49 protein-coding genes (1 of these 49 running past the window's edge) are annotated in these 57,671 nt (G+C 58.0%); 30 read left to right on the top strand and 19 right to left on the bottom strand.

Going from position 1 to position 57,671, the window contains the following annotated elements; genetic code table 11:
- Together ubiG and AC0IXA_RS17525 are read right to left on the bottom strand one after the other, a co-directional pair.
- Positions 1–669, bottom strand: partial view of a bifunctional 2-polyprenyl-6-hydroxyphenol methylase/3-demethylubiquinol 3-O-methyltransferase UbiG gene (gene ubiG, locus AC0IXA_RS17530; RefSeq protein ID WP_007908399.1) — the 5' portion only. It extends 30 nt beyond the left edge of the window; the window shows 669 of its 699 coding nt (coding positions 1–669); the start codon lies at positions 667–669; its stop codon lies off the left edge, out of view.
- A gap of 58 nt (positions 670–727) precedes the next feature.
- Complete coding sequence (locus tag AC0IXA_RS17525) at positions 728–2,062, bottom strand: TRZ/ATZ family hydrolase (protein ID WP_071173171.1); 1,335 nt, start codon at positions 2,060–2,062, stop codon at positions 728–730.
- A gap of 108 nt (positions 2,063–2,170) precedes the next feature.
- On the opposite strand from AC0IXA_RS17525, the gene mtnA reads away from it, so the two are divergent.
- The 18 genes from mtnA (at position 2,171) to AC0IXA_RS17435 (ending at position 24,778) form a co-directional block, all read left to right on the top strand.
- Positions 2,171–3,247: an S-methyl-5-thioribose-1-phosphate isomerase gene (gene mtnA, locus AC0IXA_RS17520; RefSeq protein ID WP_016770927.1), complete on the top strand. Its 1,077-nt coding sequence runs from the start codon at positions 2,171–2,173 to the stop codon at positions 3,245–3,247.
- Between the two features lie 434 nt (positions 3,248–3,681).
- The gene (gyrA, locus tag AC0IXA_RS17515; protein ID WP_016770926.1) at positions 3,682–6,336 is read left to right on the top strand and encodes a DNA gyrase subunit A; all 2,655 of its coding nucleotides are present in this window, start codon (positions 3,682–3,684) and stop codon (positions 6,334–6,336) included.
- Between the two features lie 229 nt (positions 6,337–6,565).
- On the top strand, positions 6,566–7,651 hold the full coding sequence (serC, locus tag AC0IXA_RS17510; RefSeq protein WP_471814056.1) for a 3-phosphoserine/phosphohydroxythreonine transaminase: 1,086 nt from the start codon (positions 6,566–6,568) through the stop codon (positions 7,649–7,651).
- Positions 7,651–8,745, top strand: a complete 1,095-nt coding sequence (gene pheA, locus AC0IXA_RS17505; protein WP_016770924.1) for a prephenate dehydratase — start codon at positions 7,651–7,653, stop codon at positions 8,743–8,745. Before serC ends, pheA begins: the two co-directional genes overlap by 1 nt.
- Positions 8,746–8,758: 13 nt before the next feature.
- Positions 8,759–9,871: a histidinol-phosphate transaminase gene (gene hisC / locus AC0IXA_RS17500; RefSeq protein ID WP_336342149.1), complete on the top strand. Its 1,113-nt coding sequence runs from the start codon at positions 8,759–8,761 to the stop codon at positions 9,869–9,871.
- A gap of 28 nt (positions 9,872–9,899) precedes the next feature.
- Complete coding sequence (locus AC0IXA_RS17495; protein ID WP_041478484.1) at positions 9,900–12,107, top strand: bifunctional prephenate dehydrogenase/3-phosphoshikimate 1-carboxyvinyltransferase; 2,208 nt, start codon at positions 9,900–9,902, stop codon at positions 12,105–12,107.
- On the top strand, positions 12,104–12,793 hold the full coding sequence (gene cmk / locus AC0IXA_RS17490) for a (d)CMP kinase (RefSeq protein WP_471814053.1): 690 nt from the start codon (positions 12,104–12,106) through the stop codon (positions 12,791–12,793). The genes AC0IXA_RS17495 and cmk overlap by 4 nt, the downstream gene beginning before the upstream one ends.
- A 119-nt stretch (positions 12,794–12,912) precedes the next feature.
- The gene (gene rpsA, locus AC0IXA_RS17485; protein ID WP_016770920.1) at positions 12,913–14,598 is read left to right on the top strand and encodes a 30S ribosomal protein S1; all 1,686 of its coding nucleotides are present in this window, start codon (positions 12,913–12,915) and stop codon (positions 14,596–14,598) included.
- Between the two features lie 192 nt (positions 14,599–14,790).
- A complete protein-coding gene (locus AC0IXA_RS17480) occupies positions 14,791–15,069 on the top strand; it encodes a hypothetical protein (RefSeq protein ID WP_341639343.1) in 279 nt (92 codons plus the stop codon).
- A gap of 153 nt (positions 15,070–15,222) precedes the next feature.
- Positions 15,223–15,519: an integration host factor subunit beta gene (ihfB, locus tag AC0IXA_RS17475; RefSeq protein WP_007950920.1), complete on the top strand. Its 297-nt coding sequence runs from the start codon at positions 15,223–15,225 to the stop codon at positions 15,517–15,519.
- A 30-nt stretch (positions 15,520–15,549) separates the two neighbouring features.
- Entirely contained in the window at positions 15,550–15,789 is a 240-nt protein-coding gene (locus AC0IXA_RS17470; RefSeq protein ID WP_341639344.1) for a lipopolysaccharide assembly protein LapA domain-containing protein, read from the top strand.
- Positions 15,790–16,009: 220 nt separating this feature from the next.
- On the top strand, positions 16,010–17,086 hold the full coding sequence (gene rfbB / locus AC0IXA_RS17465; protein WP_341639345.1) for a dTDP-glucose 4,6-dehydratase: 1,077 nt from the start codon (positions 16,010–16,012) through the stop codon (positions 17,084–17,086).
- The gene (rfbD, locus tag AC0IXA_RS17460; RefSeq protein ID WP_341639346.1) at positions 17,083–17,976 is read left to right on the top strand and encodes a dTDP-4-dehydrorhamnose reductase; all 894 of its coding nucleotides are present in this window, start codon (positions 17,083–17,085) and stop codon (positions 17,974–17,976) included. The genes rfbB and rfbD overlap by 4 nt, the downstream gene beginning before the upstream one ends.
- Positions 17,973–18,863, top strand: coding sequence for a glucose-1-phosphate thymidylyltransferase RfbA (rfbA, locus tag AC0IXA_RS17455; RefSeq protein ID WP_341639347.1), 891 nt, complete (start codon positions 17,973–17,975; stop codon positions 18,861–18,863). Before rfbD ends, rfbA begins: the two co-directional genes overlap by 4 nt.
- Positions 18,864–19,115: 252 nt before the next feature.
- Positions 19,116–20,558, top strand: coding sequence for a mannose-1-phosphate guanylyltransferase/mannose-6-phosphate isomerase (locus tag AC0IXA_RS17450; protein ID WP_471814049.1), 1,443 nt, complete (start codon positions 19,116–19,118; stop codon positions 20,556–20,558).
- Between the two features lie 149 nt (positions 20,559–20,707).
- Positions 20,708–22,072 (top strand): phosphohexomutase domain-containing protein, encoded by a 1,365-nt coding sequence (locus AC0IXA_RS17445; RefSeq protein ID WP_460154425.1) that lies wholly within the window; start codon positions 20,708–20,710, stop codon positions 22,070–22,072.
- 100 nt (positions 22,073–22,172) lie between these two features.
- Positions 22,173–23,396, top strand: coding sequence for a glycosyltransferase family protein (locus AC0IXA_RS17440; protein ID WP_471814047.1), 1,224 nt, complete (start codon positions 22,173–22,175; stop codon positions 23,394–23,396).
- A complete protein-coding gene (locus AC0IXA_RS17435; RefSeq protein WP_471814045.1) occupies positions 23,393–24,778 on the top strand; it encodes a glycosyltransferase family 4 protein in 1,386 nt (461 codons plus the stop codon). The genes AC0IXA_RS17440 and AC0IXA_RS17435 overlap by 4 nt, the downstream gene beginning before the upstream one ends.
- Positions 24,779–24,826: 48 nt before the next feature.
- Here the strand turns inward: AC0IXA_RS17435 and AC0IXA_RS17430 are convergent, their stop codons facing one another.
- The 8 genes from AC0IXA_RS17430 to AC0IXA_RS17395 are packed head-to-tail and all read right to left on the bottom strand — an operon-like array spanning position 24,827 to position 32,058.
- Complete coding sequence (locus tag AC0IXA_RS17430) at positions 24,827–26,128, bottom strand: glycosyltransferase (RefSeq protein WP_471814043.1); 1,302 nt, start codon at positions 26,126–26,128, stop codon at positions 24,827–24,829.
- Positions 26,125–27,162, bottom strand: coding sequence for a glycosyltransferase family 4 protein (locus tag AC0IXA_RS17425; protein WP_471814041.1), 1,038 nt, complete (start codon positions 27,160–27,162; stop codon positions 26,125–26,127). The genes AC0IXA_RS17430 and AC0IXA_RS17425 overlap by 4 nt, the downstream gene beginning before the upstream one ends.
- The gene (locus AC0IXA_RS17420; protein WP_310405685.1) at positions 27,159–28,193 is read right to left on the bottom strand and encodes a glycosyltransferase family 4 protein; all 1,035 of its coding nucleotides are present in this window, start codon (positions 28,191–28,193) and stop codon (positions 27,159–27,161) included. Before AC0IXA_RS17420 ends, AC0IXA_RS17425 begins: the two co-directional genes overlap by 4 nt.
- A complete protein-coding gene (locus tag AC0IXA_RS17415) occupies positions 28,193–29,296 on the bottom strand; it encodes a DegT/DnrJ/EryC1/StrS family aminotransferase (RefSeq protein WP_471814039.1) in 1,104 nt (367 codons plus the stop codon). The genes AC0IXA_RS17420 and AC0IXA_RS17415 overlap by 1 nt, the downstream gene beginning before the upstream one ends.
- Positions 29,297–29,306: 10 nt before the next feature.
- Positions 29,307–29,936 carry an acetyltransferase gene (locus AC0IXA_RS17410; protein ID WP_471814037.1) on the bottom strand — a complete coding sequence of 210 codons (630 nt, stop codon included), beginning with the start codon at positions 29,934–29,936 and terminating at the stop codon, positions 29,307–29,309.
- Positions 29,933–30,472 (bottom strand): hypothetical protein, encoded by a 540-nt coding sequence (locus AC0IXA_RS17405; RefSeq protein ID WP_341639356.1) that lies wholly within the window; start codon positions 30,470–30,472, stop codon positions 29,933–29,935. The genes AC0IXA_RS17410 and AC0IXA_RS17405 overlap by 4 nt, the downstream gene beginning before the upstream one ends.
- A gap of 5 nt (positions 30,473–30,477) precedes the next feature.
- Positions 30,478–31,221: an ABC transporter ATP-binding protein gene (locus tag AC0IXA_RS17400; protein ID WP_039760008.1), complete on the bottom strand. Its 744-nt coding sequence runs from the start codon at positions 31,219–31,221 to the stop codon at positions 30,478–30,480.
- 12 nt (positions 31,222–31,233) lie between these two features.
- Positions 31,234–32,058, bottom strand: a complete 825-nt coding sequence (locus AC0IXA_RS17395; RefSeq protein ID WP_227972800.1) for an ABC transporter permease — start codon at positions 32,056–32,058, stop codon at positions 31,234–31,236.
- A 355-nt stretch (positions 32,059–32,413) separates the two neighbouring features.
- Here AC0IXA_RS17395 and gmd point away from each other — a divergent pair, with 355 nt between their 5' ends.
- The 4 genes from gmd to AC0IXA_RS17375 are packed head-to-tail and all read left to right on the top strand — an operon-like array spanning position 32,414 to position 36,629.
- Positions 32,414–33,445, top strand: coding sequence for a GDP-mannose 4,6-dehydratase (gmd, locus tag AC0IXA_RS17390; RefSeq protein ID WP_039760002.1), 1,032 nt, complete (start codon positions 32,414–32,416; stop codon positions 33,443–33,445).
- Entirely contained in the window at positions 33,445–34,341 is an 897-nt protein-coding gene (locus AC0IXA_RS17385) for a GDP-mannose 4,6-dehydratase (protein ID WP_341639357.1), read from the top strand. Before gmd ends, AC0IXA_RS17385 begins: the two co-directional genes overlap by 1 nt.
- The gene (locus tag AC0IXA_RS17380) at positions 34,342–35,487 is read left to right on the top strand and encodes a glycosyltransferase family 4 protein (RefSeq protein ID WP_341639358.1); all 1,146 of its coding nucleotides are present in this window, start codon (positions 34,342–34,344) and stop codon (positions 35,485–35,487) included. It begins immediately after the preceding gene.
- A complete protein-coding gene (locus AC0IXA_RS17375) occupies positions 35,484–36,629 on the top strand; it encodes a glycosyltransferase family 4 protein (protein WP_471814033.1) in 1,146 nt (381 codons plus the stop codon). The genes AC0IXA_RS17380 and AC0IXA_RS17375 overlap by 4 nt, the downstream gene beginning before the upstream one ends.
- A 70-nt stretch (positions 36,630–36,699) precedes the next feature.
- Here AC0IXA_RS17375 and AC0IXA_RS17370 read toward each other — a convergent pair whose 3' ends face one another.
- The 6 genes from AC0IXA_RS17370 to AC0IXA_RS17345 all read right to left on the bottom strand — a co-directional run bounded on the left by AC0IXA_RS17370 (position 36,700) and on the right by AC0IXA_RS17345 (position 44,632).
- Positions 36,700–38,901: a hypothetical protein gene (locus AC0IXA_RS17370; RefSeq protein ID WP_471814031.1), complete on the bottom strand. Its 2,202-nt coding sequence runs from the start codon at positions 38,899–38,901 to the stop codon at positions 36,700–36,702.
- Between the two features lie 130 nt (positions 38,902–39,031).
- Positions 39,032–41,227 (bottom strand): hypothetical protein, encoded by a 2,196-nt coding sequence (locus tag AC0IXA_RS17365; RefSeq protein ID WP_471814029.1) that lies wholly within the window; start codon positions 41,225–41,227, stop codon positions 39,032–39,034.
- A 10-nt stretch (positions 41,228–41,237) separates the two neighbouring features.
- On the bottom strand, positions 41,238–41,648 hold the full coding sequence (locus AC0IXA_RS17360; RefSeq protein ID WP_471814027.1) for a GtrA family protein: 411 nt from the start codon (positions 41,646–41,648) through the stop codon (positions 41,238–41,240).
- On the bottom strand, positions 41,645–42,601 hold the full coding sequence (locus tag AC0IXA_RS17355; protein ID WP_471814025.1) for a WxcM-like domain-containing protein: 957 nt from the start codon (positions 42,599–42,601) through the stop codon (positions 41,645–41,647). The genes AC0IXA_RS17360 and AC0IXA_RS17355 overlap by 4 nt, the downstream gene beginning before the upstream one ends.
- Positions 42,594–43,538: a glycosyltransferase family 2 protein gene (locus AC0IXA_RS17350; RefSeq protein WP_341639363.1), complete on the bottom strand. Its 945-nt coding sequence runs from the start codon at positions 43,536–43,538 to the stop codon at positions 42,594–42,596. Before AC0IXA_RS17350 ends, AC0IXA_RS17355 begins: the two co-directional genes overlap by 8 nt.
- Positions 43,535–44,632: a DegT/DnrJ/EryC1/StrS family aminotransferase gene (locus AC0IXA_RS17345; protein WP_341639364.1), complete on the bottom strand. Its 1,098-nt coding sequence runs from the start codon at positions 44,630–44,632 to the stop codon at positions 43,535–43,537. Before AC0IXA_RS17345 ends, AC0IXA_RS17350 begins: the two co-directional genes overlap by 4 nt.
- A 377-nt stretch (positions 44,633–45,009) precedes the next feature.
- Here AC0IXA_RS17345 and AC0IXA_RS17340 point away from each other — a divergent pair, with 377 nt between their 5' ends.
- The 5 genes from AC0IXA_RS17340 to fabF all read left to right on the top strand — a co-directional run bounded on the left by AC0IXA_RS17340 (position 45,010) and on the right by fabF (position 51,020).
- Positions 45,010–45,981: a UDP-glucose 4-epimerase family protein gene (locus AC0IXA_RS17340; protein ID WP_341639365.1), complete on the top strand. Its 972-nt coding sequence runs from the start codon at positions 45,010–45,012 to the stop codon at positions 45,979–45,981.
- Positions 45,978–46,994, top strand: coding sequence for an MraY family glycosyltransferase (locus AC0IXA_RS17335; protein WP_341639366.1), 1,017 nt, complete (start codon positions 45,978–45,980; stop codon positions 46,992–46,994). The genes AC0IXA_RS17340 and AC0IXA_RS17335 overlap by 4 nt, the downstream gene beginning before the upstream one ends.
- A 106-nt stretch (positions 46,995–47,100) precedes the next feature.
- Positions 47,101–49,095, top strand: a complete 1,995-nt coding sequence (locus AC0IXA_RS17330) for a polysaccharide biosynthesis protein (protein ID WP_445941221.1) — start codon at positions 47,101–47,103, stop codon at positions 49,093–49,095.
- 110 nt (positions 49,096–49,205) lie between these two features.
- Positions 49,206–49,541 (top strand): helix-hairpin-helix domain-containing protein, encoded by a 336-nt coding sequence (locus AC0IXA_RS17325; RefSeq protein ID WP_122611492.1) that lies wholly within the window; start codon positions 49,206–49,208, stop codon positions 49,539–49,541.
- Between the two features lie 204 nt (positions 49,542–49,745).
- Positions 49,746–51,020: a beta-ketoacyl-ACP synthase II gene (fabF, locus tag AC0IXA_RS17320; protein ID WP_471814021.1), complete on the top strand. Its 1,275-nt coding sequence runs from the start codon at positions 49,746–49,748 to the stop codon at positions 51,018–51,020.
- Here the strand turns inward: fabF and AC0IXA_RS17315 are convergent.
- The 3 genes from AC0IXA_RS17315 to eat form a co-directional block, all read right to left on the bottom strand.
- Positions 51,017–51,574 carry a TetR family transcriptional regulator gene (locus tag AC0IXA_RS17315; RefSeq protein ID WP_122611494.1) on the bottom strand — a complete coding sequence of 186 codons (558 nt, stop codon included), beginning with the start codon at positions 51,572–51,574 and terminating at the stop codon, positions 51,017–51,019. The genes fabF and AC0IXA_RS17315 overlap by 4 nt on opposite strands.
- Positions 51,575–51,711: 137 nt before the next feature.
- The gene (locus tag AC0IXA_RS17310) at positions 51,712–51,879 is read right to left on the bottom strand and encodes a DUF2897 family protein (RefSeq protein WP_016770901.1); all 168 of its coding nucleotides are present in this window, start codon (positions 51,877–51,879) and stop codon (positions 51,712–51,714) included.
- A gap of 129 nt (positions 51,880–52,008) precedes the next feature.
- On the bottom strand, positions 52,009–53,373 hold the full coding sequence (eat, locus tag AC0IXA_RS17305; RefSeq protein WP_016770900.1) for an ethanolamine permease: 1,365 nt from the start codon (positions 53,371–53,373) through the stop codon (positions 52,009–52,011).
- Between the two features lie 424 nt (positions 53,374–53,797).
- Here eat and kdpF point away from each other — a divergent pair, with 424 nt between their 5' ends.
- The 3 genes from kdpF to kdpB are packed head-to-tail and all read left to right on the top strand — an operon-like array spanning position 53,798 to position 57,658.
- On the top strand, positions 53,798–53,887 hold the full coding sequence (gene kdpF, locus AC0IXA_RS17300; protein ID WP_007899818.1) for a K(+)-transporting ATPase subunit F: 90 nt from the start codon (positions 53,798–53,800) through the stop codon (positions 53,885–53,887).
- An 8-nt stretch (positions 53,888–53,895) separates the two neighbouring features.
- Positions 53,896–55,590, top strand: a complete 1,695-nt coding sequence (gene kdpA / locus AC0IXA_RS17295; RefSeq protein WP_471814018.1) for a potassium-transporting ATPase subunit KdpA — start codon at positions 53,896–53,898, stop codon at positions 55,588–55,590.
- Positions 55,591–55,600: 10 nt separating this feature from the next.
- On the top strand, positions 55,601–57,658 hold the full coding sequence (kdpB, locus tag AC0IXA_RS17290; protein ID WP_471814017.1) for a potassium-transporting ATPase subunit KdpB: 2,058 nt from the start codon (positions 55,601–55,603) through the stop codon (positions 57,656–57,658).
- The last annotated feature ends 13 nt before the right edge of the window (positions 57,659–57,671 follow it).

Below are 57,671 nucleotides of genomic sequence, written 5' to 3'. Positions count from 1 at the left end.
GTTGACGTCAACGTCGTTGGCCAGCTTGTAGTGCTTGGTCAGCGGGTTGTAGGTCAGGCCGATGATGTCCTTGACGGTCAGGCCAGCCATGCGGCTCCACGCGCCGAGCTCGGACGGGCGGATGAATTTCTTGAAGTCGTGGGTGCCGCGCGGCAGCAGCTTCATGATGTATTCGGCGCCGATGATCGCGAACAGATACGCCTTCGGGTTGCGGTTGATGGTCGAGAAGAACACCTGGCCGCCCGGCTTGACCATGCGGAAACAGGCGCGGATCACCGAGGATGGATCCGGCACGTGCTCGAGCATCTCCAGGCAGGTGACCACGTCGAACTGCTCGGGCATTTCCTCGGCGAGGGCTTCGGCGGTGATCTGGCGGTATTCGACGCTGACCCCGGATTCCAGCTGATGCAGTTGCGCGACCGCCAGCGGCGCTTCGCCCATGTCGATGCCCATCACCGTGGCGCCGCGCTGGGCCATGGCTTCGCTGAGGATGCCGCCGCCGCACCCGACGTCGAGGACTTTCTTGCCGGCCAGATTGACCCGCTCGTCGATCCAGTTGACCCGCAGCGGGTTGATGTCGTGCAGCGGCTTGAATTCGCTTTCACGGTCCCACCAGCGATGGGCCAGGGCTTCGAATTTGGCGATTTCGGCGTGGTCGACGTTGCTCATGTTCAATTCCTCGAAAAACCTGAAAAGGGCTGTAGCCGCGGATATAGCGCCGCGGTGTTTACGATTCGGTGTGGCCGCTGATGCGCTGGCCCCAGTGGCGGGCGGTCGCGCCCAGCTGTTGTTCGTCCATGCGGGTCAGGCGCCGGTCGTCGAGCAGTTGCTTGCCGGCAACCCACAGGTGTTTCACGCAATCACGCCCGGTCGCGTAGATCAGCTGCGACACCGGGTCATACACCGGTTGCTGCGCCAGGCCGGACAGGTCGAAAGCGACGATGTCCGCGGCTTTGCCAATCTCCAGCGAGCCGACCTGCGCCTCGATCCCCAGTGCACGCGCACCATTGAGGGTGGCCATGCGCAAGGCGCGATGGGCGTCCAGCGCCGTGGCAGAGCCGGCCACGGCTTTGGCCAGCAGGGCAGCGGTGCGGGTTTCGCCGAGCAGGTCGAGATCATTGTTGCTCGCCGCGCCATCGGTGCCGACGGCAACGTTCACCCCAGCCTGCCACAAACGTTCGACCGGGCAGAAGCCGCTGGCCAGTTTCAGATTGGATTCCGGGCAGTGGATCACGCTGCTGTTGCTTTCTACCAGCAGCGCGAGGTCGTCATCGCTGATCTGGGTCATGTGCACCGCCTGGAAGCGCGGGCCGAGCAGGCCAAGGCGGCCAAGTCGCGCCAGTGGCCGTTCGCCGGTTTGCTCTACGGCCTGCTGCACCTCGAATGCGGTTTCATGCACATGCATGTGGATAGAGGCGTCCAGCTCCTCGGCGATGACCCTGATTTTCTCCAGGTTCTCATCACCGACGGTGTAGGGTGCATGCGGGCCGAAGGTGATCTTGATGCGCTCGTGATGCTTGAGATCGCCGAACAATTCGACGCCCTGACGAATGGCTTCGTCGGCACTGCTGGCGCCGGGGATCGGGAAATCGAGGATCGGAATGGCGATCTGCGCGCGGATACCGCTGTTGTGTACGCGCTCGCTGGCGACTTTCGGGAAAAAGTACATGTCAGAGAAGCAAGTGATGCCGCCCTTGATCTGCTCGGCGATGGCCAGATCGGTGCCGTCGCGGACGAAATCCTCATCGACCCATTTGCCTTCGGCCGGCCAGATGTGGTTTTCCAGCCAGGTCATCAGCGGCAGATCGTCAGCCAGGCCACGGAACAGCGTCATCGCCGCGTGGCCGTGGGCATTGATCAGTCCCGGCGCCAACAGAACATCCGGCAGTTCACGGATTTCTGTCGCGTTACACTTCAACGCTTCGGCGCGCGGGCCGATAAACACGATGCAACCGTCACGGATGCCCAGGCCGTGCTCCTTGAGCACCACGCCTGCCGGTTCGACGGGGACCAGCCAGGTCGGCAGCAATAACAGGTCGAGCGCAATGGCAGGTTTCGGCATCGAGGGTCGGTTCCAGTGCTTTTGTAAAGGATGGCGAAGTATACCCGAGCGTCTTCGCGGGGGGATCGCTATAATCGGCGGCTTTTGTTCATGAGTGCGGGGTGTGGGATGCGCGATCGACTGTTGGCTGCGGAGAAAGTGAAGGCCATCGATTGGCGTGATGGCGCGCTGCACCTGCTGGATCAGCGTATTTTGCCGTTCGAGGAAACCTGGATCGCCTACACCAGCGCCGCCGGCGTGGCCGAAGCGATTCGCTCGATGGTCGTGCGTGGCGCACCGGCTATTGGCATCAGTGCGGCTTATGGCATTGTCCTCGCGGCGCGGGCGCGGATTGCCGAGGGCGGCGACTGGTACGCGGCGCTGGAAGAGGATTTCGCCCTGTTGGCCGATTCGCGTCCGACCGCGGTCAATCTGTTCTGGGCGCTGGGCCGCATGCACGATCGCCTGGATCGACTGAAAAGCAACGCCGATCCGCTGGCGGCGCTGGAAGCCGAGGCCATCGCCATTCACGAAAGCGACCGCGAAGCCAACCTGACCATGGCGCAGCTTGGCGTCGATCTGATTCGCAAACATCAAGGCAACGCTCAAGCCATCCTGACCCACTGCAACACCGGCGCGCTGGCCACCGGCGGGTTCGGTACTGCGCTGGGGGTGATCCGCGCTGCTTATATAGAAGGCATGGTCGAGCGCGTTTACGCCGACGAAACCCGGCCATGGTTGCAGGGCTCGCGGCTGACCGCGTGGGAGCTGGCCAACGAAGGCATCCCGGTGACCCTGAATGCCGACTCCGCCGCCGCGCACATCATGAAAACCAAAGGCGTGACCTGGGTGATCGTCGGCGCTGACCGCATCACCGCCAATGGCGACGTGGCGAACAAGATCGGCACCTATCAACTGGCAGTCAACGCCATGCACCACGGCGTGCGCTTCATGGTGGTGGCGCCGAGTTCGACCATCGACATGAATCTGGCCAGCGGCGATGACATTCCGATTGAAGAGCGTGATGGCGCCGAACTGCTGGAAGTCGGCGGTAAACGCGTCGGTGCCGATGTTGAAGCGTTCAACCCGGTGTTTGATGTCACCCCGGCGGATCTGATCGATGCGATCGTCACCGAGAAAGGCATCGTCGAACGCCCGGACACCGCGAAAATGGCCCAGCTGATGTGTCGCAAGCGCCTGCATTGATGCGGTGATTCTCAATGTAGGAGCTGCCGAAGGCTGCGATCTTTTGATCTTGCTTTTTACAGGTCAGGATCAAAAGATCGCAGCCTTCGGCAGCTCCTACAGGTGTTTGAGGCCCTAAAAGTCAATAAACATCCCCAAACCAAGCCTCAATTCTGCATTCAACCAAGCTCTGAGCTTCTGTCGTCCCCCTCAAGCCTGTCATCGGTCAACTAACTATGCTCCATGCGCATCTGGGGGATAGGTGCGTGGCGGCCTTTGTGATAACATCCGGCGTTTTCCGAGGCGGCTCCACGGAGCTGTCTTTACTGCGCAAATCCGCGATCCAATGTTGATTTGTCGTAAGTCGGCGCATGGCACTCGGCCGGCACCGACGAGCTTCGTTGCTCCCACATGGATATGACGAAGTTTCACCAGAAAAAGGAATCAGGCTTCTCATGGGCGAACTGGCCAAAGAAATCCTCCCGGTCAATATCGAAGACGAGCTGAAACAGTCCTACCTCGACTACGCAATGAGCGTGATCGTCGGCCGTGCACTGCCGGATGCGCGCGATGGCCTCAAGCCCGTGCACCGTCGCGTACTGTTCGCGATGAGCGAGCTGGGCAACGACTACAACAAGCCGTACAAGAAATCTGCCCGTGTCGTCGGCGACGTGATCGGTAAGTATCACCCGCACGGTGACACTGCCGTGTACGACACCATCGTTCGTATGGCCCAGCCTTTCTCCCTGCGCTACCTGCTGGTCGACGGCCAGGGCAACTTCGGTTCGGTCGACGGCGACAACGCTGCGGCCATGCGATACACCGAAGTGCGCATGACCAAGCTGGCGCACGAGCTGCTGGCTGACCTGCACAAGGAAACCGTGGACTGGGTGCCGAACTACGACGGCACCGAACTGATCCCGGCAGTCATGCCGACCCGCGTACCGAACCTGCTGGTCAACGGTTCCAGCGGTATCGCCGTGGGCATGGCGACCAACATTCCGCCGCACAACCTCGGTGAAGTCATCGACGGTTGCCTGGCCCTCATCGACAACCCCGAGCTGACCGTCGATGAGCTGATGCAATACATTCCCGGTCCGGACTTCCCGACGGCTGCGATCATCAACGGTCGCGCCGGCATCATCGAAGCCTACCGCACCGGTCGCGGGCGCATTTACATGCGTGCCCGCTCGATCATCGAAGACATCGACAAGGTGGGTGGCCGTCAGCAGATCGTCATCACCGAACTGCCTTACCAGCTGAACAAAGCGCGTCTGATCGAGAAGATCGCCGAGCTGGTCAAAGAGAAGAAGCTCGAAGGCATCACCGAGCTGCGCGACGAGTCCGACAAGGACGGTATGCGCGTCGTCATCGAGCTGCGTCGCGGCGAAGTGCCTGAGGTGATCCTCAACAACCTCTACGCCCAGACCCAGCTGCAATCGGTGTTCGGTATCAACATCGTCGCGCTGATCGACGGCCGCCCACGCATCCTCAACCTCAAGGATCTGCTGGAAGCCTTCGTCCGTCACCGTCGCGAAGTGGTTACCCGCCGTACCGTGTTCGAATTGCGCAAGGCGCGCGAGCGCGGGCACATTCTTGAGGGCCAGGCCGTTGCCCTGTCGAACATCGACCCGGTCATCGCCCTGATCAAGGCCTCGCCAACGCCGTCGGAAGCCAAGGAAGCGCTGATCAGCACGCCTTGGGAATCCTCGGCTGTGGTGGCGATGGTTGAGCGTGCCGGTGCCGATTCGTGCCGTCCGGAAAACCTCGATCCGCAATACGGCCTGCGTGAAGGCAAGTACTTCCTCTCGCCAGAACAGGCGCAAGCCATTCTCGAACTGCGCCTGCACCGTCTGACCGGTCTGGAGCACGAGAAGCTGCTGGCCGAGTATCAAGAGATTCTCAACCAGATCGGCGAGCTGATCCGCATCCTCAACAGCGCTGTGCGCCTGATGGAAGTGATCCGCGAAGAACTGGAAGTGATCCGCGCCGAATACGGCGACGTGCGCCGCACCGAAATTCTCGATGCCCGTCTCGACCTGACCCTGGGCGACATGATCCCGGAAGAAGAGCGCGTCGTGACCATCTCCCACGGTGGCTACGCCAAGACCCAGCCGCTGGCTGCGTACCAGGCTCAGCGTCGTGGCGGCAAAGGCAAATCGGCTACCGGCGTCAAGGACGAGGACTACATCGCTCACCTGCTGGTCGCCAACAGCCACACCACGCTGCTGCTGTTCTCCAGCAAGGGCAAGGTGTACTGGCTCAAGACCTACGAGATTCCGGAAGCATCCCGCGCGGCCCGTGGTCGTCCGCTGGTCAACCTGCTGCCGCTGGATGATGGTGAATACATCACCACCATGCTGCCGGTCGAGGAATACACCGAAGGTCACTACATCTTCATGGCCACCGCCAACGGCACCGTGAAGAAGACCCCGCTGGAATCCTTCAGCCGTCAGCGCAGCGTCGGTCTGATCGCGCTGGAACTGGACGAAGGCGACGTGCTGATCTCTGCGGCCATCACCGATGGTGAGCGCGAAGTGATGCTGTTCTCCGATGGCGGCAAGGTCACCCGTTTCAAAGAATCCGACGTGCGTGCCATGGGCCGTACCGCTCGCGGCGTACGCGGCATGCGTCTGCCGGAAGGGCAGAAGCTGATTTCCATGCTGATCCCGGAAGAAGGCAGCCAGATCCTCACCGCTTCCGAGCGTGGTTACGGCAAGCGCACCGCGATCACCGAGTTCCCTGAGTACAAGCGTGGCGGTCAGGGCGTGATCGCCATGGTCAGCAACGAGCGTAACGGCCGTCTGGTCGGTGCAGTGCAGGTGCTCGACGGCGAAGAAATCATGCTGATCTCCGATCAGGGCACCCTGGTGCGTACCCGTGTCGACGAAGTGTCGAGCCTGGGACGTAATACTCAGGGCGTGACGCTGATCAAGCTGGCCAAGGATGAAACCCTGGTCGGGCTGGAGCGGGTTCAGGAGCCTTCGGAAATCGAAGGCGAAGAGCTCGAAGGTGAAGAGGGCGAGGAAATCGCAGGCAGCGTCGGTATCGACGAAGCGGGTGAAGACCAGCAACTCGACGCCGCAGCAGACGAAGAACCGCAGGAATAAGCGGACAAACGAGGGGGCGGATGAGAATTCGCCCCCTTGTTATTTGTCCGGTATGAAAATTTGCAACACTGCGGCTGATCGTTCCCACGCTCTGCGTGGGAATGCCGCTGGGGACGCTCCGCGTCCCATGACGCGTAGCGTCATTGGATGCATTCCCACGCGGAGCGTGGGAACGATCAGCCGCAAACCAGAAGATTCAAGTGACCACCAAATCAGAGCGAGATTGGATGTGAGCAAGCGAGCCTATAACTTCTGCGCCGGTCCGGCGGCGCTGCCTGAAGCTGTCCTGCAGCGCGCCCAGGGTGAACTCCTTGATTGGCACGGCAAGGGTCTGTCGGTCATGGAAATGAGCCATCGCAGCGATGAGTTCGTGTCCATCGCCACCCAGGCCGAGCAGGATCTGCGTGACCTGCTGAATATCCCGTCGAACTACAAAGTGCTGTTTCTGCAGGGCGGCGCCAGCCAGCAGTTCGCACAGATCCCGCTGAACCTGTTGCCTGAAGGCGGCTCGGCCGACTACATCGACACCGGTATCTGGTCGCAGAAAGCCATCGAAGAAGCCTCGCGCTATGGCCACGTCAACGTTGCTGCCACTGCCAAGCCTTACGACTATTTCGCCATTCCCGGCCAGAACGAGTGGAACCTGTCGAAAGACGCCGCTTACGTTCACTACGCGCCGAACGAAACCATCGGCGGTCTGGAATTCCAGTGGATCCCGCAAACCGGTGACGTGCCGCTGGTCGCCGACATGTCTTCGGACATCCTCTCGCGCCCGGTCGATATTTCGCGTTTCGGCATGATCTACGCTGGCGCGCAGAAGAACATCGGCCCGAGCGGCATCGTCGTCAACATCATTCGCGAAGACTTGCTCGGCAAGGCCCGTTCGCTGTGCCCGACCATGCTCAACTACAAGGTCGCGGCCGATAACGGTTCGATGTACAACACCCCGCCGACGCTGGCCTGGTACCTGTCCGGTCTGGTGTTCCAATGGCTGAAAGAGCAGGGCGGCGTCGAAGCGATTGCCAAGCTCAACGACGTCAAGCAGCGCACCCTGTACAACTTCATCGATGCCAGCGGTCTCTACAGCAACCCGATCAACAAGTCGGATCGCTCGTGGATGAACGTACCGTTCCGTCTCGCTGATGATCGTCTGGACAAGCCGTTCCTTGCCGGTGCCGACGAGCGCGGCCTGCTCAACCTCAAGGGGCACCGCTCGGTGGGCGGCATGCGCGCGTCCATCTACAACGCCGTCGACATCAACGCGGTCAACGCGCTGGTGGCCTACATGGCGGAATTCGAGAAGGAACACGGCTGATGTCCGAGCAAGAACTCAAGGCACTGCGCGTTCGCATCGACGCTCTGGACACCAAAGTCCTCGAGCTGATCAGTGAGCGTGCGCGTTGCGCCCAGGAAGTCGCCCGCGTGAAGATGGCCTCGCTGGCCGAAGGCGAAGTGCCGGTGTTCTATCGTCCCGAGCGCGAAGCTCAGGTGCTCAAGCGGGTGATGGAGCGCAATCAGGGGCCGCTGGGCAACGAAGAAATGGCGCGGCTGTTCCGCGAAATCATGTCGTCGTGCCTGGCGCTGGAGCAGCCACTGAAAGTGGCTTATCTCGGTCCTGAAGGCACCTTCACCCAAGCGGCAGCGATGAAGCACTTCGGCCACGCAGTGATCAGCAAGCCGATGGCGGCAATCGACGAAGTGTTCCGTGAAGTGGCGGCCGGTGCGGTGAATTTCGGCGTGGTGCCGGTGGAAAACTCCACCGAAGGCGCGGTCAATCACACGCTGGACAGCTTCCTCGAGCACGACATGGTGATCTGTGGCGAAGTCGAGCTGCGCATCCACCATCATTTGCTGGTCGGCGAAAACACCAAGACCGACAGCATCAGCCGCATCTATTCCCACGCGCAGTCGCTGGCTCAGTGCCGCAAGTGGCTGGACGCGCATTACCCGAATGTCGAACGCGTCGCGGTGTCGAGCAACGCCGAAGCGGCCAAGCGGGTCAAGGGTGAGTGGAATTCGGCAGCGATCGCTGGCGATATGGCGGCGGGGCTGTACGGCCTGACGCGCCTGGCGGAGAAGATCGAAGATCGCCCGGACAACTCGACGCGCTTCCTGATGATCGGTAACCAGGAAGTGCCGCCGACCGGCGACGACAAGACTTCGATCATCGTCTCCATGAGCAACAAGCCCGGCGCGCTTCATGAGCTGCTGGTGCCGTTCCACGACAATGGCATCGACCTGACCCGCATCGAAACCCGTCCGTCGCGCAGCGGCAAATGGACTTACGTGTTCTTCATCGACTTCGTCGGCCACCACCGTGATCCGTTGATCAAAGGTGTGCTGGAAAAGATCAGTCAGGAAGCAGTAGCACTCAAAGTGCTGGGTTCCTACCCGAAAGCAGTTCTCTAAGGGGCGGTAGCAAATGAGTGGCAACTTCCTCGCTCTGGCACAGCCGGGCGTGCAACAACTTTCGCCGTACGTTCCGGGCAAGCCTGTGGACGAACTGGCGCGCGAGCTGGATCTGGATCCGGCAAAAATCGTCAAACTGGCGAGCAACGAAAACCCATTGGGCGCCAGTCCGAAGGCATTGGCGGCGATTCGCGAAGAGCTGGCCGAGCTGACTCGTTATCCGGACGGCAATGGTTTCGCCCTGAAGTCTCTGCTCGCCGAGCAGTGCCGCGTCGAGCTGAATCAGGTCACGCTGGGCAATGGCTCCAACGATATTCTTGAACTGGTTGCGCGTGCCTATCTGGCGCCGGGCCTGAATGCGGTGTTCAGTGAGCACGCGTTCGCTGTGTATCCGATTGCTACCCAAGCTGTCGGTGCGCAGGCCAAAGTCGTTCCAGCCAAAGACTGGGGCCATGACCTGCCGGCGATGCTTGCGGCCATCGATGCCAACACCCGCGTGGTGTTCATTGCCAACCCGAACAACCCGACCGGCACCTGGTTCGGCGCAGAAGCGCTGGACGAATTCCTGCAGGACGTTCCCGAGCATGTGCTGGTAGTCCTCGACGAGGCTTACATCGAGTACGCCGAAGGCAGCGATTTGCCGGACGGTCTCGACTTCCTCGCCGCCTACCCGAACCTGCTGGTGTCGCGCACCTTCTCCAAGGCCTATGGCCTGGCCGCGCTGCGCGTCGGTTATGGCTTGTCGACACCTGTGGTGGCGGACGTGCTGAACCGTGTTCGTCAGCCATTCAACGTCAACAGCCTCGCGTTGGCGGCGGCGTGTGCGGCGCTGAAGGACGAGGAATATCTGGCACAAAGCCGTCAGCTCAACGAATCCGGCATGCAGCAGTTGCAGGCGGGTTTCCGTGAGTTGGGGCTGGGCTGGATCGAGTCCAAAGGCAACTTCATCTGCGTCGATCTCGGCGAGGTCGCGGCGCCGATTTTTCAGGGCTTGCTGCGCGAAGGCGTGATCGTGCGTCCGGTGGCCAATTACGGCATGCCGAACCACCTGCGGGTGACCATCGGTCTGCCGGCGGAAAACAGCCGTTTCCTCGAGGCGCTGCGCAAGGTTCTGGCTCGTGGTTGATGTCACTGCGCTGCAACCTGCTGCACCTATGATCGGTCGCCTCGTGGTGGTCGGTCTGGGGTTGATCGGTGGTTCGTTTGCCAAGGGTTTGCGTGAAAGCGGCCTGTGCCGTGAGGTGGTTGGTGTTGATCTCGACCCGCAATCGCGCAAGCTCGCGGTCGAATTGGGTGTGGTCGATCGCTGCGAAGATGATTTGGCGGCGGCTTGCGTCGGTGCCGATGTGATTCAGCTGGCGGTGCCGATTCTGGCCATGGAAAAACTGCTCGCGCGTCTGGCTGTCATGGATCTGGGGCAGGCGATTCTTACGGATGTCGGCAGCGCCAAAGGCAACGTGGTGCGCGCCGCGACCGAAGCGTTCGGCGGCATGCCGGCGCGCTTCGTCCCCGGGCACCCGATTGCCGGTTCCGAGCAGAGCGGGGTGGAAGCCTCGAATGCCGAGCTGTTCCGCCGGCACAAGGTGATCCTGACGCCGCTCGAGCAGACCGATCCTGCCGCGCTGGCGCTGGTCGATCGTCTCTGGCGCGAACTGGGCGCGGATGTCGAGCACATGCAGGTCGAGCGTCACGATGAAGTGCTGGCCGCGACCAGTCATCTGCCGCATCTGCTGGCTTTCGGTCTGGTCGATTCGTTGGCCAAGCGCAATGAAAATCTGGAGATCTTCCGTTACGCTGCCGGTGGTTTTCGCGATTTCACAAGAATCGCCGGAAGCGACCCGGTGATGTGGCACGACATCTTCCTCGCCAACCGCGAGGCTGTCCTGCGCACACTCGATACATTTCGCAGCGACCTCGACGCCTTGCGCGACGCGGTCGATGCAGGGGATGGGCACCAATTATTGGGCGTTTTCACGCGCGCCCGGGTTGCCCGCGAGCATTTCAGTAAAATCCTGGCCCGCAGGGCCTATGTGGACGCTATGAATTCCAACGATCTGATCTTCCTGGCTCAACCTGGTGGCCGCCTGTCCGGTCGGATTCGCGTACCGGGTGACAAATCGATTTCCCACCGTTCGATCATGCTCGGCTCGCTGGCCGAAGGCGTCACCGAAGTCGAAGGCTTCCTTGAGGGCGAAGACGCCCTGGCGACCTTGCAGGCGTTTCGCGACATGGGCGTGGTCATCGAAGGCCCGCATCACGGCCGCGTGACCATCCACGGTGTCGGCCTGCACGGCCTGAAACCTGCGCCGGGCCCGATCTATCTGGGCAACTCCGGCACCTCGATGCGTCTGCTCTCCGGCCTGCTGGCGGCGCAGAACTTCGACAGCACCTTGACCGGCGACGCTTCGCTGTCCAAGCGTCCGATGAACCGCGTGGCCAATCCGCTGCGGGAAATGGGCGCCGTGATCGAAACGGCTGCCGAAGGTCGTCCACCGATGACCATTCGCGGTGGTCACAAGCTCAAAGGCCTGACCTACACCATGCCGATGGCCAGTGCCCAGGTGAAATCCTGTCTGCTGCTCGCCGGTCTGTATGCCGAAGGCAAGACCACCGTTACCGAGCCGGCACCGACCCGCGATCACACCGAGCGCATGCTGCGTGGCTTCGGCTACCCGGTCAGCGTTGACGGCGCCACGGCTTCGGTCGAGTCCGGCGGCAAGCTCACCGCGACTCACATCGAAGTGCCGGGCGATATTTCGTCGTCGGCGTTTTTCCTGGTCGCGGCCTCGATCGCCGAGGGTTCGGAGCTGGTGCTGGAGCACGTCGGCATCAACCCGACCCGTACTGGTGTGATCGATATCCTGCGTCTGATGGGCGCCGATATCACTCTGGAAAACCAGCGTGAAGTGGGCGGCGAGCCAGTGGCTGACTTGCGCGTGCGCGCAGCTAAACTCAAAGGTATCGAGATTCCGGAGGCGCTGGTGCCGCTGGCGATCGACGAATTCCCGGTCCTGTTCGTTGCTGCCGCGTGCGCCGAAGGGCGTACCGTGCTCACTGGCGCCGAAGAGCTGCGGGTCAAGGAATCCGATCGGATTCAGGTCATGGCGGACGGTTTGCTGGCGCTGGGCGTCAAGTGCGAACCGACCCCGGACGGCATTATCATCGACGGCGGCCAGATCGGCGGCGGTGAAGTGCACGGGCACGGCGACCACCGTATCGCCATGGCCTTCAGCGTCGCCTCGTTGCGCGCCACTGCACCGATCCGCATCCACGATTGCGCCAACGTCGCGACCTCGTTCCCCAACTTCCTCGCGCTGTGCGGGCAAGTCGGCATTCGTGTGGCACAAGAGGCTCAGTCGTGAAAAACATTGCACCGGTCATCACCATCGATGGGCCAAGCGGCTCCGGCAAAGGCACGGTCGCCGGGATTCTGGCCAAGCGTCTGGGCTGGAACCTGCTGGATTCCGGTGCGCTTTATCGCTTGCTCGCGTTTGCTGCGCACAACCATGGCGTCGACCTGACCAATGAAGAGTTGCTGAAAACGCTGGCCGCTCATCTGGATGTGCAGTTCATCGCCGCGACCGAAGGTCAGCTGCAGCGGATCATTCTCGAAGGCGACGAAGTCAGCGATGTCATTCGCACCGAAAGTGTCGGTTCCGGCGCCTCGCAAGTGGCTGCGCTGCCCGCCGTGCGGGAGGCGCTGCTGCAGCGCCAACGTGCGTTTCAGGAAGGGCCGGGCCTGGTGGCCGACGGTCGCGACATGGGCACGGTGGTTTTTCCGGATGCACCACTGAAGATTTTCCTCACCGCCAGTGCCGAGGAGCGGGCGCGCCGTCGATATTTGCAGTTGAAGGGCAAAGTCGAGGGTGTTAGTCTGTCGAGTCTGCTAGATGAGATCCGTGCACGCGATGAGCGTGACACCCAGCGCGCAGTAGCCCCGCTCAAGCCGGCGGCCGACGCGATTCAGCTGGATTCAACGGAGCTTTCCATCGATCAGGTGCTTGAACGCATCATGAGCGAGATCGCCATTCGCGATATCGCCGGGTGACCAAGAAGGTCGCAGGGGACCAGTCATAGTCCTGCGGTGCTTCTTTTAAATGAAACTAACCCACACCGTCTGGGGTGTGGAGATGGGCGTTTACTTCGCCCTCATCTACAGGAATTAAAATGAGCGAAAGCTTTGCGGAACTCTTTGAAGAAAGCCTGAAAACCCTGAACCTTCAGGCAGGCTCCATCATCACCGGTGTTATCGTTGATATCGATTACCAGGCTCGCTGGGTAACCGTTCACGCTGGTCTGAAGTCTGAAGCACTCATCCCGCTTGAGCAGTTCTACAACGATGCTGGCGAACTGAACATCAACGTTGGTGATGAAGTTCACGTTGCTCTGGATTCGGTTGAAGACGGCTTTGGCGAAACCAAGCTGTCCCGTGAAAAAGCCAAGCGCGCTGAATGCTGGATCGTTCTGGAAGCAGCCTTCGCAGCCGAGGAAGTGGTCAAGGGCGTTATCAACGGTAAGGTTAAAGGCGGCTTCACTGTCGACGTTAACGGCATCCGTGCGTTCCTGCCAGGTTCCCTGGTTGACGTCCGTCCAGTGCGCGACACCACGCACCTGGAAGGCAAAGAGCTGGAATTCAAGGTCATCAAGCTGGACCAGAAGCGCAACAACGTTGTCGTTTCCCGTCGCAGCGTCCTCGAAGCCGAGAACTCCGCCGAGCGTGAAGCTCTGCTGGAATCCCTGCAGGAAGGCCAGCAAGTCAAAGGTATCGTCAAAAACCTCACCGATTACGGCGCATTCGTCGATCTGGGTGGCGTGGACGGCCTGCTGCACATCACCGACATGGCCTGGAAGCGCATCAAGCATCCTTCCGAGATCGTCAACGTTGGTGACGAAATCGACGTCAAGGTTCTGAAATACGATCGCGAACGCAACCGTGTTTCCCTGGGCCTGAAGCAACTGGGCGAAGATCCATGGGTTGCTATCAAAGCCCGTTACCCAGAAGGCACTCGCGTTACCGCTCGTGTAACCAACCTGACCGACTACGGCTGCTTCGCTGAGCTGGAAGAAGGCGTTGAAGGTCTGGTACACGTTTCGGAAATGGACTGGACCAACAAGAACATCCACCCTTCGAAAGTCGTACAAGTCGGCGACGAAGTGGAAGTCATGGTTCTGGACATCGACGAAGAGCGTCGTCGTATCTCCCTGGGCATCAAGCAGTGCAAGTCGAACCCATGGGAAGACTTCTCTGGCCAGTTCAACAAGGGCGACAAGATCTCCGGCACCATCAAGTCGATCACCGATTTCGGTATCTTCATTGGTCTGGACGGCGGCATCGACGGTCTGGTTCACCTGTCCGACATCTCCTGGAACGAAGTGGGCGAAGAAGCCGTACGTCGTTTCAAGAAGGGCGACGAGCTGGACACCGTTATCCTGTCGGTTGACCCAGAGCGCGAGCGCATCTCCCTGGGCATCAAGCAACTGGAAAGCGATCCGTTCTCCGAGTACGTCTCGGTTAACGACAAGGGCGCTATCGTGACCGGTACCGTGAAAGAAGTTGACGCCAAAGGCGCCATCATCGTTCTGGCCGACGACATCGAAGCTACCCTGAAAGCCTCCGAAATCAGCCGTGACCGCGTTGAAGACGCGCGCAACGTTCTGAAAGAAGGCCAGGAAGTTGAAGCCAAGATCATCAGTGTTGACCGCAAGAGCCGCGTAATCCAGCTCTCGATCAAGTCGAAAGACGACGCTGAAGAGAAAGAAGCCATCCAGAGCCTGAAAGCAGCTCCGGAAGGCGAAGCAGCTGACACCACTATGGCGGCACTGCTGCGTCAAGCAATGGCCAAACAGAACTGAGTTCTGCTTGATCATTAAAAAGGGCGACTTCGGTCGCCCTTTTTTGTGCCTGCGATTTGGTCTTCGTACGTCCGTGCATGAAACCAATGCCGACGCCTGCGGGTCTGTTTCTTTAATCGGATCAATCGCCTATTCGCGACTAAGCTTGATCTTGAGCATTAGTCGTCAGGCTTGCCTGGCATAAGGAAGTGGATGAACAAGGTACTTGTTGTTGCAATGGTCTTGGCGCTGGCAGGTTGCACCACCAGTGCGAAAACCCATGCGGTGCGCGGCGTCAGTGGTATCGAGGTCGACTGTTCCGGGCTGGGTTCCGGTTGGGAAAAGTGCCAGAAGCGTGCAGCGAAGGAGTGTAAAGGCAAGGGCTATAAGGTCATCACCCGTTCTGACGATGCCAAAGATGAAGACGAATACCCGTTTGGCTTTAATCCGGCGGGCTTCGTGACCCGGACCATGCTGGTGATGTGTCGTTAGGGCAGCGGCGAGCCGACTCGCCACTGGAGTGCCCTGAAAATGGGCGTTTTGACCCCGGGAAAGATATGTCAATCCCTGGGCTGTTCAAATTCTTCCGGGCATGCTAAAACCTTTCAAGCGCTGATCTAGCTGCTTGAAAAAGAAGGGAAAAATATGACGAAGTCGGAGTTGATCGAACGAATTGTCACCCATCAAGGGCTACTCTCATCCAAGGATGTGGAGCTGGCCATCAAGACCATGCTTGAACAAATGTCTCAGTGCCTCGCCACCGGTGATCGTATCGAGATCCGTGGTTTCGGCAGCTTCTCCCTGCACTACCGCGCACCGCGCGTCGGCCGCAATCCAAAGACCGGCCAGTCGGTAAGTCTGGACGGTAAATTCGTGCCGCATTTCAAGCCGGGCAAGGAATTGCGTGACCGCGTGAACGAAGAAGAGGAGGAGGGCGCTTGATCTTCGCTATTCAAATTCAAGGGGGCGTGGATGCGTAACCTCAAACGCATACTGCTTGGCGTTTTTCTTCTGCTGATGGTTCTGATTGTTCTGGCGTTTGTGCTGGAAAACCAGCAATCGGTTTCGCTTTTGTTTCTGGGTTTTACCGGCCCGCAGTTGCCGGTGTCGGTTGTTGCGGTGTTGGCGTTGCTGATTGGTATGTTGATTGGTCCTGTGTTGGGCTGGTTTCTTGGACGTTCGTCCAGAGCTGCACGCAAGCGACTCGTCTGAGAGCGACAGGCGCACGGCATCTGTCGAAATTGCGCCTCAGCCTGTCTTTATCCATTAGTAAAAGCATCATTAAGCTGTAAAATGCGTCCCTTGTTCGATCGTGCCGTATTGCATGTCGATTCAGACTGACTCTGACGGATGCCAATTAGTGGCTTCTGCATTCATGGATTAGACCGCGCTCTCTGGCAGCGCTGTCCGCAGCTCAAGGGTATCGCTTCGCGTGAAAATTCTAGTTACCGGCGGTGCCGGCTTCATTGGCTCGGCAGTTATTCGTCATATCATCTCCAGCACACGTGATGCAGTCGTTAATGTCGATAAGCTGACTTACGCCGGCAATCTAGAGTCCCTGAAAGACGTTAGTCGGAATTCGCGTTACGCCTTCGAGCGCGTCGATATCTGTGATCGTGATGAAATCGATCGTGTGCTGCGTGAGCATCAACCCGATGCCATCATGCATTTGGCCGCAGAGTCCCACGTAGACCGCTCCATCTCCGGTCCGTCTGAGTTCATCCAGACCAATATCATCGGTACTTACACGCTGCTCGAAGCAGCGCGCCATTACTGGGCTGCGTTGGATGGTGAGCGCAAAGCGAATTTCCGCTTCCATCACATTTCGACCGACGAGGTTTACGGAGATCTCGAAGGTCCGGAAGACCTCTTCACCGAAACCACGGCTTATCAGCCAAGCTCACCCTACTCGGCGAGCAAGGCCAGCTCCGATCATCTGGTTCGGGCCTGGGCACGCACTTATGGCTTGCCTACGCTGGTGACCAACTGCTCGAACAACTATGGGCCATGTCACTTCCCTGAGAAGCTGATCCCGCTAATCATTCTCAATGCACTGGAAGGCAAGCCGCTGCCGGTGTACGGCAAAGGCGATCAGGTTCGCGATTGGTTGTATGTCGAAGATCATGCTCGTGCATTGTACAAGGTCGTGACCGAAGGCATCATCGGTGAGACCTACAATATCGGTGGACACAACGAAAAACAGAACATCGAAGTGGTGCATACCCTGTGTTCGTTGCTCGATGAGTTGCGACCTGATTCGGCCCATCGTCCCCATGCCACACTGATTACCTATGTGCAGGACCGCCCCGGGCATGATCAGCGTTATGCAATCGATGCCAGCAAGATCCAGCGGGAATTGGGTTGGGCGCCTGAAGAGACCTTCGAGACCGGAATTCGCAAGACTGTCGAGTGGTATTTGAACAACGCTGATTGGGTTGAGCACGTGAAGAGCGGCAGCTATCAGCAGTGGATCGATCAGAACTATACGGATCGCTCGAACAACGCATGAAAATTCTGCTGCTGGGCAAGAACGGTCAGGTGGGCTGGGAGCTGCAACGCTCTCTGGCTCCGCTTGGAGAGTTGATTGCACTTGATCGCCATCAGGCCGGTGGATTGAATGGCGATCTGTCGAATCCCGAGGCTCTTCGCGCGACGATTCGGCAGGTGCAGCCCGACGTTATCGTTAACGCTGCTGCTTACACTGAGGTTGATAAAGCCGAATCGGAAACCGAGCTGGCTGGCCGTGTAAACGGCATTGCAACAGGTGTAATGGCTGAAGAAGCCGTCGCCTCCGGTGCCTGGCTGGTTCATTACTCAACCGAATACGTTTTCGATGGCCAAGGCACTACTGCGTGGCGGGAAACGGATGCCGTTGCGCCGGTGAATCATTATGGCTTCAGTAAAGTCGCTGGCGAGCAGGCAATCACTGCATCGGGCTGCAGGCACCTGATCTTCCGTACCAGTTGGGTTTATGGTGCTCGCGGTAACAATTTCGCGAAAACGATGCTGCGGTTGGCCAAGGATCGGGAAACGTTGAGAGTGATCGCAGATCAGATCGGAGCGCCTACCGGTGCAGATCTGATAGCCGACGTAACGGCTCAGGCTCTTCGCCAAGCGCTGCAACAGCCCGAGCTGGCGGGGTTGTACCATCTGGCAGCCGCTGGTGAAGTGTCCTGGCATGGCTACGCAAGCCACGTGATCGCTTTCGCTCAAGCCAATGGTGAATTACTCGCCGTGAAGGCTATCGAGCCAGTCGAAAGCGCTGCCTATCCGACGCCCGCACATCGACCGCTGAACTCGCGTCTGGATACTCAAAAGCTGCGCGCTACTTTTTCTCTACACTTGCCGGATTGGCAAAGTGGTGTAACCCGAATGCTCAGGGAAATTCTGAATAAATGATCAAGACCAATCGTAAAGGCATCATTCTCGCTGGTGGCTCCGGGACACGTTTGCATCCGGTCACGCTGGGGGTGTCCAAGCAGCTGTTGCCTATCTACGACAAACCGATGATTTTCTATCCGTTGTCTGTGCTCATGCTCGCGGGCATACGAGAAATCCTGATCATTTCGACCCCTGAAGACTTGCCCAATTTCCGCAAGTTGCTGGGCGACGGCAGTCTGTATGGCATCGAGTTGAGTTATGCCGAACAGCCGAGCCCGGACGGCCTTGCGCAGGCGTTCATCATCGGCGAATCGTTTATCGGTAGCGACCCTTGCTGCCTGATTCTCGGCGACAATATCTTTTACGGTCAGTACTTCACCGAAAACCTGCGCTCGGCCAACGCTCAGGCCTCGGGCGCGACAGTGTTCGGCTATCACGTGTCCGACCCGGAGCGTTTCGGAGTGGTGGAATTCGATGCCAATGGCTGTGCGCTGAGCATCGAAGAAAAGCCACTGAAGCCGAAATCCAACTACGCCGTGACCGGGTTGTACTTCTACGATAACCAGGTCGTCGAAATCGCCAAGAACATCAAACCGTCGGAGCGGGGCGAGCTGGAAATCACCGATATCAACCGGGCATATCTGGAGCAGAAAACCCTTAACGTAGAAATGTTGGGGCGCGGTTTTGCCTGGCTGGATACCGGTACGCATGACTCGCTCCTGGAAGCCGGGCATTTCGTCCACACCATTGAGCACCGTCAGGGGCTCAAAGTCGCTTGCCTTGAAGAAATTGCCTACCACAACGGCTGGATCAGCGCAGAGCAAGTCGAAGCTCAGGCGCTGCGCCTGAAGAAAACCGGTTACGGGCAATATCTGCAGAAGCTGCTCGATCAGCCAGTACGTTGACGGGCGCGGTTTATCGAGCGCTGTTTGTAGCATTCTGTCGAGGTATCAATTGCGATTGGCGCTGTAGAATGGCAGGCAATTACGCAACGTATTCCGCGCTCGCGAGGGCGCATGTGTCATCGGTCCCGTTGTCTTGAGATCGAGAGGCGGGGCAAGGATTCTGCACTGGGTTTGGTGCAGTTGGATTGCAAACATAATTGAGACTGCTTTCCTGACAATCATTGACGGGAGAGAGGGTTAAGGACTTTGAGCATGGAACTGATTCCCGTAATTTTGTCTGGCGGAGTGGGCAGCCGGTTGTGGCCTGTATCCCGTGAAGCCCATCCCAAGCCCTTCATGGAGTTGCCGGATGGTCAGAATCTGATCCAGAAGACGTTCCTGCGCGCCTCACGGCTGGACGGTGTGGTGGAAGTCCTCACCGTGACCAATCGTGAGCTGCTGTTCAAGACTGAAGATGAATACGGCCTCGTCAACACGGCCGGGCACGCGCAGGGCTTCATTCTCGAGCCGTTCGGGCGCAATACTGCGGCCGCAGTCGCGGCGGCAGCCTTGCAACTGGAGGCCACCCATGGCCCTGATGCGCACATGCTGGTGCTCGCAGCCGATCATTTGATTCAGGACGAAAAAGCCTTTGCCGCGGCGGTGTCCAATGCCGTGGCGCTGGCCACTGAAGGCTGGCTGGTTACGTTTGGCATTCAGCCGACCTATCCGGAAACCGGTTTCGGTTACATCGAAGCGCAGAAAGAGGCGCCGCTCAAAGGCGGGCTGAGGGTCGCCCGGTTTGTCGAGAAGCCTGATCTGCAGACTGCACAGAACTATGTCAGTGCTGGCAACTATTTCTGGAACTCGGGCATGTTCTGTTTCCGTGTAGGCACCGTCCTGGAAGAGCTTCGGCTGCACGCTCCAGACGTTGTCGAGGCGGTCGCGAAGACCATCGAGGTATCTCGCCTGACCTCCTCCAACAAATATCGTTGCCTGGCGCTGGACAGCGAAAGCTTTGCGCAGGTGCCGGATATTTCCATCGACTATGCCTTGATGGAGCGTTCCCAGAAAGTCGCAACCATTCCGTGCGACATCGGCTGGAGTGACATCGGTTCATGGAACGCGGTGAGCGAACTGACGGCCCCGGACGAGAATGGCAACCGCTTCGAAGGCGAAGTGCTGTCCCATGGCTCGCGCAATAATTATGTGAACAGCGAAGGGCGTCTGACCGCGCTGGTCGGTGTGGAAGACCTGTTGGTCATCGACACGCCTGATGCGGTGATGATTGCTCATAAAGATCACGCTCAAGACGTGAAACACATCGTCAATCAGCTCAAGGCGTGCAGCCATACCGTGCATTTGCTGCACCGTACGGTCCACCGTCCATGGGGGACCTACACCACCCTGGAAAACGGCGAACGCTTCAAGATCAAGCGGATTGTCGTAAAGCCCAAGGCGTCGCTGTCGCTGCAGATGCATCATCACCGCAGTGAGCACTGGATCGTCGTCAGCGGGATGGCGGTCGTGGTCAACGACCAGCAGGAACTGATGCTCAACACCAACGAGTCGACGTTCATCCGTGCCGGTCACCAGCATCGCCTCATGAACCCGGGCGTCATTGACCTGGTGCTGATCGAGGTGCAGAGCGGCGATTATCTGGGTGAAGACGATATCGTCCGCTTTGAAGACAATTACGGCCGCGTCGACAAATAACAGCGCGGTGGCAGCCATAGGCCTGACCGGCGATTTTTTACCGGTCGGGCTTATTTGCATGTGACATTGCGCGACTTCACTCCCTATCGATGATTCACAGCTGCGGCATTTACCGGCGGCTGTCTCGGATTCCCAGGCAAGAGATCGAAATGCATACCCCTATCAAGACCCGCTGCTTCAAGGCTTATGACATCCGTGGTGAAGTACCGGTCGATCTGAATGAGGATGTCGCTTACCGGATCGGCCGGGCCATGGTCGTTGAGTTGCAAGCCAAAAGCATCGTGCTGGGGCGCGATATGCGACTGGAAAGTCCGATGCTGGCCGAGGCGATGGCCCGTGGACTGAGAGAGGCAGGTGCCGATGTCATCGACATTGGCCTGTGCGGAACTGAAGAAGTCTATTTCGCCACCAGTGCCTTCAATGCCGATGGTGGCGTAATGATCACGGCGAGTCACAATCCCAAAGGCTATAACGGGATGAAACTCGTCAAGTCGCAGTCACGTCCCATCAGCGGTGACACCGGGCTGAACGCCATCCGTGATCGGGTAGAGAGTGGTGACCTTGGCGCGTTGGCGGATGCCGTAGGTAATGTGCGTGAGGCGTTCGTTAAAAGCCGTTACATCGACCACTTGCTGACTTACATCAACGTGGCGAACCTCAAGCCGCTGAAGATCCTCGCAGACCCTGGCAACGGTGCTGCCGGGCCGGTCCTGCAGGAGTTGATGGGCAAGTTGCCATTCGAATGGACGCTGATCAATGCCGAGCCGGACGGTCACTTCCCCAATGGCGTGCCCAACCCTCTGTTGCCGGAAAATCGCGAGCTGACGCGCCAGGCATTGCTTGAAAATGGCTGCGATGTCGGGTTGGCCTGGGATGGGGATTTCGACCGCTGTTTCTTTTTCGATGAAACAGGCCGGTTTATCGAAGGTTATTACCTGGTCGGTCTGCTGGCGGAAATGCTCCTCAAGCAACACCCGGGCAGCAAGATCATTCATGACCCGAGGCTGACCTGGAACACCATCGAGCAGGTCGAGCAAGCGGGCGGGGTACCGGTGCTGTGCAAGACCGGACATGCCTTTATCAAAGAGCGCATGCGTATCGAGGACGCCATTTATGGCGGCGAAATGAGCGCCCACCACTATTTCCGTGATTTCGCCTATTGTGACAGCGGGATGATCCCCTGGTTGTTGGTCACGGCCCTGATGTCCAGCACTGGCAAGAGCTTGGCGCAACTGGTCGATGAGCGTATTGCCGCTTATCCATGCACCGGCGAGATCAATTATCGCGTTGAAGATGTGCCGGCGATGCTGCACAAAGTCCTGGAGCATTTCCTGCCGCTCAATCCCGCGCTCGACAGGACTGACGGCATCAGCGTGTCGTTTGCCGACTGGCGCTTCAACCTGCGTGGCTCCAACACCGAGCCGCTGTTGCGCCTCAACGTCGAAACCCGTGGCGATCAGGCATTGATGTGGGCGCGTCTGAAAGAGATCGAGTTGTTGATCAAAGGGGCTTGAAGCTTCGCCCGTCTGGTATTCAGCAGCGCCCGTGCTTTGGTGAGCGAAGCACAGCGATGCGGGCGCGGGTTGCGAAATATCATTTCTATAGGTTGCCATTTTGAAAACGGTTTTATTGCTAAGCACGTACCCGATTGCCAGTCCCCGCCACGGCGGACAGGTCCGGGTCGCCAACATCGCCAAGACCTTTCGCGAAAATGGTTGGGATGTAACTCATCTGGCGGTATATGAGCCGGAAGGTTATCCGCCATCTACCCTGGGTGCCAACGATGTCAGCTTTCCGGCTGGCAGCGATTTCAGGAAATACAAGGGCACGTATGTGCCACTGATCAACGATTTGCTGTCCGGGGAATTCGCAGCGTCGGAGCAGGGCGGGTTTGCTGACATTCTCAAGAAACTGCCGCCAGTGATCGACGTCATTCATGTCGAGCAGCCATGGCTATGGCCGCTGGTGCTGAAGATCCGCCAGATGCCGCAATACGCCAATGCGTGCCTCATTTACGGTTCGCAGAACATCGAGGCTCCGCTGAAGCAGGAGATTCTCGACAGCTATGGCATCAAGGGCGCCGAATCGGTGATCGCCGACATCGAGACGCTCGAGCGCAAGGCAACGCTGGAAGCAGATATTGCCGTGGCGGTAACCCAGGCCGATTTCGATATTCTCAAGGTCTGGGGCGCGAAAAGACCGCTGCTGGCGTCCAACGGTATCGCGCCGTGGTCGGCCAGGGCGGAGTTGCTCGTCAGTTGGAAAGAGCGGCTGCCGCAGTCGCCCTGGATTCTCTATGTTGCCAGTGCTCATCCGCCCAACTTCAAGGGTTTCAATGAATGCCTCGGCAGTTCTCTGGCGTGCATTCCTCCGGACAGCAAACTGGTGGTGGTCGGCAGTGTATGTGAGCACCTCGAAACCACACTTCGCGACAGTCGCTGGGGGCAACTGAACCTGTCGCGCCTGCAACTGCTGTACATGCTGCCGGACGAAGATCTGGACGCCGTCAAGACACTTGCGCACGCATTTCTGTTACCGATCCCCCACGGCGGCGGCTCGAATATCAAAACCGCCGAAGCCATTTACTCTGGCAAGTACGTCATCGGAACCGAAGCGGCATTTCGTGGTTTTGAACAGCATCTTCTGCTTCCCGAGATCAGCGTTGCGCGTACGCCACACGAGTTTCATGCGGCAATCCGCGCGCGTCTCACCGGGCCTGCGACGATCAGTGGTGACGGCCCGGACAGAGCATCGCGTGAGCCATTGACGTGGGCTCGGAGTCTGGAATCAATTCCGCGTACAGCGGCAGACGTTATCGTTCAGAAGGCGCAAGCATGACCACTTGGTTTGATGTAACAACCATTCTTGGCTGGCGTCGGCCAGCCGTAGGCATTATTCGTACCGAGGCAGAGGCTGCGGCCCATGCGCTCGAACTGATTGCGGCGGGGGAAGAGGTGAAGTTCTGCTTCTTCAGTCATGCCACCGGATACAGCGCGATCGATGCGGCCGATGTGGCAAAAACCCTGAAGAGAATTTCCGGGGTTCACGCGGCAGCGCCAGGCCGGACAGTTGCCGGCACTACCAATAAACGTTCGATAGAGGCGCGCCTGAAAGAAAAGGCGACCAAGGTACTGAACCGCCTGCCTCCCAAGTTGAGCGGGCGTATCTATCAGTTTTTCCAGCTGCGCCGTACCTCCATCGTGGAAGCGGTGATCGGCGTCCGCCATTTGATTTCGGCCGCACGGGCTTTTTTCAAACCGGCCCAGCGCAGCCATGTATTCAATCCTGCATCACGCAAAATGCACAGTGGCGGCCATCCCTTTGCCAAAGGTGACAGCTATATATCGGTGGGGCTGGACTGGGACAATAAAGACCTTGTACATCTCTATGAGTTGAAGAATCAGGTCGGTTTGCGCGTCATTCTCTTCTGCTACGACGTGATTCCGGTGAGGCTGCCACACTTGTGCGTGGGTGATGTTGCGGCCAAGTTTGCCAATTACTTTGCTGACGTCGCCTGGTGCGCGGACAAGATCCTGTGCATTTCCGAATGCACGCGCAAGGATCTGATCGCGTTGCTCGACGAATTGGGTGCACCGGTTCCTGAAACGGCGGTGGTCAAGTTGGGCTGTCAGCTGTCTCACGAGTTGAGCGACGCTGTCAGCCCTGACGTCGAAACATTATTGAAAGAGCGTTTCGTCCTGTTCGTTTCCACGATCGAGCGCCGCAAGAACCATGAAGTGCTTTACCGCGCCTATACCCGCCTGATCGATAGCGGTGTTCAGGATCTGCCTAAACTGGTCTTCGTCGGAATGCCGGGTTGGGGCGTGGGTGACTTGTTATCGGACATCTCGCTTGATCCGAGAACTCAGGATTACATACGCATTCTCAATAACGTTTCGGACTCAGACCTCATGCACTTGTACCGCAACTGCATGATGACTGCGTTCCCTTCATTGTATGAAGGATGGGGATTGCCTGTTGCCGAAAGTCTGGCTGCCGGCAAGTACTGCCTGGCCTCCAGTGCGGCTTCGATTCCAGAAGTAGGCGGGCAGCTGCTGGACTACCTGGAGCCATGGGATGTGTCGGCTTGGGTGGCTGAACTGCATAAGTATGCGTTCGATCCGCTGGCGCTGGCGGCCAAGGAAGCGGCCATAAAGCGTGATTACAAACCCGTTGCCTGGAAAGAGACGGCGCAGTTTGTTTTCGATAGCCTGAAGTAACGATTACAGCATGCGGTGGATCAGGGTCGATCCACCGCATGCTGGTATTTAGGCAATCGTATTGGTGTTGAACAGATTCAGCGACTTGAGAATCTCGGGCGTACCGAGCAATTCGGGGCTTGCTGACCATTTCTCGATGATGGTCGCAAAATGGTCGACCGCTGAAATGATCACCTTCGCCCGAAGCGCGACAGGCACCGCCTGCACAAGTTTATGGGCGTAGTTCTCGGCCGTGAATGTCTCCTGTGCCCACGTTTGCGCCTGCTTGCCGATATCGATCGCCGAGGAGGGGCTGCTGCGCAGTGATAGAAGGATCTTCTTCAGATCTTCTATTTCCCTTTCAGGCGATACCTTCAATACGTACTGATCGGGCAGTTCGCTGTAAAAGCCGGTGTCGGTAACGATGGTGGCTTTACCGTACAGCATCGCTTCGATCGCAGAGGCTGAAGCCGCTTCGAGGCTGGGCCAGCGCAGGCAACTGATAACGTCAGCTTCGCGAATGGCCTCTGACAAAGCGGCGTCATCGACTTCGTTGGAAATAATAAGCTCGACCCCGGCTTTGGCGGCCATTTCGGTCAATTTCCGTTCGACATCCGGAAGGATCGCCCCCACCAGACGGTAACTCACGTTCTTTCGAAGTGAGGCGTTGCTGGCAATGGCCTTGATGCAACTTTCCACGCGTTTGTTGGGGTTGACGTGGCCGATGGTCAGCAACCGCAACTTGCGATTGTCATTTTGTACCGGTTGCCCGTCGACAGCCCCAGGAGCATCGTAGGCCAGCGGCGTCACAAAAACCGGACCCGCGCACGCGGCCATTACCCGCTTGCATCCCCAGTTGCTATGGGTAATCACGCCGGTGGCCATCGAACTGATCCATTCGGTCAGCGGTGCGGTTTCTTGCGTCGAATTGATGAAGGTCGCACTGTCGCTGACGTTGAAGTAGTCGGTGGCGATTCTGCGTCCGTACCACTGCGTCAGGATGTGATGGGCCTCATCGCGCCGTTGCTGCGCCCAACCCCAGAAAAGATGGCCGAGGAAGAAGTCATGCAGGCAGACAATGCCCGGGGCTTTGTGAAGCCAGGCCACGCCACCTTCGTGAAACTCGTAGTTGTCGCCGATCTGGTAAACGAGGCAGTCAGCGTCCGCCACTTCGGTGCCAACCCGCTCTTCATCCGTCCAGGCAATGACAGTGCAACCGAAGTCATGAGCCTCTTTGTCGAGAACATGCGGGCTTTCAGTGCGCACCAGCACAATGTGGTGCTGCTGACTGAGCAGGGCGCGAACCACGAGACGAGTCATCCTTCCGATGGCGGAGGATTTGACGCCGGGGGTAAAAATGACCAGTTTCATTTAAGTAGCGCCTCTATGGTCTCGGGCCAGTTGATGCCCAGGGTATTCCACAGCGCCTCCGCGCCTTCGCCGTATTCGATGGTTCGGGTTTTGCTTTCGAATGCCGCATTCATCGCTTCTGCCAGACTTTCTGCAGTGGGTTCTGCTCGCCATCCGGACTCCTGTGGATTGACCAGGCCCAGAATGCCACCGCTGTCCGTCGTCGTGATCAGTGCTTTGCGCGCAGTGGCGGCTTCCATCGCGACGTAACCCAGGGAGTCTTCATCGAACGGAATGTAAGCAACGGCGAGTGCACGATTGACATAATTGACGTAGGTGGAGCGCGGCAGGAATCCAAGGTCAAGTTTGACGCGATCATGAAGGCCGAATTCATTGATGATCGAATGCAATTGCAGCGTGTCGGCGTGCGACTCGGGAGGCCCGGCAATGACCAGCTTGACCCGTTTGTCGGCTTTGGCAAGTGCTCGCAGCAGCAAGTGCTGACGCTTCATGCCGTTGACGCGTCCGCCGGCAAATATGTAATCGTCATATTCACCGCCGGTGAATGCTTCAGGATCGTTTACAGGCGGCAATAACACCTGCGAGTCGAAGCCGTTGTACTTGAACAACCGCTGTCTGGTCACTTCGGAGTTGGTGTAGATGTTGCGGCTCTCCGCGAATGTTTCGTTGTCCGCGTTGATAATGGCGTTGCGAATGTCGGTGCCGCTTTTGTCTGCCGGCAGGTTGGTCTGGCCGACGTCGTAAAGGTCATAGGCCTGACGATACTGGTGCAGCAGCCACAGTGATTTGCGGTGGTGGCGAACCAGGTACGCCGGGAATTTCAAGGCGATGACGTGATCGGTATTGAAGATTTCCAGCGTGCGGGTCAGCAGCATCTGGGAGGGGATGCGCGATGCCGGTTCCCACTGAGCCGGGATGCGCATGACTTCGGCGTCGTGACCGGCCATGAGCAGGTTTCTTTGCAGATTGACCGCCAGTTCTTCGGCGCCGCCCCAGATGAACGGAGCCATGTTGTTCACAATCAGGACTTTCATGCCAACAGACGCTCCAGCACATGTGACCAGGAAATTTTCAAGTCAACCAGGCGCTGCCGGGCATTCTTGCCCATGGCTTCGGTCAGACTTCGATCCCTGTAAAGTTTGTCCATCGCAGCGGCCAGAGACTCTGGAGTCGGCTCGGCGATATAGCCGTTATAGCCATCCTGAACCAATTCCAGAACGCCACCCGAGTCGGTAGTGGTGAGAATCGGTTTTTCCGCGTGACTGGCTTCGAGGCTGGGATAGCCGTAGGAGTCTTCATCGACCGGAAGGTAGGCGGCAGCCAGGCAAACCGACAGCTGCGCAACCTTTTCTTCTTCGGTGATCCAGCGATCATCCAGGGTCACTCGGTCTGAAAGGCCGTACTCTTCGATTTTTTCGCGCAGGGCGATACCGTAGTCAGGACCCGCGCCCGTACCCAGCAACCGCAGGCGGACCGGCGTCGTCGTATAGTTCAGTGCGTCGATCAGCAGGTGTTGGCGCTTGTGATGTTCAAGGCGGCAGATGTAAGCGATTTCATCGTTGTAGCCAGCGCAAAAAAAACGCTCCGACTCGAAGACCGGAGGGTAAAGCACCTCGCTATCGAAGTCGTTGTAGGTCTTGAGGCGCTTGGATACGACCTTCGAATTGGTGAAGATTGCCTTTGCTTCGCCCAGGGCTCGGGTATCGGCATCCACCAGCGCATCGCGAATTGCGCGATGCTTGGCATTGTCCGGGAAATCGCGGTACGGGCTGTCCCACATATCGTAGAACGCACGAATATGATGGATGAACCAGAGGATCTTGTGCGGATGGGGAATCAGGTGCGACTGTGGCCGGAAACATATCACCCGGTCAGCGCTCTGCAGATCGACCCAACGCAACGCCATCATCTGTTGAAACAACAGATCCGGCGCATCCAGTTCGGGCAAGTAGACGACTTCGACCTGATGGCCGGCTGCCGTCAGCGTGGAAGCCAGCCAGTCGACAATATTCCTTCCGCCCCCTCTGATGAAGGGCACGAATGTGGAGCAAAGGGCGATTTTCATCAGTCGGCCAGGACCTCACGCAGGCTGGCTGCAATTCTGATGATGTCATCCTGAGTCAGGTCCTGATGCGTCGGCAAATTGATGCCCCGTCCCGACCACAAGTCTGCAACAGGGTAGGTACTGTCTTCCTTGTACGGTGGCAGCACGTGCATCGGGTAGAAGACCGGGCGGGTTTCGATACCCATGGCATCAAGCTTTTGCATGACTTCGTCACGTTTGTGCTCGTCGCCATCGCTCAGGAAGATGTTGTACATCCAGAAAACCTGTTTGGCCCAGGAGGCCTCGGTCGGCAACACGATTTTGCCAGCAAGCTCGGCCAGCGCTTCGTTGTACCAGCCAGCGAGCCGATCACGATCAGCCAGGGCAGTATCAATGTGTTCCATTTGCGCCAGACCGATCGCTGCCTGAATGTTGGTCATGCGGTAGTTGTAGCCGACCACTGGAAACCAGTAACGACGCTTCGGATCCATACCCTGACCACGGAACAGGCGCAGTTTCGCTGCCAGTTCATCATCGTTGGTGGTAATCATGCCGCCTTCACCGGTGGTGACGATCTTGTTGCCAAAAAAACTGAAGGTTGCGCACGTGCCGAGGCTGCCAACCTTGCTGCCCTTGACCTCGGCGCCATGTGCTTCGGCCGCGTCTTCCACTACCCACAGGTTGTGTTTGCGGGCGATGTCGTTGACGACATCCATCTGCGCAGGGTGACCGTACAGGTGCACCGGGATGATGCCTTTGGTCTTCGCGGTGATCTTGCTTTCGATTGTCTGCGGATCGATGTTCATCGTATCGGCGCACACGTCCACCAATACTGGCGTCGCTCCGCAGTAGCGCACGGCATTGGCAGTGGCAATGTAGGTCACTGTCGGAATGATGACTTCATCGCCCGGTTGCAGGTCGAGCACGACCAATGCGAGGTGCAGTGCAGTGGTGCCGTTGTTGGTCGCGATCGCATGCTTGACGCCGCAGAATGCTGCGAAGCTTTCTTCGAAGGCGCCGATGTATTTGCCGTTCGAGGAAATCCAGTTGGTATCCAGGCAATCCAGCACATACTTACGTTCGTTTCCGGCAAGCTTCGGTTGTGCAACAGAAATACGATTCATGCTTGTTCCTTCAAATTTTGTGTAGAGCTTTGGCTGGCACGCCTACGACTGTGGTTGCCGACCCGATGTTCGAAATGACGACGCTGCCAGCACCTACCATCACCGACTCACCAATATGAACCTCGGGAATGATTTTGCTGCCGACACCGATAAAGCTGAAATTGCCCACATGCACATTGCCCGCCAGCGCGCATTGCGGAGCAATATGGACCGCCTCGCCAATCACGCAATCGTGATCGATAGTGGCGCCGGTATTGACGATGCACAGGTCCGAAATTTTCGCCTCGGCGTTGATAACGGCGCCAGCCATGACGGCGATTCCCCTTCCCAAATTAGCTGAAGGTGAAACCACTGCTGCCGGACTGATCGCATTGACCAGGCCAAACCCTAACTGGGCCGCCTTCGCGGCCAGCTTGTTTCGCACTGAATTGGACCCGATCGCGATGAACGCCTTTTCGTAGCCATCCTTGCGAAGCGCCGCAAGGTGTTCGTCATTTTTAAGTACGGGAACTCCCAGGCAGGTATCCGGACTGTCCGGATTACCTACGCAGTAAGCGACGCTATCGCCTTGGGCTCGCAGCAATTCGATACACACCTTGGCGTGCCCGCCGGCACCGACGACGATCACTTCACTTTTCATGCACCTTCACCTCTGGCTTGTCGAGGAGCGGCCGTGGCCTCGCCCTGAAGCGAATCGACAGCCGGTTGACGGTCGACGCCCGCACATTTCTGTTCGATACGGTCCAGTTGTTGTTGCAGGCTTTCCAGCGAGTGCTGGCCGGAAAAGATTTTTTGCGACAGTCGGGTCTGTATCTTCGCCGAGTTCGCCAGGCGCTGAAATTCGAGAACGATCTGCTGGTGCTGCTGGTACTGAATTTTCTGCAGCTTGGTGAACTCTTCCAGCATTTCCTGGCGGAGGGTGGAGGTGAAGTAGTTGCGCAGGCGGAACAATAGTGGGCGCGTGACCGGTCGGGCCGCTCTGACAAGGCGATGCGCAATACGCACAAGCGCCTGTTTCGTATAGTGGCGTACGATCAGTTTCATGCCTGGCTTGGTCGCTACGACCTCCGCCGGGACATCAGCCCCCGTTTCAATGAGGTTCTTGGCGTGCAGGCGGCTGGAGGCCAGCGTGAAAGCCACTTGTATATCCACGCCGTTGCGCTTAATGCTGTTCATCTGCCTCAAGCTCCGAAATAAGCCGCGGTGACCGTCGCCGGGTCGCCATCCATTTTTATTTTCCCGTGCTCAAGCCACAGCACTCGATTGCAGGTGTGCATGACAAGTTCGCGTGAGTGGCTGGCAATCACCAGGATATTGGTCGATTTCACCAGCTCGTTCATGCGGATTTCGGCTTTGTGCTTGAAGCCTTCATCACCCACCGAAAGCCATTCGTCCATCAACAGGATTTCCGGTTTTATCGTCGTCGAAACCGCAAACGCCAGACGCAAGTGCATCCCTGACGAATAAGTGCGGATCGGCATGTCGACGAAATCACCAAGCTCGGAGAATTCGATGATCTCGTCGAGCTTTTCGGCGATCTCCGACTTGGTCATGCCAAGAATGCCGCCGCGCAGGAAAATGTTTTCCCGGCCGGTCGCTTCCGGATCCGTACCCAGTGATATGTCGATCAACGAGCCGATTTCTCCCTTGATCACGGCGGTGCCGGAGGAAGGTTCGTACACGCTGCTGAGCAAGCGCAGCAGGGTGCTCTTGCCTGCGCCGTTGTGTCCAAGGAGGCCGACCCGATCCCCGTCGCGGAGGGTGAACGTCAGGTCTTCCAGAGCTCTGACAATCACTCGGCCCTGTTGATCCGCACCTAACTGACCGCCGGTAGCCACTTGCATCAGACGCTTTTTCAGCGAGCGCCCGTTCGCGTTATAGATCGGAAAATCTACACAGACATTTTTGAATTCGATCAAGGACATTAGTCGTTCTTCTCAGAGCCAGTATGCGATGCGGCGCTTGTAACGGCCGTAAACCACGAGCGCGAAAGCCCAGCCGACGACGGCCATGCCCAGGGAAACCCACCAGTTGGTGGCGGTGGGCAACTGCCCGATCAGCGGGGATCGAACCACCGACATGACATGGTAGGCCGGGTTCAGATCAAGCAGGTACAGACCTGCCCGTTGCGGCAGCAAGCTTGGCATCCACATGATTGGCGTGAGGTAAAACACGACTTGCAACAAACTTCCGACAATCTGGGGCAGATCACGGTAGCGCGCACACAGAATGCCCAGCAGAAGGGCGATCCAGGTCAAGTTGAGCAGTGCCAGGAAAAAACCCGGAATGCTGATCAGGGCCAACCAGGTCAGCGGTTTGCCGACGGCCAGCAGTACCAGTGGAAAGATCACGATGTTGTGACCCAGAATCAGGATGTTGCGCCAGATCATGCGCATGATGTGGGCAAACAGGGGGATCGGTAATTGCTTGATGATGCCTTCGGCGGCGATGAAGCCGGTGCAGCCTTCGGTGATCACCGTCGACATGAAGCTCCAGAGAATCATGCCGATAGCGAGAAAGGGCAGGAATTCCTGAATCGGAGAATTGAAAATCTGACCGAAAACCACACCGATGGTGGCGATCATGACGCCCATGCTGATAGTCAGCCAGAACGGTCCGAGTGCCGACCTTCTATAGCGCTGTCGAACGTCCTGCCAGCCTAGCATCCCTACTAAAGCGTACCGTCTCGTCGCGGCGATGATGTCCGACACGGCGATACTTACTGAACCATTGCGCATTAATAGCACCAGATTGTTGATCAAAAAAACACGCCATTTTAGGCTTGGGTGCGGGGAGTGTCACTCTTTCTGAGTTATTTCTTTATTGCCTGTCGCACGAGCTGGGGGATTTCGATCGGTAGCAGCAACTTCTTGATTTATATATCCGTGTAGGCGTGGCATGGATCGGGCAGAATGCAATCCTCGACGTGCGGAGGAATGTCATGGGCTGCTGGCATAATGATCCTGTTACGCCTGGCGAACAGCTTTGGTATCGTCGTTCCGAGCCGCATTCTGTATGATCTGCAAGATTTCATGGCTCTTCGACTTAGAGCTCAATGGGCGCACATGACACAACGGAGCCTGGCAAAGGCTCTCTAATGGAGTTTAGAGGATTCGCATGAAAGCTATCGTTACCGGCATTACTGGGCAAGACGGCGCCTATCTGGCGGAACTGCTGCTGGAAAAAGGTTATACGGTGTACGGCACCTACCGTCGAACCAGTTCTGTCAACTTCTGGCGCATTGAGGAGCTGGGTATTGAAAAGCATCCCAATCTGCATCTGGTCGAGTACGACCTGACCGATCTGTCGGCCAGCATCCGTCTGCTTCAGACCACTGAAGCGACTGAGGTTTACAACCTTGCAGCCCAGAGTTTCGTTGGCGTGTCATTCGATCAGCCTCTGACTACCGGTGACATTACCGGCATGGGGTGTGTGAACCTTCTGGAAGCGATCCGGATCGTCAATCCGAAAGTGCGTTTCTACCAGGCGTCGACTTCCGAGATGTTCGGCAAGGTGCAGGCGATTCCACAGATCGAAAGCACACCTTTCTACCCGCGCAGTCCTTACGGCGTTGCCAAACTGTACGCGCACTGGATGACCATCAACTACCGCGAGTCCTACAACATCTTTGCCACCAGCGGCATTTTGTTCAACCACGAGTCGCCACTGCGCGGACGCGAGTTCGTTACCCGCAAGATCACCGACTCCGTGGCGAAGATCAAGCTGGGCCTGCTCGACAAGATGGAACTCGGCAATCTGGACGCCAAGCGTGACTGGGGCTTTGCCAAAGAGTACGTCGAAGGCATGTGGCGCATGCTGCAGGCAGACGAACCGGATACTTTTGTACTCGCGACCAACCGTACCGAAACCGTGCGCGATTTCGTGACCATGGCCTTCAAAGCTGTCGGGATCGATCTGGCCTGGAGCGGTGCGGCTGAAGACGAGAAGGGCACAGACCTGGCGACTGGCAAGGTGTTGGTCACGATCAACCCGAAATTCTATCGTCCTACCGAAGTCGAGCTGTTGATCGGCAACCCTGCCAAAGCCAAAGCGGCGCTGGGCTGGGAGCCAAAAACCACGCTTGAAGAGCTGTGCCGCATGATGGTCGAGGCGGATCTGCGTCGAAATGAGAAAGGGTTTTCGTTCTGATGAGTATTGCCGGTAAACGCGCGTTGATCACAGGTATTCAAGGTTTCACCGGGCGGTACATGGCTGCCGAGCTCAAAGCCGGTGGTTATGAAGTGATAGGGATGGGTACACAACCGTCGGATGAACCTGGCTATTATCAGGTTGATCTGGCTGACGGTTCTGCCTTGCGCGAGTTACTGGCAACTATTCAACCCGACGTGGTAATTCATCTGGCCGCACTCGCCTTTGTGGCTCACGGTGCGGCCGATACGTTCTACCGTGTCAATCTCATCGGCACCCGTCACCTGCTGGAAGCCGTCGCAGCTTGTGGCAAGGTGCCGGACTGCGTGCTGCTGGCAAGCAGTGCCAATGTCTATGGCAATGCTTCGGCGGGGTTGCTCAGTGAATCCACACCGCCAGCGCCGGCCAACGATTACGCAGTCAGCAAACTGGCCATGGAATACATGGCCAGTCTTTGGCATAACCGCTTGCCGATAGTGGTGACACGTCCTTTCAATTACACCGGTGTCGGCCAGGCCGAGAGCTTTCTGCTGCCGAAGATCGTCGCTCATTTCCGGCAGCGTGCGGACAAGATCGAGCTGGGCAACCTTGATGTATCTCGCGACTTCAGCGATGTGCGTGCTGTGGTCAAGGCTTATCGCGGTTTGATCGAGGCGCGGCCTGTTGGCCAGACGGTCAATGTGAGTTCGGGCAAAAGTCATTCCCTGCGTGAAGTGATCGACATGTGTTCGGCTATCACGGGGCATCAGCTTGCAGTCGAAGTGAACCCGGCGTTTGTCCGAGCCAACGAAGTCAAAATTCTGTGCGGCGACAATACCCGTCTTTGTGGGCTGGTTCAGGGCTGGGACACGCCAAGGCTGGAAGAAACTCTGAGCTGGATGCTTGCGGCGGAATAAATGAAGCTAGTTCTTTCAGTTGAGCCGATCCGCTTTCCGCTGACTGGCATCGGTCGCTATACCTATGAACTTGCGCTGAGACTTCAGCAAAGTCCTGAAATTACCGACCTGCAATTTTTTGCCGGTCGACGTTTTCTGCCTGAACTTCCCACCGCTTCCAATGAGTCGGGCAGCGGTTACGGCTTGAAGCGCGCGGTGCAGAAGAACTTTCTGGCGGTGGAAGCTTATCGGTTGTTAATGCCGATGTTGCGCAAGGCTGCCCTGAAAGGGCATGGGGATTTTCTTTACCACAGCCCCAATTATTATCTGCCGCCTTTTGCCGGGCGCAGCGTGGCAACGTTTCACGATCTGTCGCCCTTCACCTGGGCGCATTGTCACGCGCCGCAGTTAGTCCGTTACCTGCAAAAAGAGCTGAAAACCACACTGGTCAGGGCCGATGCTTTGATCACTGATTCGGAATTCACGCGACAGGAACTGGCCAGCTATTTTTCCTGGCCCATCGAACGAATCCATACTGTGCCGCTGGCCAGCTCTCCGGAGTTCTTTCCTCGCGCGCCGCATGAGCTTCGCGATGTGCTTGCACGCCATGGCTTGAAGCCCGATGGCTACACGCTTTTCGTCGGTACGATCGAGCCGCGCAAGAACATCGAGACGTTGCTCGCCGCCTATGGTCGATTGCCCCTTGCATCGCGAACCCGTTGGCCGTTGATCCTTACTGGGTATCACGGTTGGCGCAACGACGCGATTCACGAGAAGCTCGAAAGCGCCAGGCGTGAAGGCTGGGCGCATTATCTCGGATTCGTTCCCAGTGCAGACTTGCCCCTGCTGTTTGCCGGTGCACGTCTGTTCGCGTTTCCGTCGCTTTATGAAGGTTTCGGTCTACCGGTTCTGGAAGCCATGAGCTCCGGGGTGCCGGTGGTCTGCTCCAATAGTTCCTCGCTGCCTGAGGTGGCGGGTGATGCTGCGCTGATGTGCGCCGCGCTGGACGTTGAAGCGCTGACCGGTCTTATCGAGCGCGGGCTGACCGATCAATGTTGGCGCGATGCCGCCGTCATCAAGGGAATGAAGCACGCGCAAGGCTTTTCCTGGGAGCGTTGTGCTCGAGAAACCCTGCAGGTCTACCAAAAGGTTATCGACGCCAAATGATCAAGGTTCTGCACTTCTTCAAAACCTATTACCCGGAAACGATGGGCGGGATCGAGCAGGTCATTTTCCAGATAGCCCAAGGCGGCGCGGAACACGGGTTTTCCTCCGAAGTGCTGTACCTCAGTGAGCGGGGCGCTGCTCGTAATGAACCAGTGGGTAATCACCTGACCCATCGCTCCAGGCTGGATATGCATGTTGCCTCGACGGGATTCTCTCTGTCCGCGTTCAAGGACTTTTCGCAGTTGGCCAAAGAGGCTGATGTGGTGCATTACCACTTCCCTTGGCCTTATATGGACCTAGCCCATTTTGCGACTCGGCATGGCAAACCCTCGGTACTCAGTTATCACTCCGATATCGTCAAGCAAAAGACACTGCTCAAGTTGTATCAGCCACTGATGAACCGCTTTCTCTCCAGCGTGGATTGTATCGTGGCGTCTTCACCTAACTACGCGCAAAGCAGTCCGGTGCTGTCACGGTTCCGCGACAAGGTCGAAATCATTCCTTATGGGTTGGACAGGGCTACCTATCCGGTCGTCCCCGAAACCAGGCTTGATTTCTGGCGGAGCCGGGTAGGTTCGAAGTTCTTCCTGTTCGTCGGTGCCTTGCGATATTACAAGGGGCTCGATTACCTGCTGGATGCGGCAAAGATCAGCGGATTGCCAGTGGTGATCCTCGGGGGGGGGCATCAGGAGTCCGAACTAAAAGAGCAGGCTGCGCGGCTCGGCCTTGCCAATGTGCATTTTCTGGGAGGCTTGGGTGATGAGGACAAGGCTGCGCTGTTGACGCTGTGTTATGCCTTTGTATTTCCATCACACTTGCGTTCGGAGTCATTTGGCATCTCGCTGCTTGAGGCGGCGATGTACGGCAAACCGCTCATTTCCTGTGAAATCGGCTCGGGTACAACCTTTATCAATATCGCTGGTGAAACCGGTCTCGTGGTCGCTCCGCGCAGCTCTGACGGATTGGCTGAGGCAATGAATCGGCTTTGGCATGACACCCCGTTGGCTCTGCAGATGGGGCGTCAAGCAATGCAGCGATATAAAAGCGTGTTTGCAGCTGAAAACATGGTGAAGGCCTACGCCGCTGTCTACCGCAAAGTCATCAAGGCTAGTGCTTCCGCGCCCCGCGTGATTGAGCGCTGACTGTCTGTCAGATAGCAGCATCACAGGCGTCCAGGATTTTCTAACGCCTGTTTCCGCTATTGGCTTCAGCTCAATGTTGTCTGGAGATGTGGATTCCTTCCAGAATTGCGGACAATCCGAAATAGTTGTCATCGGTCAATGAGCTGAACTCGATGACGTTGGGGCCGTGGTGCAGTACGCCTTGATCAATCACTGCCTTGAATTTGCCCATTTCGCCCCACGAAAGAATAACGGGTGAACCATTGATCGATATCGCCATGCTGTTCATGATCGCATTGTTTAGTAGCAGACTGAATCTGCCCTCGAGAACGTATTGCCGACCATCTTTCGGAGCGAACCTGAATATCAGGCTGGACTGCTTTTCGCTCTTCCAGGCTGATGGCTGGTGATGAAAGTATTTCACATCCCAACTCGTTTCGCGCCAGCCTGACCCTTGAGTTGGAAGTTCCATGCTCCACCATTTCCCGAATGACCACCGATAGTCATCGTTGACGACCATGTCCTTGAAGCGGATGAAGTGAGTCTTTTTATTCATTACATCAACGATGCTTTGATAGCGGTCGGGCAGCACGTTCGCAGGCATTACTGGCTTAGTGATGTTGGATGCATCTGTGGAGGACTCAGCCTGCGTTTGCCTGCCGATCTCTACAGTGACGATATCCGATTTTGCAATGATAAGGCTCTTCGGCTGGGTTGTAGTCGGAAAGCCAGGGCCACTAACCGACGTTGGATATTCGAACGTCCAACCGTTATCGCCCTGGATGCATCGACCTTTTCTTTGTACGGCGTCGGTCTGCTGCCATTCGCCGCTGGGCATGTGACAGACCTGAATGTTTGAGACGGGTTTGCCGTAAAGGTATGAAAGCGAACCGTTAAGGCCGTCGGCGATAAACATCCATGTATGGTTGAGCTGATTGCCGTAATCAAGAATCAGCATTGTCCTGTTGTTGAGTTGCCCGTCGAAGTGATTGGCAATGTCTTTCAGGATACCCATCTGTTTTTTTGAGATTTCAACGTAGTGGTGAAACTGATAAAGCTGAAATGAAATGCCAGTGACAAACAGAAAACCTATGCAGGCATTGGTAAGCGGTCTGGAGAGACTTAAGCCGGTGTTGATGACCGCGAGCCACAGCAGAACTGCGCCCGGCGTGGCGAACAGAAACGTCCGCTGATTTATGACGAGGTGTGCGCCGGAAAGTAAAAACGGAGCGTAACCTAGCAGCAGTAGCGCCAATCCCGATAGCGCGAGCCGCGCATTCATTGACAGATCGGCAAAGCGCGCTGGTCCAGCCGGTTGAGCGTAACGCTTGGCGAGAAGGATGATGAGGAGAGTCAACAGCAGGCTGCTGGTGATCAGATAACCGTAGTTAACAAATTCCAGAACGGTGATTCTGGCGGCATCAAACCAGCCACCAAGGCTACTGCGCACCAGTCCAACGCTGAACAGCTTGGGAAAGTTGGCGGTCAGGGTAGATACGAGATCCTTCCCGGCCAGACTGCTTTGATAGCTTTTCACCAGGGGCGCGGTATGTATGACGTAAGCCAGATAAACGCCCACGCCGAGCAGCCAGATTCCGTGGTTAGTTGCCTTGTGCAGCACTTGTTGCAGTGCGCGCTTCATGCCTACTTTTGAATAAATGACCAGTGCCGGAATACAAGCGAGCAACAACGACGCTTCGTACATGAAGCAGGCGGCAGAGAAAAGAGTGGCGCCAAGAGTGCTGACCAGTCCCGCATGAAGCTTGCGTTGCAGGTTCAGAGCAAAAAGGAACAAGGCGCTGCCCAGCAGAGCCAGGCTGAGTGCCCAATTGATATGAATCGCGCGAAACGACAGCTGCATGGTATCCGCGGGATAGATGATCACCAGAACACTGGCAATCATCCCTAACTTCATACTGCCTGTCAGATTTCTCAGGAGGTAGCTGACCGCAGAGCCTTTGATGACCAAGGCAATCATCAGCAATACATGCCAGTAATCGAACGAGTTGCTGTCCAGCCAGTAGGCAACAGCCTGAGGGAAAATCGTCAGCGGTCGGAGCGCGTGGGGTGCAAGAGGGCTGGTGGTTCCGGTGAAAAAGAACACACCGTTATTGACGAACAGGCCCAGAATTCCCCATTCCTCCAGCAAGCCTGTCAGGGCGAATCCGAAGGGCAGCCAAAGTATCAGTACCACAACTATGGCAGGCAGGATATCGGCGAGACAGCGGCTCGTAAATGTGTGCCGGGAAAGCGTGCCTGGCTCGCTAGTCTTTACCGAAGACTTCGTAATCATTGCAAATGCCTTTGCGCGATACGCCGGGATCCAGGTAGGCCAGTCCTCGGCGGGAATAATTTAAAGTTGCCGGTATCCCGGATACCTGCGAAGAAGTATCCAGGATCAAACGGCTTGTCGGAGCTACGGGTCAGCGCTGCTTGGCTATTTTTACCCAGTCCAATCTGGCTGAAAGTCCGTAGTAGTTGTTATCCACTGCCGACACGAACTCGATGACATTGCGCCCGGTCTTGAGCAATTGCGGATTCAAATCACCTCCGAAGCTGCCGTCCGCGCTCCACTGCACCGGTATGACGGTACCGTTGACCAAAACCTGCATTTCGGCACGAATTTTTTCATTGGCAAATGCGTTGAACAGACCACTGATTGCGTAAGGGCCCGGGGTCGGCGCCAAGTCAAAATTCAGTGTGGCATGGGGAGCGTTTTTCCAGGCGGACGAGGTATGCCCGACTCGGCTTGCCTCCCATTCCGTGTTGCGCCAGCCAGATCCTGCAATAGGCGCGTCCAGGCTCCAGTATTTGCCGAAGCCCCAGAAGTATTCGTCTCGGTGTTCCTGAGTGCGGAACGTGAAGAAATTGAACCACGGTGCACTTTCAGTAATGCCATGCAGTCGCGCTGAAATCGGCAATACATTGGAGGCAAGGTTGCGACGGTAGACCTCCAGTTCCGGTGTAGTCGGTGCCGGATCTGGTTTGCCAACGGCGACCGTCACGACGTCGGCTTTTGCCAGTTTCCTGTCAGGTAGTTGCTGCGTAGTCGCAACTCCCGGGCCGCCAGCGGGGGTTGGATAGTGAAATGTCCAGCCCTCTGCGGTTTGTTCACAGGTACCCTTGCGTGCCAGCGAGTCGGTTTGCTGCCATTCATGACTCGGCATATAGCAAACCTCGAGAGTGTCGACAGGCTTGCCGTAGATGTGGAAAAGAGCCGCTGAAAGATTGGGGTTCAAGAACATCCAGTCATGGTTCAGCTCATTGGAATAATCAAGGATCACCAACGTTTTATTGACAGCATTGCCATCGAAATTTTCGACGATGTCTTTCAGCACGCGTTGTTGTCTTTGCGAAATGTCGATGTAGTGCTGAAACTGGAACAGCTGGGCCGCCAGACCTGTGCAAACAAGCAGTGCCGCCACAGCCGTGCTGGCGATCTTCGAATAGCGGTCCACAGCGACCAACAGGGCGAGGAAAAACAGGGTTGCGCCAGGCGCTGCGTAGAGGAAGGTCCGCTGGCTGACCGACATGTGAGCGAGGTTGAAGATGAAGGGCAGGTAGCCCATGCAAATCAGCAACAGGCCAACGACGATCATGCGACCCAGCATGGACCAGCTACGGCCGTTTTCGTTTGCGGAAGTCAGGGCGGTCGACTTACGGGCGACGACCTGGATCAGAACCAGCAGCACCAGAGTGGCGAGGGCCAGATACCAGTAGCTGCTGATTTCGCGGAGCGTGATGCGTACAGCGTCTATCCAGCCACCGATGATGCTGTGTCCCAGGCCCAGAGTGAAAATCTTGCTGTAGTGGCTCTTCAGCGAGGCCAGGGCGCTATCGCCGACGACTGCGCCTTGATAGGTCTGGACCAGCGGAGCGGTATGGATGACGTAGGCGATGTAGGCGACCGCTCCGGCGGCCCAGATCAGGTAGTGGGCGAAAAATCGCTTGAGATGGGGTATCAGCCCGCTGAAGCCGACTTGAACGAAGACGACCAGTGCCGGAATAGCGGCCAGCAGCAAGGCGACTTCATACATTGCGCAGCCTGCAGCGAGCAGGAGGCTGGAGAGAATGCTGAATGTAAAAGCGCGCGCGCGACTGCGCTGGTCAAGCGCATGCAAAAAGGTGACGCTGGCGAGCAGAACCAGACTCAATGCCCAGTTGATGTGAATCGATCTGAACGACAGCTGCATGGTGTCGGCAGGAAAAACGATGACCAGAATGCTTGCCAGCATGCCCCATTTCAATGCGCCCGTGATGCGCGTGGCGATGACGCTCAGCGCCCATCCCTTGATGACCAGAGCGATGATCAACAGCACATGCCAGTAATTGAACGTGTCCGGGTCCAGAAAGTAGCCAAGAGCGTGTGGGAAAATGGTCAATGGGCGCAGTGCATGTGCCGGCATCGCACTGGTCACATCGGTCACGAAAAACACGCCGATTCTGCTGAACAGACCGATGACACCCCATTCTTCGAGCAGGCCTGTCAGCGCGAAGCCAAACGGCAGCCACATGAAAAAGACTGTCAGTAAAGCCGGGCCGAAATGCGCCAGCAAAGTCAGCGCCGTTCTGCGCTGCAACGACGACGTCGGCGTGAACGCCAGATTAGTTGATGTCATGGGGCGCCTGTTAATCCTTCGCGGGCTTGGTTTTATGAGTTGCCTTAAGAACGACTTTGTTTAGAAGGTAACTTGAGGGTAGGAGAAGCAATATGACCAGAATCGGTGCAACAGCCTTGTGCATATTCAAGTGCTCGACCAGCACATTGAGTAAAACTGCGCCGAGTACGTACTGCACGAGATAAATGGTCGGATAAACAAGCATGCCGATCACCGAGTGCTCGACCTTGAACACGACTTTCGAGTTGAAGAAGTAGGCAAAGACTATTCCGGCAACATAGGCGATCGCATAGGCTATCTGGTAGTTGATCACATAGCAGAGCAACAGATAGAGGCAGTAGGTTATTCCGGTATTGAGCCCGCCGCCGATCAGGAAGCTGATCCAGCGGCGAACTTGCGGATTGTTTTTCAGTGTGGTCACGGCGCGCTTTTTTTGGCAGTCAGCTTGGTGAACTCTGAATAATCACGGATGTAATCGTCAGCTTCGTAATAGTCCGAGGTGAACACCAGCAGTACCGCATCTTCGGAATATTTGTACTGGATACCCCAGGTCAGTGGCGGCAGATAGATGCCTTTGTTCGGAGCGTCGAGCAACACTTCGGCACGGTTGGTGCCGTCATCTACTACTACTGCGCAACTGCCTTTGACGCAAATCAGGAACTGGTGGCACTTGTGGTGGGCATGCTCGCCGCGGGTTTTCTGGCTCGGAACATTGAACACGAGAAAGTAACGCTTGGGGGTAAACGGAATTTCCTTGTGAAACTCACCTACGGAGAGGTCGCCGCGCATGTCCGCAATGTATTTGAAGCGGTGGGTGGTGACATCGCCGACGCCGATACGCACTACCGCATCATCCTGCTCCTGGGTTTTGACAGCAGGAGTCTTGGTGGCATCACTGGATGCGGAGTTTTCCACGTAGCCAGTTATACGCGCCGGAGAGCCAGTCACGATGGCGTACGGAGGTACGGACTTGGTAACGACCGCACCTGCACCCACCATTGCGCCGGTACCGATGGTGATGCCAGGCAGAATGACCGCGCCGCCGCCAATCGAGGCGCCGTCCTGGATGACCGTCTGCGAAAACGACTCCGGATATACCTTGGAGCGTGGGAACTTGTCGTTGGTGAACGTGGCGTTCGGGCCGATGAATACGTCGGAACCGATCCGCAAGCCGTCCCACACGTAAACACCGGACTTGATGGTGGTGCGATCACCGATCACCACGTCATTTTCAATCAGTGAGTGCGAGCAGACGTTGACGTCGTCACCGATCACCGCGTCCGGGAAGACCACAACGTATTGCCAGATGCGAGTGTTCTTGCCGATCTTCGAACTCTTTACATCGGCGCTGGCGTGGATGAACGGCTCAGTCATTGGAATGTTCCTTGTTGTCGAGTTTCATGCAGACGATGGCAAGCGGTCGCTGCTTGCTGTTTTCGTAGGCGCGCCAGGCATAGGTGCCCACGAGCCCCAGGCCGAGCAGATTGAGTGTGCCCAACAAGAGCACCACCAGCATGGTGGCGGCATACCCTGGCACTTCGATAGCTCCAGACAACTTCGCAATGACCACCATGAAGCCGATGAACAGCGAAATGAGCGAACCCATGGCGCCCATGCGTGTGAGCAGTCTGATCGGGTAATCGGTAAACGCGAACACACTGTCCATCATGTACTCGAGTTTCTTCTTGAAGGTCCACGCCGATTTGCCTTCCAGGCGTGTCTGCCGTTCGTATTCGATAAACTTGCGCCGGAAGCCGAGCCAGAAAATAAGCGCAATCAGCGACGAGCGCGACTCGTTCAGCTGCAGCAACTGCTCGCGAAACGCCTTGTTGCAGCCGAAGATGTCGACCCCTCCTGCAGGCATGTCGTGCACCACCAGGCGGCGATACAGGCCCCAGAAGATCGACGACGCCATCCGGCTGGAGAACGGATCCTGGCGGGCATTGCGCGTACCGATGGCAACGTCGCATTCATCGTCGGACAGCGACTTGAAAAAACTGATCAAGAGTTCTGGCGGCTCTTGCAGGTCGGCGGCCATCACTCCGAAATAATCACCCTTGGCAGCCATCAGGCCGGTGCGAATGGCAGGGAACGACCCGAAGTTGCGCGAGTGCGCGAGCAATTGTGCAGAAAACTTCATGCTACCCAAAGCCTGTTTGAGCAACAGGAACGAGTCATCAGGGCTGCCATCCACCACAAACACCACCTCGAGCTGATTCTCGAGTGTGGTGTTCATGTCGGTCAGAGCCTGGATCAGCCGGGGAATCGAATCAGCGTTTTTATAGACTGGAACGATGACGGAATATCTCATGCAGTCCATCCATTGACGGCTGCAATCACGTTGCTGACTTCGGCGTCGGTCATTTCCGGGTAGCAAGGCAGCGTGAGGATGACCGAAGCCAGTTGCTCGGTGTTGACCAGGTTGAGACCGGCGAACTGTTGGCCGAATACCGGCTGTTTGTAGTCGGGGATCGGGTAGTGCACGTCGGAGGCGATCTGCGCTTCACGCAGGTGTTTTTGCAGAGCGTCACGTTTCGGCGACTTGATCACGTACAGGTGGGCAACCGAGGCCAGGCCCGTGTCTGGCGCGTGGTTGATGTCACCGTGGCGAATCTCGGTGCGGTAACGCTGGGCGATTTCGCGGCGGCGCGCATTGCCCTCATCAAGGTGCGGCAGAAATTCGGACAGGATGGCCGCCTGCATTTCATCGAGGCGACTATTGCGGGCGCCTGCGAGCTCCACGCAATACTTGGATGACCACCCGTATTGGCGCAATTGCGCAACACGCTGGGCAATTGCAGCCGAATTGGTCACGACAGCGCCGCCGTCGCCCAGGGCTCCGAGATTCTTCGTGGGATAGAAGCTGAAACTGGAAGCGTCCCCGAAGGTACCCACCCGCTGACCATCGCGCTCGGCGCCATGAGCCTGGGCGCAATCTTCCAGCAGAGCAACCTTGTGCGCCGCGCAGTACGCGGCGATGGCCTTGATGTCCGGCACTGCGAGACCGTACAGGTGGGTAACGACAACGGCTTTGGCCCCGGTTTCGATCGCTTGCTTGACGCTCGCCAATGTGACCACATGAGTGTCCAGGTCGACGTCCATGAACAGCGGAGTTGCGCCGATGGCCAGTACCGATGTGGTGGTGTACATGCCGGCATTGGCCACTGTAGCGACCTGATCGCCTTCAGCGACACCGAGTGCCTTGAGCGCCAGCTCGATGGCGTCGGTTCCATTGGCGACGCTGATGCAGTGTCCAGCCTGCAGATATTCTGCGAATGCTGTTTCAAAGCGTTTGACTTCCGGCCCTAATACCACCCAACCGCTGTCGACCACGCGCTGCACCGAAGCGTTTATCTGCGACTTGAACTTGTCGATCTTCGCTGCGAGGTTGTTGATCTGTTGCATGGGTGCTCTCCATTTCGAAGCAAAAGGCGTCTGCTATCTTGATTTTGGCCGGTGTTAGCCGAGATTTGACGTGATGACGGAGCTGAAATCCTGTAACTGCGAGCGCTCCGATCACTTTTCCGCACGGATTCTATCCGTACCCTGAGTCCGCTCCAACAGCAAAGTGCAATTAGCGCCAGTGTTTGGCTTTGCGGTAGATGCGACTTGCACGATTGCCATCGCCACAGAAGTGGCTATGACGTTGTCGATTCAATAAACTGCCCGCCTCGTGCGATAGCCGATCGATTTCCTGGCATCGCGCCAGAAGCGCGGTTCCGCCACTTGCAACAGCGTCGCTGCAGTGTGTTTGCAGTATCCATTTCTTCCAAGGGTCGCCCATGAGCACCAAGACATTTCTGGTAACGGGTGGCAGCGGTTTCGTGGGCCGGGCATTGATCGGCCGATTGCTTGCGTCAGCGGACTGCCATGTCGTGGCCCCTCTGCGCCGCGCCGAAACGGCTACGGATCCTCGCATCCATTCGGTCCAGTGGTCCGGTCTTGGCCGCGGGCAGGATCTATCGGAGGCAATGCAGGGCGTCGATTGCGTCATCCATACTGCGGCTCGGGTTCATATCATGAACGAGGTGGTCGCCGATCCGCTGGCAGCGTTCCGTCTAGCCAATGTGCAAGGCACTCTGGACCTCGCACGGCAAGCCGCGACGGCCGGAGTGCGGCGTTTCATCTTCGTCAGTTCTATCAAGGTCAACGGGGAGGGCACTGCGCCCGGGCGCGTGTACACGGCCGATGACATACCTGCGCCGGTCGATCCTTACGGCATCTCCAAGCACGAAGCCGAACAGGCGTTGCTGTCTTTGGCGGCCGGCACCGGCATGGACGTGGTCATCATTCGCCCGGTGCTGGTCTACGGCCCGAGCGTCAAAGCCAATTTCCTCAGCATGATGCGCTGGCTATATCGCGGCGTGCCACTGCCGTTCGGTGCCGTCGACAATCGGCGCAGCCTGGTGGCGCTCGATAATCTGATCGATCTGGTGCTGACGTGCGCCGAGCACCCGGCAGCTGCAAATCAGGTGTTTCTAGCCAGTGATGGTGAAGATGTCTCGACCACTCAGCTGTTGCGCAGGCTCGGCACCGCGCTTGGCAGACCGGCCCGGCTATTGCCGGTCTCCGTCGGCTTCATGAGCGGTGTGGCCAGATTGCTGGGCCGTGAAGCGCTGTCGCAAAGACTCTTCGGTTCTTTGCAGGTCGATATCAGCAAGAACCGCCAACTATTGAACTGGGTGCCTCCAGTGGCCCTTGATCGCGCCTTGAACCTGACGGCGCAGCATTTTCTGGATACTCGCCAAAAATGAATTACGGATGGTTCATCGCGATCATTGCACTTCTCTCCCTGACGCTGACCTGGGCTTTGCGTCACTACGCTCTGGCAAGAAGCCTTATGGATATTCCCAATGCGCGAAGCTCGCATTCGGTGCCAACCCCGCGTGGTGGCGGGGTGGCGATTGTTCTGACGTTCTTGTTGGCAATGGTGTATCTGCTGTGGCGGGATTTGATCGCGTTCGCGCCGTTTATCGCTATCGCCGGGGCGGGGGCGCTGGTCGCCGTGGTTGGGTTCATGGATGACCATGGACACATCGCTGCACGCTGGCGCTTGCTGGGGCATTTTGCTGCGGCGACCTGGTTGCTCTGGTGGTTAGACGGACTCCCTGCCCTGCAGTTCTGGGGCGTGGTGGTTGACCTGGGTGTTGTCGGTCATGTGCTGGCGGTGTTTTATCTTGTCTGGCTGCTCAATCTGTACAACTTCATGGACGGTATTGACGGTATCGCCAGTGTCGAGGCCATTTGCGTATGCCTCGGCGCCTGTCTGCTTGGCTGGCTGGGTGGTTGGCCGCAAGTGGTCTGGGCGCCGCTGCTGCTGGCAGTGTGCGTCGGCGGTTTTCTATTCTGGAATTTTCCGCCCGCTCGGATCTTCATGGGCGATGCCGGCAGCGGATTTCTCGGTATCGTGCTGGGAGGCTTGTCGCTGCAGGCGGCATGGCAGAGTGCCGAGCTGCTATGGGGCTGGCTGATTCTGCTCGGCGTGTTTATTGTCGATGCGACATTCACGCTGTTTCGGCGCTTGCTGCGCGGCGATAAAGTTTATGAGGCGCATCGCAGTCACGCCTATCAATATGCCTCTCGTCGGTTTGGCAGTCATCTGCCCGTCACTATTACCGTTGCCGTGATCAATATGTTCTGGTTGTTGCCGATTGCCGTGGCCGTTACGCATTTCGGACTGGACGGGAGCCTGGGCGTTTTTGTCGCCTATGCTCCTCTGCTGTGGCTTGCAATCGCATATCGCGCCGGCGAACTGGAAAAGAACTGAAAGGCCACCCCGTCACGGCTCTGTCATTTGGGTTTACAGTGCATGACAGCAGTTCAGCAGAGGATTACAGCAGTTGAAGGGAGAAAACTGAGTGTTTGAAGAGTTGATGGACAAGGTTCGGGAGCGGCTCGTCGCATTGCCGAGGCGACGCAAACGCCTGATTCAGGTGGCAACGGACATCGTCCTGGTCTGGGCAGCCCTGTGGCTGGCGTTCATCGTCCGCCTGGGCATCGATGACATGTATAACCCGTTCAGAGTGCATGTCTGGCTGTTTGTCTGCGCCCCCGTCGTCGCTATCCCCCTTTTCATTCGCTTCGGCATGTACCGGGCTGTCATGCGGTATTTCGGCAATGACGCGCTGATTGCCATTATCAAGGCGGTAAGTCTTTCTTCGCTGATCCTGGCCGTTGTCGTGTACTGGTACAGCAACCACGAGGCCGTGGTACCGCGTTCGATCATTTTCAATTATTGGTGGTTGAGTCTGGTCATCATTGGCGGACTGCGCTTGTGTATGCGCCAATACTTCATGGGTGACTGGTTTACTGCAGCGCAACATGTGCCCTTTACCAATCGTGATAACGGCTTGACCAAGGTTGCCATTTACGGCGCGGGCGTCGCAGGCAATCAGCTGGTTGCCGCGTTGCGCATGGGCAAGGTCATGCGCCCGGTGGCTTTCATTGACGATGACGCCAGTATCGCTGACCGATCGATCTCGGGTCTGCATGTCTACAAACCCAAGCACATTCAGGAAATGATCGACGTTACCGGAGCCCAGGAAATCCTGCTGGCCCTGCCATCCTCCACCCGGGCCAGACGGCGGGAGATTCTCAACCTGCTCGAGGGTTTTCCTCTGCATATCCGCAGCGTGCCGAATTTCACCGATCTGGCCAGCGGAAGGGTGAAAGTCGAGGACATTCAGGAAGTCGACATCGCTGACTTGCTGGGGCGCGACGCAGTGCCAGCGCAACCGGACCTGCTCCAACGCTGCATCAGGGGCAAAGTCGTCATGGTCACCGGTGCCGGTGGCTCGATCGGCTCAGAGCTGTGCCGGCAGATTTTTGCCCTGGGCCCGACCACACTGCTGCTGTTCGATCACAGTGAATTCAATCTCTATAGCATTTTGTCCGAACTGGAGCAGCGTGGGTGCAGGGAGTCGGTCAAGGTGCGTCTGTTGCCCATCCTCGGTTCCATTCGCCATCCGGACAAGTTGCTGGATGTGATGAAAACCTGGCAGGTCGACACGGTTTATCACGCAGCGGCTTACAAACACGTACCGATGGTCGAGCACAACATTGCTGAAGGTGTGCTGAATAACGTGATCGGCACCTTGAATACCGCGCAGGCAGCCCTGCAGTCAGGTGTGGCCAATTTCGTGTTGATTTCTACCGACAAGGCCGTTCGCCCGACCAATGTGATGGGCAGTACCAAGCGCCTGGCCGAGCTGGTTCTGCAAGCGTTGAGCCACGAGATCGCTCCGGTCCTGTTTGGTGACAAGTCCAACGTTTCACGGGTCAACAAAACCCGCTTCACCATGGTGCGGTTCGGCAATGTGCTGGGGTCTTCCGGTTCAGTGATCCCGTTGTTCCACAGTCAAATCAAATCTGGCGGTCCTCTGACGGTGACCCATCCGAAAATCACCCGCTATTTCATGACCATCCCCGAGGCGGCCCAATTGGTGATTCAGGCCGGCTCGATGGGACAAGGCGGCGATGTGTTCGTGCTGGACATGGGCGAGCCGGTGAAGATCGTCGAGCTCGCCGAGAAAATGATTCACCTCTCGGGTCTGAGTATCCGCTCCGACCGCAACCCGCAAGGCGACATTTCCATCGAATTCACCGGATTGCGTCCCGGCGAAAAGCTCTACGAAGAGCTGTTGATCGGCGACAACGTTGCCGCAACACCGCATCCGATGATCATGACGGCCAATGAGGATCATCTACCTTGGGAAGTGTTAAAGGTTAAGTTGGCCAGTTTGTTGGCGGCGGTTGATGAGGATGATTACTCTCGCGTTCGCCAGTTATTGCGTGAAACGGTCAGCGGCTACTCCCCCGACGGTGAAATAGTCGACTGGATCTACCAGCAACGTCGTCTCGAGCCGTGATTGTTTCACATCCTGTAACGCTCGCATTTTTGACTTAGCTCCATCATGACCTACGTTTGGAGAGCAGCTTGGGAAAAGCTGCTTTCTAAAACGATGATGGAGCGTCACTTATGCGTACCGGTTATTTCTACTCGCTGATTTTTGCTTTCCTCACCAGCGCCTCGATCGCTGCGATTGCTGCGCCTGTAGCGCCCACCGAGACAACAAAGGCGCCTTTGCTGATGGATGCGGCTGCGCCCTCGGCAAGCGTGAAGGTCGATCTCAACGGCGCGGATGCGGCGACGTTGCAAAAGGAGTTGGCGGGTGTGGGGGAGGCGAAGGCGCAGGCGATTGTTGCGTATCGGGATACAAACGGGCCGTTCGCGTCGGTGGATGAGTTGCTGGAAGTGAAGGGGATTGGCAAGGCGATTCTGGATCGCAATCGTGAAAAGCTGGAAGTGAACTAAGCTGACAGTTCAACGCCGAGAGGCCGGTCATTGACCGGCCTTTTTATTGGGTGCTGATCGGGTGGATGCCTGAACGCTGAAAATTATGGGTATCATATTGCGCCTTGATTATGCCTATAATAATTTCCATCGGCACTGATTCAGCAGCCGAATCGCGGCACATCGATGCACGTCGAATTTTGAATTGATAGGGGTAACCACGGTATGAACCAACGTCGAGTCGTCGTCACGGGCATGGGCCTGGTTTCACCCTTGGGCAGTGATGTTGAAATTGTCTGGCAGCGTTTGCTCGCCGGTCGTTCCGGGTTGCGCAACTTGCCCGATGCGGTTGTGGCTGATCTGCCGACCCGGGTCGGCGGCAGTGTGCCGACGGTGGAGGAGGATGCCGAGGCCGGGTTTGATCCGGATCGTGCGACGCCGCCCAAGGAACAGAAGAAAATGGATCGCTTCATCATGTTTGCCATGGAAGCGGCGCGGCAGGCGCTGGAGCAGGCCGGCTGGCACCCGGTGGACGCTGAAAGCCAGGAGCGCACTGCAACAATCATCGGCTCGGGTGTCGGTGGTTTCGGTGCGATTGCCGATGCGGTGCGTACCACCGACAGCCGTGGCCCTCGGCGTTTGTCGCCGTTCACCATTCCATCGTTTCTGGTCAATCTCGCGGCGGGTCATGTGTCGATCCAGCATGGCCTCAAAGGGCCGCTTGGTGCGCCAGTTACCGCGTGTGCCGCAGGTGTTCAGGCGATCGGCGATGCAGCGCGGTTGATCAGGGCGGGGGAGGCGGACATCGCGGTGTGTGGCGGTGCGGAAGCTTCGATTGATCGCGTCAGTCTGGCCGGTTTCGCGGCGGCACGGGCGCTGTCCAGCGGCTACAACGACACCCCGGAAAAAGCTTCGCGTCCCTTCGACAGTGGGCGCGATGGTTTCGTGATGGGCGAGGGCGCCGGTCTATTGGTCATCGAGTCGCTGGAGCATGCGCTTGCACGCGGTGCGAAGCCGCTGGCCGAACTGGTCGGTTACGGCACCACCGCCGACGCCTATCACCTGACCGCTGGCCCGGAAGACGGCAGCGGCGCACGCCGGGCGATGCAATTGGCACTGGCTCAGGGCGGTGTAAAGCCGGAGCAGGTGCAGCATCTCAACGCACATGCGACGTCGACGCCGGTCGGCGATTTGGGCGAGTTGGCGGCGATCAAGGCGTTGTTTGGCACGCAGAACAAGATCGCCGTGACTTCGACCAAATCCGCCACCGGTCATTTGCTCGGCGCGGCCGGCGGGCTGGAGGCGATTTTCACGCTACTGGCGATTCGGGATCAGGTAGTGCCACCAACGCTCAACTTTGAAAACCCGGATCCGGCGAGCGAAGGGGTGGACATTGTCCATGGCGAAGCGCGATCAATGGCGATCGAATATGCGTTGTCCAACGGCTTCGGTTTCGGCGGGGTCAATGCGAGCGTGTTGTTCAAGCGCTGGGAAGGTTAATCGCTCGATTGCTTGAGATGTTCGCGGGTGACGTCGAGGATGCGCTGGGCGAAGTCAGCATCCGCGACGCTGCGTGACAGCAGCAGTGCACCGGCCAGGGTCGCCATGATGACAATGCTGTGATCGGCGCTGTTCTCGCCTTCGAGCGTGCCCTGAATTTGTCCGAGGCGAGCATTGAGGACTTCGTCACTGGTGGGGCTTGGCTGGCCGCGCAGGCCCAGCTCGGAGGAAATGGTCAGCAGCGGGCAGCCTTCGTGGGGCGAGGTTTGATGCCACTCCGACAGGTAGGTGTCGATGAACACTTGCAGCGGGTTTTCCTGCGCGAAGATTTCTTCGCACAGGCCCGCGACTTGCTCGCCGGCCTCTTGCAGGGCTTTTTCGACCAGTTCTTCCTTGGATCTGAAGTGCGAGTAGAAGCCGCCATGGGTCAAGCCCAGGGCTTTCATCAAAGGCTGCAGGCCGGTGGCGCCGATACCGTCCTTGCGAAATCGGGCGGAAGCTTCCTTGATGATGCGTTGATGGGTCTGGGCTTTGTGATCTGGCGAGTAACGCATGTGGAGCTCTCCGCGACGATGCTGCCATCTTAACCACGGAAGATTAAATGGTGACTGTACTTCTAAAATCTAAACAGCCTGCGGGTAACTCCGATTGTGCTGAAAAAACAAACCCCGCCATTGCGGCGGGGCTCGTATCAGCGGTCTTGTGCATCCTTGGCATCCGCTTCGGCATTGCGCTGTGCGACGCGCTTGCGTTCTTCATCGGTCAGTTCGACCTTGTTGGCGGTGTCGCGCAACATCATCAATCCGCCAACAATCGAGCCGATCGCAACGACCAGAATCAACCAGGCATACCAGGGCATAACGGCTCTCCTTAATGGCAGCTCGACGGGCGAGGACTTCGCCGTGCGATGCTGCATACCACCTTTGAGCGAAACGACTTCGCGGTGGTTCCATTCTAGGCCGCTTATGCCCGGCACACCCGAACAGTGTTACAGACCGGTCAACATCGCATCCGCCGGCGCATCGGCACGCAGTTGCCCGGTCAGCATGAAGTAGCAGAACCCGACCGCCATGAAGCCGAGGAAAATCAGCCCGATCAGCGTGTTGAACCACGCCATCGCCACCAGGCAAACCACCGCCAGTACCAGCGCGATCAGCGGAACCAGCGGATAGCACGGCGCGCGGAAAGTACGCTCCAGATTCGGTTCCGATTTACGCAGTTTGAACAGGCTGAGCATGCTCATGATGTACATCACGATCGCGCCGAACACGGCCATGGTGATCATCGCTGCGGTGAGAGTCATACCGCCGAGGTTGATCAGGCCGTCGCTGTAGATCGCCGCGATGCCGATAAGCCCGCCAGCGATGATTGCGCGGTGCGGGGTCTGGAAGCGCGACAGTTTTGCCAATGAGGCGGGCAGGTAACCGGCGCGGGCGAGGGCGAAGAATTGTCGTGAGTACCCGAGGATGATGCCGTGGAAACTGGCGACCAGGCCGAACAGGCCGATCCACACCAGCATGTGCAGCCAGCCGGAGTTGTCGCCGACCACGGTTTTCATCGCCTGCGGCAGTGGGTCGTTGATGTTGGACAAGGTGCGCCAGTCGCCAACACCGCCCGCGAAGAACATCACGCCCATGGCCAGCAGCACCAGGGTCAGGATGCCGCTGATGTAGGCTTTTGGGATCGTGCGTTTCGGGTCCTTGGCTTCTTCGGCGGCCATGGCGGCGCCTTCGATGGCGAGAAAGAACCAGATCGCGAAGGGAATCGCCGCGAACATGCCGGCAATCGCCGGCGCGCCGAAGACATCGGAACCGGCCCAGCCATTCAGGGCAAAGTTGCTGAAGCTGAACGCCGGCGCGACCACGCCCATGAACACCAGCAACTCAGCCACCGCCAGCACGCAGACGATCAGCTCGAACGTCGCGGCCAGTTTCACCCCCAGAATGTTCAGGCCCATGAACACGATGTAGGCGCCGACCGCCGCGTGTTTCGGGTCCAGTGCCGGAAATTGCACATTCAAGTAAGCGCCAATCGCCAAAGCAATCGCTGGCGGGGCGAAGACGAATTCGATCAGCGTGGCCAGTCCGGCGATCAATCCGCCTTTTTCGCCAAACGCGCGGCGGCTGTAGGCAAACGGCCCGCCGGCATGGGGAATCGCGGTGGTCAGTTCGGTGAAACTGAAGATGAAGCAGGTGTACATGGTCGCGACCATGAACGAGGTCACGAGAAAACCCAGCGTACCGGCCACGCCCCAGCCGTAACTCCAGCCGAAATATTCCCCGGAAATCACCAGCCCCACGGCAATGCCCCACAGGTGCAACGTGCCCAGCGTGGGTTTGAGTTGTGTGTTCATGCGCTTGCTCCCTGAAGGATTGGAAAGCTTCGGGGGAGGGCGTGTGCAGTGGGCGTGCCATCGCAGTGAAACAAGTCGTAATAAGTTGAAAGCTGTCGTATCGGGAATGTTCGCAGCTGGATGAGCGATTTTTGTGCGCCAGTTGGGAGCAGCGGAGTCTGTTATGCCGCCTTCGCGGGCAAGCTCGCTCCCACAGGTTTTTGCGTCGTCCGCAGAGTTCGATTCCGGCACGGAACCTGTGGGAGTCGGGCTCGCCCGCGATGAGGTCCGACCTGACGCTGCAAAAACCTGCTGTAACGCCGGCATAAACCCACTCTTTACGCTTTCTTTATGACCCACGCCGCGCCTCGCTCTCGTTCCTTTACAGCCTCCTTCCCGACAATCGCTGCACACACGGCAATACGCCGTTACACGGAGATCTTCCATGAGCGTTCTGGACGGGGTGTCACTGCTGTTGGCAGTGGGGCTGTTCATTTATCTGTTGGTTGCGCTGTTGCGCGCGGACCGGAACTAGGAGCGGCTATGCACAGTTATGACTATTGGCTGATCCTCGGGTTTTTTGCGCTGGTCCTGCTGCCGGCGCCGTTCCTTGGGCGCTTCTATTACAAGGTCATGGAGGGCCAGCGCACCTGGCTGACGCCGATTCTCGGACCGGTCGAGCGCGGTTGCTATCGTCTTGCCGGGGTCGATGTGCAGACGGAGCAGAGCTGGCAGAAGTACACGCTGGCGCTGTTGGCGTTCAACCTTGCCGGTTTCCTGCTGCTGTTTGCGATTCTGCTGTTCCAGGATCACCTGCCGCTGAACCCGCAAAACCTGCCCGGCCAGGAATGGACCCAGGCGTTCAACACCGCGGTCAGTTTCATGACCAATACCAACTGGCAGTCCTACAGCGGTGAAGCGACCCTCAGCTACCTGAGCCAGATGGTCGGTCTCACCGTGCAGAACTTCGTCAGCGCCGCCACCGGCCTCGCCGTACTTGTCGCGCTGTGCCGTGGCATCGGCCGTAAGTCGGCGCAGACCCTCGGCAACTTCTGGGTCGACATGACCCGCGCCACCCTCTATGGCCTGCTGCCGCTGTGCCTGCTGCTGGCGCTGTATCTGGTCTGGCAGGGCGTGCCGCAAACCTTCGCCCAGTATGTAAATGCCGTGACCCTGCAAGGCGTCGATCAGGTGATCCCGCTCGGCCCGGCTGCCAGCCAGATTGCGATCAAGCAGCTGGGCACCAACGGTGGCGGTTTCTTCGGCGTCAACTCGGCGCATCCGTTCGAGAACCCGACCGCGTGGAGCAACCTGTTCGAAGTCGCCTCGATCATTCTGATCCCGGTGGCGCTGGTGTTCACCTTCGGCCATTACGTCAAGGACCTGCGTCAGAGCCGCGCGATCATCGCCTGCATGCTGGCGTTGTTCCTGATCGGCGGTGCGACATCGTTGTGGGCCGAGTATCAGCCGAATCCGACCCTGAACAACGCCGCTGTCGAGCAGACTGCGCCGCTGGAAGGCAAGGAAGCGCGCTTCGGTACCACCGCGACGGTGCTGTGGTCGGTGACTACCACGGCGGCTTCGAACGGCTCGGTCAACGGCATGCACGATAGCCTCAACCCGCTGAGCGGCATGGTTGCGCTGGTCAACATGATGGTCGGCGAAGTGATCTTCGGCGGTGTCGGTGCCGGGCTCTACGGCATGTTGCTCAACGTGCTGATCGCGGTGTTCCTCGCCGGTCTGATGATCGGTCGTACGCCGGAATACCTCGGCAAGAAGCTTCAAGCGCGTGAGGTGCAATTGTTGGTGGTGACGCTGCTGGTGATGCCCGTCGGCGTGCTGGTGCTCGGCGCCATTGCCGCCACGGTTCCCAGCGCTGCGGCAACCATCAGCAACCCCGGCGCGCACGGCTTCAGTCAGTTGCTCTATGCCTACACCTCGGCGAGCGCCAACAACGGTTCGGCATTTGGTGGCCTGGGCGCGAACACGCCGTTCCACAACCTGATGCTCGGTCTGGGCATGTTGATCGGCCGCTTCGGCTACATCCTGCCGGTGCTGGCACTGGCCGGTAGCCTGGCGATGAAGAAAAGCGCACCGGTCGGCCAGAACAGCTTTCCGACTCACGGCCCGCTGTTCGTGACCCTGTTGACCGTGACCATTCTGCTGGTGGGCGGCCTGACGTTCTTGCCGACGCTGGCGCTCGGCCCTATCGCCGAACATTTAAGTATGGGCTTCTAAGGAATCCATCATGAATATGCCTGCAATCAAACCCGCCGCCGTCAAAGCGCCGGAACAAGCCAAAACCGCGATCTCGGCCCTGTGGCGCCCGGCGCTGGTGCAAGCCTTCGTCAAGCTCGACCCTCGGCAATTGGCGCGTTCGCCAGTGATGCTGGTGGTCGAACTGACGGCGATTTTCACCACCGTGCTGTGCTTCATTCCGGACGCTGATGTGCCGACCTTCGTCGCCGCACAAATCGCTCTGTGGCTGTGGTTCACCGTGCTGTTTGCCAACTTCGCCGAAGCCTTGGCCGAAGGTCGTGGCAAGGCTCGCGCCGACAGCCTCAAGGCCGGCAGCGAAGGCCTCAGCGCCCGCTGCCGCCAAGCCGATGGCAGCTTCAAGATCGTGCCGGCTGCCAATCTGCGCAAGGGCGACGTGGTGCGAGTCGAAGCCGGGGAAATGATCCCCGGTGACGGCGAAGTCATCGAAGGCATCGCGGCGGTCAACGAAGCGGCGATCACTGGCGAATCGGCGCCGGTGATCCGCGAGTCTGGCGGCGACCGCTCGGCCGTCACCGGCAACACGCGGTTGGTGTCCGACTGGCTGCTGGTGAAGATCACCACCAACCCTGGTGAATCGACCCTCGACCGCATGATCGCTCTGGTCGAAGGCGCCAAGCGTCAGAAGACCCCGAACGAAGTCGCGCTGGATATCCTGCTGATCGGCCTGACCCTGATCTTTCTGCTGGTGGTCGTCACCCTGCAACCGTTCGCGCATTTCGCCAATGGCAGCCTGCCGCTGGTGTTCCTCGTGGCGTTATTGGTCACGCTGATTCCGACCACCATCGGCGGTCTGCTGTCTGCCATCGGTATCGCCGGGATGGATCGCCTCGTGCGCCTGAATGTGATCGCCAAATCCGGTCGCGCAGTGGAAGCGGCGGGTGACGTGCACGTGCTGTTGCTCGACAAGACCGGCACCATCACCTTCGGCAACCGTCGTTGCAGCGCGGTGTATGCCGCGCCGGGTGTGAGCGGGCGTGAGCTGGCCGAAGGCGCGCTGTTCGCCTCGCTGGCCGATGAAACCGCTGAGGGCAAATCGATCGTCGAGTTCCTCCGTGGCCTGCATCCGCAACCGGAGCCGGCCCCGGAAACCCTGACCGCCGTGCCGTTCAGCGCGGAAACCCGCTTGTCCGGCGTCGATTATCAGGGCCGCGTGTATCGCAAAGGTGCGGTGGATTCGCTGCTGGCGTTTCTCGGTCAGCAACGTAGCGATCTGGCCCCGGCGCTGGCGCGGGAAATCGACAAGATTGCCCAGAGCGGTGGCACGCCGTTGCTGGTCTGTGCAGACGGTAAGTTGCTTGGCGCGATCCATCTCAAGGACGTGGTCAAGCCAGGCATTCGTGAGCGTTTTGCCGAGTTGCGCAAACTGGGGATTCGCACGGTGATGGTCACCGGCGACAACCCGCTGACCGCTGCTGCGATCGCCGCTGAAGCGGGCGTCGATGATGTGCTCGCCGAAGCCACGCCGGAGAAGAAGCTCGCGCGGATTCGTCACGAGCAGAACGACGGCCGCCTGGTCGCCATGTGCGGCGACGGCGCCAACGACGCCCCGGCCCTGGCCCAGGCAGACGTCGGGATGGCGATGAACGATGGCACGCAAGCGGCACGCGAAGCGGCGAACATGGTCGATCTCGACAGCGACCCGACCAAGCTGCTCGACGTGGTGCAGATCGGCAAAGAATTGCTGGTGACCCGTGGCGCGCTGACGACCTTTTCCATCGCCAACGACATCGCCAAATACTTCGCGATTCTGCCGGCGCTGTTCGCCTCGATTTACCCGCAGCTGGGCGTGCTGAACATCATGCATCTGAGCAGTCCGCAAAGCGCGATTCTCTCGGCCATTGTGTTCAACGCGCTGATCATCGTTGTGCTGATTCCACTGGCATTGCGCGGCGTGCGCGTGCAGGCGGCGAGTGCGGCGGCGTTGCTGCGGCGCAATCTGCTGATCTATGGCGTCGGCGGGATTGCCGTGCCGTTCGTGGGGATCAAGGTGATCGACATGCTGCTTACGGCGTTGCATCTGGTGTAACGCTTTCGCGAGC

This window comes from Pseudomonas sp. AC083 (assembly GCF_979253165.1).
This window is presented reverse-complemented; position numbering and strand designations above follow the sequence as displayed.

Excerpts from the sequence above, each read along its gene's own strand:
- AC0IXA_RS17525 (WP_071173171.1), bottom strand. The coding sequence starts at position 2,062 with ATGCCGAAACCTGCCATTGCGCTCGACCTGTTATTGCTGCCGACCTGG.
- mtnA (WP_016770927.1), top strand. The coding sequence starts at position 2,171 with ATGCGCGATCGACTGTTGGCTGCGGAGAAAGTGAAGGCCATCGATTGG.
- gyrA (WP_016770926.1), top strand. The coding sequence starts at position 3,682 with ATGGGCGAACTGGCCAAAGAAATCCTCCCGGTCAATATCGAAGACGAG.
- pheA (WP_016770924.1), top strand. The coding sequence starts at position 7,651 with ATGTCCGAGCAAGAACTCAAGGCACTGCGCGTTCGCATCGACGCTCTG.
- hisC (WP_336342149.1), top strand. The coding sequence starts at position 8,759 with ATGAGTGGCAACTTCCTCGCTCTGGCACAGCCGGGCGTGCAACAACTT.
- AC0IXA_RS17495 (WP_041478484.1), top strand. The coding sequence starts at position 9,900 with ATGATCGGTCGCCTCGTGGTGGTCGGTCTGGGGTTGATCGGTGGTTCG.
- rpsA (WP_016770920.1), top strand. The coding sequence starts at position 12,913 with ATGAGCGAAAGCTTTGCGGAACTCTTTGAAGAAAGCCTGAAAACCCTG.
- AC0IXA_RS17480 (WP_341639343.1), top strand. The coding sequence starts at position 14,791 with ATGAACAAGGTACTTGTTGTTGCAATGGTCTTGGCGCTGGCAGGTTGC.
- ihfB (WP_007950920.1), top strand. The coding sequence starts at position 15,223 with ATGACGAAGTCGGAGTTGATCGAACGAATTGTCACCCATCAAGGGCTA.
- AC0IXA_RS17470 (WP_341639344.1), top strand. The coding sequence starts at position 15,550 with ATGCGTAACCTCAAACGCATACTGCTTGGCGTTTTTCTTCTGCTGATG.
- rfbD (WP_341639346.1), top strand. The coding sequence starts at position 17,083 with ATGAAAATTCTGCTGCTGGGCAAGAACGGTCAGGTGGGCTGGGAGCTG.
- rfbA (WP_341639347.1), top strand. The coding sequence starts at position 17,973 with ATGATCAAGACCAATCGTAAAGGCATCATTCTCGCTGGTGGCTCCGGG.
- AC0IXA_RS17450 (WP_471814049.1), top strand. The coding sequence starts at position 19,116 with ATGGAACTGATTCCCGTAATTTTGTCTGGCGGAGTGGGCAGCCGGTTG.
- AC0IXA_RS17445 (WP_460154425.1), top strand. The coding sequence starts at position 20,708 with ATGCATACCCCTATCAAGACCCGCTGCTTCAAGGCTTATGACATCCGT.
- AC0IXA_RS17435 (WP_471814045.1), top strand. The coding sequence starts at position 23,393 with ATGACCACTTGGTTTGATGTAACAACCATTCTTGGCTGGCGTCGGCCA.
- AC0IXA_RS17430 (WP_471814043.1), bottom strand. The coding sequence starts at position 26,128 with ATGAAACTGGTCATTTTTACCCCCGGCGTCAAATCCTCCGCCATCGGA.
- AC0IXA_RS17425 (WP_471814041.1), bottom strand. The coding sequence starts at position 27,162 with ATGAAAGTCCTGATTGTGAACAACATGGCTCCGTTCATCTGGGGCGGC.
- AC0IXA_RS17420 (WP_310405685.1), bottom strand. The coding sequence starts at position 28,193 with ATGAAAATCGCCCTTTGCTCCACATTCGTGCCCTTCATCAGAGGGGGC.
- AC0IXA_RS17415 (WP_471814039.1), bottom strand. The coding sequence starts at position 29,296 with ATGAATCGTATTTCTGTTGCACAACCGAAGCTTGCCGGAAACGAACGT.
- AC0IXA_RS17410 (WP_471814037.1), bottom strand. The coding sequence starts at position 29,936 with ATGAAAAGTGAAGTGATCGTCGTCGGTGCCGGCGGGCACGCCAAGGTG.
- AC0IXA_RS17405 (WP_341639356.1), bottom strand. The coding sequence starts at position 30,472 with ATGAACAGCATTAAGCGCAACGGCGTGGATATACAAGTGGCTTTCACG.
- AC0IXA_RS17400 (WP_039760008.1), bottom strand. The coding sequence starts at position 31,221 with ATGTCCTTGATCGAATTCAAAAATGTCTGTGTAGATTTTCCGATCTAT.
- gmd (WP_039760002.1), top strand. The coding sequence starts at position 32,414 with ATGAAAGCTATCGTTACCGGCATTACTGGGCAAGACGGCGCCTATCTG.
- AC0IXA_RS17385 (WP_341639357.1), top strand. The coding sequence starts at position 33,445 with ATGAGTATTGCCGGTAAACGCGCGTTGATCACAGGTATTCAAGGTTTC.
- AC0IXA_RS17380 (WP_341639358.1), top strand. The coding sequence starts at position 34,342 with ATGAAGCTAGTTCTTTCAGTTGAGCCGATCCGCTTTCCGCTGACTGGC.
- AC0IXA_RS17375 (WP_471814033.1), top strand. The coding sequence starts at position 35,484 with ATGATCAAGGTTCTGCACTTCTTCAAAACCTATTACCCGGAAACGATG.
- AC0IXA_RS17370 (WP_471814031.1), bottom strand. The coding sequence starts at position 38,901 with ATGATTACGAAGTCTTCGGTAAAGACTAGCGAGCCAGGCACGCTTTCC.
- AC0IXA_RS17365 (WP_471814029.1), bottom strand. The coding sequence starts at position 41,227 with ATGACATCAACTAATCTGGCGTTCACGCCGACGTCGTCGTTGCAGCGC.
- AC0IXA_RS17355 (WP_471814025.1), bottom strand. The coding sequence starts at position 42,601 with ATGACTGAGCCGTTCATCCACGCCAGCGCCGATGTAAAGAGTTCGAAG.
- AC0IXA_RS17350 (WP_341639363.1), bottom strand. The coding sequence starts at position 43,538 with ATGAGATATTCCGTCATCGTTCCAGTCTATAAAAACGCTGATTCGATT.
- AC0IXA_RS17345 (WP_341639364.1), bottom strand. The coding sequence starts at position 44,632 with ATGCAACAGATCAACAACCTCGCAGCGAAGATCGACAAGTTCAAGTCG.
- AC0IXA_RS17340 (WP_341639365.1), top strand. The coding sequence starts at position 45,010 with ATGAGCACCAAGACATTTCTGGTAACGGGTGGCAGCGGTTTCGTGGGC.
- AC0IXA_RS17335 (WP_341639366.1), top strand. The coding sequence starts at position 45,978 with ATGAATTACGGATGGTTCATCGCGATCATTGCACTTCTCTCCCTGACG.
- AC0IXA_RS17330 (WP_445941221.1), top strand. The coding sequence starts at position 47,101 with ATGGACAAGGTTCGGGAGCGGCTCGTCGCATTGCCGAGGCGACGCAAA.
- AC0IXA_RS17325 (WP_122611492.1), top strand. The coding sequence starts at position 49,206 with ATGCGTACCGGTTATTTCTACTCGCTGATTTTTGCTTTCCTCACCAGC.
- fabF (WP_471814021.1), top strand. The coding sequence starts at position 49,746 with ATGAACCAACGTCGAGTCGTCGTCACGGGCATGGGCCTGGTTTCACCC.
- AC0IXA_RS17315 (WP_122611494.1), bottom strand. The coding sequence starts at position 51,574 with ATGCGTTACTCGCCAGATCACAAAGCCCAGACCCATCAACGCATCATC.
- AC0IXA_RS17310 (WP_016770901.1), bottom strand. The coding sequence starts at position 51,879 with ATGCCCTGGTATGCCTGGTTGATTCTGGTCGTTGCGATCGGCTCGATT.
- eat (WP_016770900.1), bottom strand. The coding sequence starts at position 53,373 with ATGAACACACAACTCAAACCCACGCTGGGCACGTTGCACCTGTGGGGC.
- kdpF (WP_007899818.1), top strand. The coding sequence starts at position 53,798 with ATGAGCGTTCTGGACGGGGTGTCACTGCTGTTGGCAGTGGGGCTGTTC.
- kdpA (WP_471814018.1), top strand. The coding sequence starts at position 53,896 with ATGCACAGTTATGACTATTGGCTGATCCTCGGGTTTTTTGCGCTGGTC.
- kdpB (WP_471814017.1), top strand. The coding sequence starts at position 55,601 with ATGAATATGCCTGCAATCAAACCCGCCGCCGTCAAAGCGCCGGAACAA.